We start from the raw sequence: 57,671 nt of genomic DNA, 5'->3' as shown, positions 1-57,671 counted from the left end.
CGGTCCTCGACCCCGACGAGGCCCAGGTGCTGCTGCCGGACGCCGCCGAGTCGTTCCTCCTGGTGCCGCTCAGCGCCCGCGGCCTGGTGCTGGGCACCTTGATGCTGTGGCGCACCGCGGCCGTCACCCCCTTCGGCGAGGACGACGCCGCCCTTGCCGAGGAGATCGCCTCGCGGGCCGCCCTCGGGCTGGACAACGCCCGCCGCTACACCCGCGAGCACCGCACCGTCGAGGCGCTGCAGCGCAGCCTGCTGCCGCCCGCCGTCACCGAGACCCGGGCGGCGCGGACCGCCGGCAGCTACGTCCCGGCCGGCAGCACCGAAGGGGTCGGCGGCGCCTGGTTCGACGTCATCCCGCTGTCCTCGTCCCGGCTGGCGTTCGTCATCGGCGGTGTGACCGGTCACGGTCTCAACGCCGCGGCCACCATGGGGCGGCTGCGCACCGCCGTGCAGACGCTCGGCGACCTCGACCTGCCCCCCGGCGAACTCCTCGCCCACCTGGACGACCTGGTGGTCCGGCTCGGCGACGTGGAGCCGCCGCCCGGGGACGTACCCGGGGACGCCCCGCCGACCGCGACCGGGGCGACCTGCCTGTACTGCGTGTACGACCCGCTGGCGGGCCGCTGCGAGATGGCCAGCGCCGGGCACCCGCCGCCGGTCTTCGCCGCGCCCGGCGTCCCCGCCGAGGTCGTCGACGTCAAACCCGGGCCGCCGCTGGGCGTGGACAGCCTGCCCTTCGAGCCGGTCGGCTTCGACATCCCGCCCGGCAGCATGCTCGCGTTCTACAACCTGCCGCTGCTGTCGCAGCCCGACGGCACCCCGGCGGAGCGCCTGGCCCGCATGCGCGCGGTACTCGCCGCCGACGCGTCGGAGGGCACCACGCCCACCCGAACCGGCCGTACCCTCCTGCACGACCTGCTCCCCGGGCCGCCCGACGACGACGTGACCCTGCTGGTGGCCCGCATGCGGCCGCTGCCGCCCGACGCCGTGGCCACCTGGCGGTTCCCCGCCGACCCCGCGGTGGTGGCCGAGGCCCGCACCGCGGTGGAGGCGCAACTGGAGCGCTGGAACCTGATGCACCTCGCGTTCCCCACCGAGTTGATCACCAGCGAACTCGTCACCAACGCCATCCGCTACGGCGGCGCCCCGGTGGGCCTGCGGCTGATCCGCGACGAGAACCTGGTGTGCGAGGTCTCCGACGCCAGCCAGACCCAGCCGCGGCTGCGCCGGGCGCGCCTTTCCGACGAAGGAGGGCGCGGCCTGTTCCTGATCGCGCAGCTCTCCAGCCGCTGGGGGAGCCGCTACACGGACACCGGCAAGACGATCTGGGCGGAGCAGCCCCTGGGGGACGCCGGGCGGTGACCGTCGCGTTCACTATTGCGGGTGAAACGCGCGGACCCGCGCCCTGGGCGCCCCCGGTTTCACGGTGCCGGGAGGTTCCCTCGTAGCAGGAACACGAGGGGGTCCCCATGCGGCCTGTCGCCGGTACCCGCCGCCCCACGCGGCGCGGCATGCGGTGCGCGGCGCTCCTGATCGCCCTGTTCGCCCTCCTGCACACCGCCTTCACCCCCGCCGGGGCCCATGCCGCCGACACCGGGACCGGCCGCTGCGCGGCGGCCGCCTGCGCTCCCCTCCAGCCGCTGGCCGTCCCGGCCGACAGCGGCCACCACGGGGGCGGCCCGGACTCCTGCCGCATCGCCGCGCCGCACCTCCGGTACGGACACGCCGTGCGCGACCTCGCGGCGGCCGTGACGCACGACGACGGTGCCCCGGCCGCCGTGCCGGACGACGGCGCCCGCTGCGCCGCTGCCGCCGCCCAGCCGCCGAACGCCCCCTCGGCGCCTCCCGTTCCGCGCTGCTGACAGGGCCGGGGCCGCCCGCCCCCGCGCGGGGGCGCGTCCCGTCCCCGGTCCGCCCGGCCTTCCTCGGCCCGGCGCCCCCTGTCCGCGTTCCGCAACGAAGGTGCACGCCATGCCTCCTGCCGTCCCGTCCGTCACGCGCGCCCTGCGCACCGATGTCACCGCCTCGCTCGTCGTTTTCCTCGTCGCCCTGCCGCTGTGCGTGGGCGTCGCCGTCGCCTCCGGCGTCCCCGCCGAGCTGGGGCTGGTCACCGGCATCGTCGGCGGCCTGGTGACCGGCCTGCTGCCGGGCAGCAGCCTCCAGGTCAGCGGACCGGCCGCGGGCCTCACGGTGATCGTCCACGAGGCCGTACGGGAGCACGGCGTGGCCGCGCTCGGCGTGGTCGTCCTCGCCACCGGTGTGCTGCAACTCGCCCTGGGCGCCGCCGGACTCGGCCGGTGGTTCCGGGCCATCTCGGTGTCGGTGGTGGAGGGCATGCTCGGCGGCATCGGCCTGGTGATCATCCTCGGGCAGCTGTACGCGATGGCCGACCACGGGGCACCCGCCTCCGGCCCCGGCAAACTGGCCGGTCTGCCCGGCCTGGTCGCGCACGCGGCGACCGAACCGCGGGCCCTGTCGGCCCTGGCCATCGGTGTGGGGACGATCGCGGTCATCGTGCTGTGGCAGCGGCTGCCGGCCAGGGCCCGGGTGGTGCCCGGAGCGCTCGTGGCGGTCGCCTGCGCCACGGCGGCCGCGGCGCTGCTGCACCTGCCGCTGAAGACCGTCCAGGTGCGGGGGCTGGCCGACGCGCTGCGGCTGCCCGGCGCGGACGCCTTCGGCGCGCTCGCCTCGCCCGCCGTGCTCGGCACCGTCGTGGCGTTCACGCTGATCGCCTCCGCGGAGAGCCTGTTCAGCGCGGCGGCGGTGGACCGGCTGCACGACGGCCCGCGCACGCGCTACAACAAGGAACTCGTGGCCCAGGGCGCGGGCAACACCGTGTGCGGGCTGCTGGGGGCGCTTCCCATGACGGCCGTCATCGTGCGCAGCTCGGCCAATGTGCACGCCGGTGCCCGCACGAAGGCCTCCCGCGTCCTGCACGGGGTGTGGCTGCTGCTGTTCGCCGCGCTCCTGCCGGCCGTCCTGGAGTACATCCCGCTCGCCGCCCTGGCCGGTGTCCTGGTGCACGCGGGCGTCAAGCTGCTGCCGGTCGCCCCCTTGCGGGCGCTGTGGTCCGCGCACCGGGGCGAGGCCGTCGTCCTGGCGGTGACCGCCACGGCCATCGTGACGGTCAACATGTTCGAGGGCGTGCTCATCGGGCTCGGGCTCGCGGTCGCCAAGACGGCCTGGGAGATCTCGCGGGTGCACGTGGCCGTCACCGACCACGGTCAGGGCGCCATCACGGTGCGGCTGAGCGGGAACGCCACCTTCCTGCGCCTGCCGAAGATGCTCGACGTCCTGGAGGCCCTGCCCGCGCACCGGCCCGTCGAGCTGGACCTGACCGGGCTGCGGCACCAGGACCACGCCAGCGGCGTCGCCCTGCGCTCCTGGGCGGAGACCCGCACCGCCCCCGGCACGGCCGCCGTGCGGCCGGCACCGGCCCTGTGACCCGCACCGGCGGGTCAGGCGAACGGCGGCCGTGCGTTTGCCGCTGCCGCGGCACCGGCGGAGCGTTGCCGTACACACCCTGCGGCGCGTGGGGTGGCGAGGGGAGAGGCCGGCGATGAAGGACACCAGGGCGCGGCGCATCGCGGACTTCATCGAGCCGCTGCGCGTGGCTCCCGGGTCGACGGTGGACCTCGCCGAGGACTTCGACCCCCGCTACAAGGCCCACCTGACCAAGCCGGAGGGCGTGGAACTGCTCAAGGCGGGCGTGGCACTGCTCGCCGAGTACCAGGCGCGGCTGGCCGCCCAGGACACCTACGGCGTGCTGCTGTGCCTCCAGGCGCTGGACGCCGGGGGCAAGGACGGGACGATCCGCCACGTCATGAGCGGCGTCAACCCGCAGGGGGTGAAGGTCAGCAGCTTCAAGGTGCCCTCCGTCGAGGAACTGGACCACGACTACCTGTGGCGCTACGCCCGCCGGCTCCCGGCCCGCGGGGACATCGCGATCTTCAACCGCTCGCACTACGAGGAGGTCCTCGTCGTACGCGTGCACCAGGAGGTCCTCGACCGCCAGCGGCTGCCGGGCGCCCCGCACGGCAAGGTGCTGTGGAAGCGCCGCTACCGGGAGATCAACGACTGGGAGCGGTATCTCACCGACAACGGCTTCAAGGTGGTCAAGGTCTTCCTGAACCTCTCCAAGGAGGAGCAGCGCGCCCGGTTCCTCAAGCGGATCGACCTGCCGGAGAAGAACTGGAAGTTCTCCGCGGCTGACGTCCGCGAACGGCGCCACTGGGACGCCTACCAGGAGGCGTTCTCCGAGATGCTGTCGGCCACGAGCACCCCTTGGGCGCCCTGGTACGTCGTCCCGGCGGACCGCAAGTGGTTCGCGCGGATCTGCGCGGCCGCGGTGCTGGCGCACACGCTGGTGGAGATCGACCCCCGGTACCCCACGGTCGGTGCCGAGGCCCGCGAGGAACTCCTCGCCGCCAGAAGGGAACTCGAGGCCGAAGCCCCGGAGGGCGCCCCGGCCGACCCGTACGCGGCGGGCCACCCGCGCGACGGGCACGGCACGTGACCGGCTGATCGGAGGCAGGAGATGACGGAGGAGCCCCTTCCCGCGCCACTACGTCCCGATGCCCCGGACGACTGGTACGCGCGTGCTCCCGAGGACGTCGCCGCGCTCCTCGGGGTGGACCCGGTGGCCGGCCTGTCCGCGGCACGGGCCGCCGAACTGCTCCTCGCGCACGGCCCGAACGCACTGCCCGAGGAGAAGCCCCCGCCGGCCTAGCGCCGGTTCCTCGACCAGTACCGCAGCTACATGCAGATCATCCTGGTGGTCGCGGCGGTGGTCTCGTTCCTGATCCGGCAGTGGAGCACCGGCATCCTGCTCGTACTCCTCACCTTGCTGAATGCGGTCGTCGGACTGCGCCAGGAGGGCAAGGCCGAGAGCGCGATGAACGCGCTGAAGTCCATGATGAAGGTGACGGCACGGGTTCGGCGCGGAGGCACGGAGTCGGAAGTGCCGGGCGAAGAGCTCGTGCCCGGCGACGTGGTGCTCGTCGCCGCCGGCGACCAGGTCCCCGCGGACGGGCGCCTCGTCGAGGCGCACGCGCTGCAGATCGACGAGTCGGCGCTCACCGGCGAGAGCGTCCCCGCAGTCAAGGACGCCGGCACACTGCCGCGCGGCACGAGGCGCCCCGGGCCCGGCGACCTGCCGAACTCCGCGTTCATGAACACGACCGTCACGCACGGCAGCGGGGTGCTGCTCGTCACCGGGACGGCCGCGGACACCGAACTCGGCAAGATCTCCGGGATGCTGTCGGCCACCGCCAAGGAGCAGTCGCCGCTCACCCGGGAGCTGAACAACCTCACGCTGTGGATCGCCGCCGCGGCAGGTCTGACGATGATCGTGATGTTCGCGCTCGGCCGGACCCGCAGCCAGGCCTGGGACACGCTGTTCGTCAGCGCGGTCTCGCTGGCCATCGCCGCCATTCCCGAGGCACTGCCGACGGTGACCCAGGTGATCCTCTCCGTCGGCAGCCTCAATCTGGCCCGGCGCAGCGCGATCGTCAAGGAGCTGCCGTCGGTGGAGACGCTGGGCTTCACCTCGGCGATCAACTCCGACAAGACCGGCACGCTGACGCTGAACCAGATGACCGCCGTGGAGGTGGTCACCCCCACCGACCGGTACACCGTCTCGGGCACCGGCTACGCACTGGAAGGCCGGATCCACCACGCCGCGGGCTCCTCCGCGGGCATCGAGGACGCGGTCCTGCCCTACCTGGTCGCCAGTGACGCCGGGCTGGTCGACGGCGAGGTCGTGGGCGACCCCACGGAGGGCGCACTGCTCGTGCTCGGGCACAAGGCGGGTCTGGACATCGACGGGACGCGTGCCCGGCTGCCCCGGATCGCCACACTGCCCTTCGACCCCGACTACAAGCTGATGGCCACCTTCCACACGGCGGCCGACGCGTCCGGCCGCCCGGTCGTCCGCTGCTTCGTGAAGGGCGCCGCGCCCGCGGTCACGTCCCGCGCCGCCACCGCGCTCTCGGCGGGCCAGGACATCCCGTGGGACGCGGAACTGCAAAGGCGCGCCCAGGAGCAGATCGAGCGCATGGGCAGTGAGGGACGCCGGGTGATGGCCGCGGCCACACGCGATCTGGACCCCGCGGACTTCGACCCGGACGGCGACCTGCTCGCCCTCGTCACCGGCCTGCGGATGACCAGCCTCGTGGCCATGGTGGACCCGCCTCGTGAGGAGTCGCGGACCGCGGTCGCCGAGGCGCAGAAGGCGCACATCCGCGTCCGCATGGTGACCGGTGACGACGTGACCACCGGCGCGGCCATCGCCCGGCAACTCGGCATCCCCGGCGAGGCGATCCTCGGCGCCGACTTCGCGGCGCTTCCCGAGAGCGAGCAACTCGCCCGCATCGACGGGATCGGAGTGGTGGGGCGTGTCGCTCCCGAGCACAAGGTGCTGCTCGCCGACACGCTCAAGAAAAAGGGCGAGGTCGTCGCGATGACCGGCGACGGCGTCAACGACGCGCCCGCCATCAAGGCGGCCGACATCGGCATCGCCATGGGCAGCGGCACGGACGTGGCCAAGAATGCCGGCCGCATGATCCTGTCCGACGACAACTTCGCCACGATCGTCCACGCCGTGGCCGAGGGCAGGAAGCTCTACGACAACCTCACCAAGTACATCCGCTTCGTCCTCCTGCTGCTGGTGACCTTCGTCCTGACCTTCCTGGGTGCCACGGTGCTCAACATCGCCGCCGGCGAGCCGTTCAGCCCGGCACAGGTCCTGTGGGTGCACTTCGTCGTCAATGCGCCGTTCGGCTTCGCCCTGGGCTTCGACAGGGAGAGCCCGGGACTGATGAGGCGCATGCCGCGTCCCCGCGGGGAGTCCGTGCTGACCCGGCCGGTCCTGGTCACGGTCGGGCTCGGTGGACTGGCCCTGACCGTCCTCCTGCTCGCGCTCATCAAGGTGGGCGAAGCCCGTTTCGGCAGCACCGGGACCGGCAATGCGATGGCGTTCACCGCCTTCGCGCTCTGCCTGATCGTGGCCGCCTTCGAATGCCGCAGCGAGACGGAATCGGTCCTGACGACGTCCACCTTCGACAGCAAGCAGATGAACCGCGCGGCGCTGTGCGAGTTCGTCCTCGCCGTGCTGGTGACCCAGGTGGACGGATTCCGTTCCGTGCTCGGTACGACCCGGCTCGATCTGCGCCAGTTCGGCTGGGCGCTCCTGTCGGCCGTCGTCCTCCTGCTGCTGTGGGAGGCGGGCAAGCTCCTCGCGCGCAGGGCGCGTTCGCGCGCGGGCACGGTCGCGGTGCGGGATTCCGGGCGCGTGGCCGCGTAGCGGGCGACGTCCGCCGCGCCGGGCCGCCTCAGTAGTGGCGGAGTGTCTTGGCGCGCTCCAGGGCGGTGCGCACCGCGGCCGACAGCGTCTCGATGTCGTACGCGCCGTAGTGGCGGCGGCCGTTGATGAAGAACGTGGGCGTCCCGGAGACGTTGCTGAGGTCGGCGGACTCGGCGTCCTCAGCCACCCGCAGTGCGACGGGGCGGGCGTCCAGGTCGCGGCGGAAGCGCTCCATGTCGAGCTCGATGGCGGTCGCGAGCCGGTCCAGGCCCGGGCCGTCCAGGGACTGGGGGTGGGCGAAGATCTGGTCGTGCATCTCCCAGAAGCGCTTCTGGACCGCGGCGGCCTCCGCGGCGCGGGCGGCCATCACGGCGTTGGGGTGCACATCGGAGAGCGGCAGATGGCGCCAGACGTACCGGACGTCGCCGAAGTCCGCGAGCAGGTCGCGGATGACCGGTTCCGCCTCCCCGCAGTAGGGGCATTCAAAGTCCCCGTACTCGACGACGGTGACCATGGCGTCGTGGGGACCGCGGATGTGGTCCCGCTCGGGGTCCACGGGCTCGGCCAGGTCCTCCAGTTGCTGCGCCCTGCCGAGCAGCGCCCGCCGCCGCAGGGCCCGGGGCAGCCGCGCCAGTACGAGGGTGACGAGCCAGGTGAGGACGAAGGCCAGCAGGACGGCGCAGAGGATGCCGATCTTGGCCTCGGCGAGTTGCTGCCCCTGGAAGGCCCGGTTGGCGATGAGCAGCGCAATGGTGAAGCCGATGCCCGAGACGGCTCCACCGACCGTCACCGCGCCCCAGCCGACGGGCGGGCGCAGCCGCCCCCGGCTCAGCCAGGTCGTCAGCGCGGAGCCGCCCACCATGCCGAGCGGTTTGCCGATCACATAGGCGGCGATGATGCCCAAGGTGATGGCGGAGGTGAACGCGGTCGACAACTGGGAGGCGTTCACGGTGATGCCCGCGTTGGCCAGGGCGAACACCGGCACGATCACATAGCTGGTCCAGGGGTGGAACAACTGCTGCAGCCGCGCGTTCAGCGACACCGACCGCGCCAGGCCGCGGCGCGCGGAGCGTTCCAGGCTCGGCGTCGGCTGCTCCCGGAACTGTAGGTAGAGCTGGCTCGCCCGGCGCAGGTCCTCGCCGCGGGCAGGGTAGTCACACGCCATCAGGCCCAGCGCCAGGCCCGTCACGACCGGGTCCACACCCGACTCCAGCAGGGCGAACCAGACGGCGACGCCGGTCAGCGCGTATGCGGCCCCGCGCCACTCGCCGCAGACGCGCACCACGTAGTTGCCGATCCAGGTGCCTGCCGCGAAGAGGCCGATCGCGGCGAACAGCGCCGGCCAGGACACCCCGCTGGTGTAGGCGACCGCGATGACGGCGAGCGCGACGAAGTCGTCGACGACGGAGGTCGTCAGCACGAAGGCCCGTGTCGCGACCGGCAGCCGCCGCCCCACGAGGGCGTACATCCCCAGGGCGAACGCGGTGTCCGTGGAGATCACGGTGCCCCAGCCGCCCGCGCCCCGCGTGCCGTGGGTGAAGGCGAGGTAGATGGCGAGCGGCACGAACATCCCGGCCAGCCCCGCCGCCGTCGGCAGGGTGATCCGCATGCGGTCGCGGAACTCGCCGAGGTCGAACTCGCGCCGGGCCTCCAGGCCCACGATGAAGAAGAACAGCGTCATCAGGCCGCTGTTGACCCACTCGCGCAGGTCCAGGGAGACCTCGTTGGACCCCAGGGCCAGCGACAGATGGGTGTGCCAGACGGAGGCGTAGCTCCCGGGCGCGGCGTTCGCCCAGACCAGGGCGATGATCGTGGCGGCGAGCAGATAGGCCGCGCTCGCCGTCTCGGTCCGCAGGAACCGCATCAGCGGCGCGGACGTGCCGGCGCCGCGCGGCGTCTGCCCCGATGCCCGCAGGGACGAGAAGGCACTCACCCGGTCATCCTGGCACGTGCCGCCGGCGGCGGCCCGTCCTTCCGGCGAGGACGGCGCCCGGCCGTGCTCGCCGGAAGGACGGAACGTCCCGGAGCGCGGCCGGACGCCGGGGTTCAGCGGGACGCGTCGCGCAGCAGTTCCCCGATCGCCCCGAGCACGGCGTCGGGGCGTTCCTCGTGGAGCCATCCGTGCCCGGCGTCGTCGAGGACGCGGTGGGTGCCGCGCGGCACCGACGCGGCGAGCCGCGCGTGCAGGCCGAGCTTGGCGGTGTTCATCTCGCGCACCGTGGCCTCCGACCACAGCTGGGCCTGGGTGGGGTCGACGCCCATGGCCGTCAGGACGACCAGCGGCACGTCGGGCAGTTCCCGCGCCTGCCGGAGTTCGTCGGCGACCACGGTGTGCAGATTGCCGTCCTCCTCCCAGCCGGTGCGCCAGGCGACGAGGTGGTACTCGGCGAGGGCTTCGCGGACGTCCGGCGGCCAGGCGGCGAAGTGCCGTGCGAGCACCTCGCGGGAGCGGTCGATCTGTTCCTGCGTCGCCTCCGGGAGTTCCGCCTTCTTCATCAGCTCCAGCTTCTCCCGGACCTCGGGCGGCGCCTGGGAGTACATGTCCTCGTGGAACGGGTCCAGCAGGAGCAGGCCCGCGGTGTCGGCGGGGAAGCGGTGCGCGAAGTGGCGGGCGTACGCGGCCCCGAGGGAGTGGCCCACCAGGAGGTAAGGGCCCGGGACTCCCGCCGTGCGCAGCAGGTCGTGCAGTTCGGCGGTGACGTCGGAGGCCGTGCGGGGCAGAGGGGCCGGGGCGCTCCATCCCGTGCCCCCGCGGTCGTAGACGACGCAGGTGGCGAACGCGGCCACGCGGTCGTGGAGGTTCAGGTAGTCCAGGCCGATCATGCCGGCTCCGGCGAGCAGCACCACGGCCGGGCCGCCGGTGCCGGAGCGGTGCAGCAGGAACCGGCGCCCCGCGACGTCGTGGAACTCTCCGCGTGGCGGCTGCTGCCGGACGACGGCGGGCCCGGTGCCGTCCGCGGCTCCTGGGCCGGCCGCTGTCCCGTGCGTTCGTTGTGTCATGCGGGCTGACTCCCTCCCCAACGTTCTCAACTTTGAGAAAGGTATCGGATGTGAGATCGTGCGTCCATGGAACCGGTCGACCTGCTCCTGCACCCGGTGCGGCTCCGCATCGTGCACGCCCTGTCGGGCGGCCGGACCCTCACCACGACACAGTTGTGCGGCCTTCTCCCGGACGTCTCCAAGGCGACCGTCTACCGGCACGTCGGCCTCCTGGCCGACGGCGGCCTGCTGGAGGTCGAGGGCGAGCAGCGGGTGCGCGGCGCCGTCGAGCGCCGCTACCGGCTGCACCGTGCCCGCGCCGCGGTCGACGCCAGGACGGCCGCGTCCGTCGGCCGCGACGACCACCGGCGGATCTTCGCGGTGGCCATGGCCACCCTCCTCGCCGAGTTCAACGCGTACCTCGACCGCGACGGCGCCGACCCGGCCGCCGACGCCGTGGGCTACCGCCAGCACGCCGTCTGGCTCAGCGAGGACGAACGCGCCGCGATGATCGAGGAACTGCGCGCCGTCCTGCTCCCGCGGCTGGCACACGGGCCGGCCCCGGACCGGACCCGGCACCTGATCAGCCCGGTCCTGTTCCCCGCTGAGGAACCGCCCGGGCGCCAGGACCGCTGACGGACGTACGGCCCTGGACCAGGGCCTCCGCGGCCGGCGCGGCGGCGGGGGCGGGCAGGTCGTCGCCGTACTGGACGGCGATCAGCGCGATGTCGTCGTCGAGCTCCATGGGGGCGCCGCCCCCGACATGGTGGGACAGGCCGTCCAGCACGTGCCGGAGCAGATCCTCCGGCTGGGAGCCCGGCCAGGCGGCGACGTGTGCCCCGAGGTCGTAGAACTGGCCGTCGGAGTTGCGGGCCTCGATCGCGCCGTCGGTGTAGAGCAGCAGCGTCGCCCGGCGCGAGAAGGGGAACGTGTCCACCGCGTAGTCGCCGGCGTTCAGGCTGCCCAGGCCCAGCGGCGGGGACGGCGACGCGGGCGCCAGCAGGAGGGTGTCCGCCCCGTGCGCCAGGTACGGCGGTGGATGACCGCAGTTGACCGCCCGGACCGTGTCGCCCTGGTCGGGCACCTCCAGGAGCAGGGCCGTGATGAAGCGCTCCACGGCGTCGGTGTCCGTCAGGCCCGCTTCCTCGAAGTGGCCGCGCACGCTGAACTCCAGCTCGGCGATCAGGTCCGTCAGCGACCGCGTCCTGCGGGCACCGGCGCGGAACGCGCCCAGCAGCGCCTCCGCGTCCTCCACGGCGGGCAGGCCCTTGCCCCTGACGTCGCCGATGAGGATGCGCACCCCGGCCGCGCATCTGGAGACCGCGTACAGGTCCCCGCCGATCTGCGCGTGCGGATGCGAGGCGTGGTACGTGGCGCGGATCCGCAGATGCCCCACGTGCGGCGGCAGCGGCCGCAGCAGCACCCGCTGAATGGTGTCGGAGACGATCCGCACCTCGGTCAGCTCGCGCACGCTGCGGTCCCGGATGCTGCGCGAGGCGATGACGAACGCGGAGATCAGCCCGATCTCCGCCAGGTGGACGACGGGGATGGAGGTGCCCAGGAGGTCGTCGTGCGCGTCCAGCACGAAAGCGGCGACGCACGACAGGGCGGCGATCACCGCGGTCAGCCGCGGCCCCGCCAGCGCCGCCGTCGTCGCGGGGACGACGGCCATCAGCGACGCGAGGTGCTGCGTGGTCGGCACGACGAAACCGGCGATGAGGATGCCGGCGATCATCACCAGCGCCACGACGAGCGGCCCCGGGCCCTGCGCCATCATCATCCGCCAGGACCACGCGCTCGGCGCGCCCGGTGAGGCGGTCCCCTGCGGCGGGTGCCACCGGAATCGGCGCCAGAAGGTGCTGCTCATCGCGGTCCCATGGCGTCAGAGGACCCGCAGCCCCGCTTCTCGGGCCGGCAGCCGCGCGCCGGCGGTTGGCTGTCGCATATGTCGAATGTACGCCCGACCGCTCCCGGGCCGTCGGAACGACCACGACCGGCCGCGGCCCGTCGGCCGACGCCCGAGCACCGGTCAGCCGCGGCCCAGCATCCTGCGGAACCAGCCCGGGCGGCGCGGGGGCCGGGGCGGGACGACCACCACGCTGCCGCCGACGATGCGGCCGGTGACGACGATCCGGTGCACGACCGGGCCGTCCTGCTGCGGCTCGCCCTTGCGGCGGCGTACGACGGAGCCGCCGCGGATCTCGACCCCGGCCGCGTCCACGTCGTGGCCCGCGGGGACGATCAGCCGCAGATTGCCGCCGCGCAGGGTCACATCGACCTCGGTGACCGGCTCGGTGACCGTGGCCGAGGTGAAGTCGAGGACCACATTGCCGCCGCGCACCTCGGCCTCCAGCCGCTTCGGCACCAGCCAGGCCCCCTCGCAGCGGAGGTTGCCGCCCACCCGCCGGGTCCGCACGACGTCCTTCGCCCGCGGCTGCTGCCGCGGCTGCCGCACCAGGTCCTGACCGGGGAGGTCGGTGACGAGCGGGGCGAGGTCGGCGTAGGTACGCGCCGCGTAGCAGGCCTCCAGCCGCTCCTCCAGTTCCTCCAGGCTCAGCCGGCCGTCCCCGGCGGCGATCCGCAGGACGTCGGATATCCGGTCGCGGTCCTCGTGCGAGGCCCGCTGCTCCAAGGGGCTCTTGGGTTCCCACGGGGTCGGATGGCTCATGACCGGCACCTTATGGCAGGACGCGCGGGTGGTGTGCGCGGGCCCGCGGCCGGTGGTCGCGGTCACCGACCGGGCGTCAGCGCCAGGACGCCGGCCGGCCGTCGTCGCGTCCCGAGGAGCGGACCAGGGTGCCCTCCCGCGCGCGGTGCTCGTGCGCGAGGCGGATCGCCATGGCGCCCTCCCCGGCGGCAGCGGCCACGCGTTTGACCGAGCCGCTGCGGACGTCCCCGGCGGCGAACACCCCGGGCAGGGTCGTCTCCAGCGGCAGCGGGCCGCGGCCGAGCGGTGCCCAGAGGTCGGCGTCGGCGGCCGCCTCGGCGGCGGGACCGGTGAGGACGAAACCGTGCTCGTCCAGCCCCACCGTGCCGCGGAGCCACGCTGTGCGCGGGCGGACGCCGATGAGGACGAACAACGCCCGCGCGGGGATCGGGCGGGGCACTCCGGTCGCGGTGTGCCCCACCGTCACCGTCTCCAGCGCGTCGGTCCCGGAGACCGCACGCACCTCGGTGTCGAGCAGCACCTCGATCCGCGGATGGCGGCGCACCTGGTCCACCAGGTAGCGCGACATGTCCCGGCCGAGGTCGCCGCCGCGTACGACGAGGTGCACGCGCGGCGAGCACCCGGCGAGGAACAGCGCCGCCTGCCCCGCGCAGTCGCCGCCGCCGACGACGGCGACCGGGTCCGCTCCGCAGCGGCCCGCCTCGTGGGCCGTGGCGGCGTGGAAGACGCTGCCGCCCTCGAAGCGCTCGATGCCGGGGACGTCGAGCCTGCGGTAGCGCACGCCCGGCGCCAGGACGACGGTTCCCGCGCGGTTGCGCGAGCCGTCGGCGAGGACGACGGTGCAGTGGTCGTCGCCGGCCTGCAGCGCGGTCGCCTCTGCGGGCACCGTGAGCCGCGCCCCGGACCCGCGCGCCTGGAGCGCGGCGCGCTCGACGAGTTCGCGCCCCGAGATGCCCGCGGGGAAGCCGAGTTGGTCCTCGACGACGGAGGCGCTGCCGGCCTGGCCGCCGGTGGCCACCGCCTCGACGGTGACGGTCGTGAGCCCGTCGGACGCACCGTGCACCGAGGCGGCGAGCCCCGCCGGGCCCGCGCCGATCACGACGAGGTCGAGGACGGCGGGCCGCCGGCCGGGCGCGGGCAGCCCGATGAGACGGGCGAGTTCGGCGGGGGCGGGGTTGCGCAGCACCCGCTGCCCCTCCCAGATGACCACCGGGGTCTGCTCGGGACGGATGCCGAACCGGCGCAGCAGCGCCTCGGCCTCCTCGTCCCTCTCGAGGTCGGTCCACCGGTGGGGCAGCCGGTTGCGCGCCGCGAACTCGCGCAGCCGCAGGGTCTGCGGCGAGTAGCGGGAGCCGAGGACGCGGAAGCCCGCGCCGGGCCCGACGAGCAGGGAGCGGCGCCCGAGGTGGGCCCGCAGCACCAGGTCGCCGAGGACCGGGTCGCGGGCGACCAGTTCGCGCTGGCGCGCCACCGGCACGGCGAGGATCTCGCCGGGCTCGCGGACCACGGCCGTCTCGAAGGCCGCATGCCCTTCGAGCAGGCCGAGTTCGCCGAGGAACCGGCCGGGGCCGTGCACGGCGACCGTCCGCTCGTCCGGTCCTCCGCGGTCGTGGAGGATCTCGACGGTGCCGCCGAGGATGGCGAGGAACTCCTGGAGGGGCTCGCCCTCGCGGAACAGCAGTTCGCCGTCCTGGGTGCGGCGGCGCTCGCCGTGCGCCGACAGCTCGCCGAGCTGTGCCTGCGTCAGCCGCGGGAAGGCGCCGTAGCGGTCGGGTGTCTCACGCGCGACCCGGCGCGCGTGGGTGGCCGGGGTGTCCATCAGACCACGACCGGGTCCGCCGGCGGGACCGGGTCCGAGGCCTGGGACGGGTCCGGTTGCGTCACCATGACAGTGCTCCTTCCGCCGGCCGGGCGGCGTCAGCCGCGGTCCGCGATGTTCTCCTCCACCCATCGGCGCAGTTCGTGCTCGGGCGCCGCGCCCGCCCGCCGGGTGATCTCCTTCCCCTGGCCGAGCAGGACCAGGGTGGGCACCGCCATGACCTGGAAGCGCTGCGCGAGCGCGGGCGCCCGGTCGACGTCGACCTTGACGAGTTTGATCCTTCCGGCGAGCTGCCGGGCGACCCGTTCCAGGGCGGGGCTCACCATGCGGCAGGGACCGCACCAGGTGGCCCACAGGTCCACCAGCACGACCGGGCCGGTCTTCGCCGCGATCCCGGCGAAGTCCTCGTCGCCGGCGTCGACGATCCACGGCAACGCCGCGCGGCAGTTCCCGCAGCGGGGACGCCCCTGTGCCGCCGCCGGCACGCGGTTCGTGCGCCCGCACGTGCCGCAGGCGACGGTGGTGCTCCGGTTCACGGACGTCACGGACATCGTGTCACCGCCTCTCGTCGGCCGTTCACGAGGCCAGCCGGTCCCGGGCGGCCGCCTGCGAGCGGTCGCCGTAGGTCACCACCAGCTCGCCGTCCCGGGCTTCCACCCCGATCGCGGCGCCGTCCTGGACGTCGCCGCGGATCAGGGCCCGGCCCACCAGCGTCTCGACCTCGTGCGAGATGTAGCGGCGCAGCGGCCGGGCGCCGTAGACCGGGTCGAAGCCCTGCTCGGCGATCAGCTCGCGGGCGGCGTCGCCGAGTTCGACGGTGATCCGCCGCTCCGCCAGCCGCCGGCGCAGGTCGTCGATCTGCAACTCGACGATGCGCTCGATCTGCTTCAGGCCGAGCGGTTTGAACAGCACGATGTCGTCGACACGGTTGAGGAACTCGGGCCGGAACCGGCTCTGGAGCTCGCCCATCACCAGCGCCCTCGCGTCGGGCTTGACCTCGCCGTCGGGGGTGACGCCGTCGAGCGGGTGGGCCGAGCCGATGTTGGAGGTCATGATGACGATCGTGTTGCGGAAGTCGACGGTGCGGCCCTGGGCGTCGGTGATCCGGCCGTCGTCGAGCACCTGGAGCAGGGTGTTGAACACGTCCGGGTGGGCCTTCTCGATCTCGTCGAAGAGGACCACGGAGTACGGCTTGCGGCGCACGGCCTCGGTGAGCTGTCCGCCCTCCTCGTAGCCGACGTACCCCGGCGGGGCGCCGACCAGCCTGCTGACGGTGTGCCGTTCCTGGTACTCGCTCATGTCGAGCCGGACGATGTTCTCCTCGGTGTCGAAGAGCGTCGCGGCCAGGGCCTTGGCCAGCTCGGTCTTCCCGACGCCGGTCGGGCCGAGGAAGATGAACGAGCCGATGGGGCGCCGCGGGTCGCGGATGCCCGAACGGGCGCGGATGATCGCGTCGGTGACCAGCCGGACGGCCTCGTCCTGCCCGATGACGCGCTCGGTGAGGATGTCGTCCAGGCGCAGCAGCTTCTCCCGCTCGCCCTCCTGGAGCCTGGCCACCGGGATAGCGGTCCACGCGGCGACGATCTCGGCGATCTCGTCCTCGGTGACGACCTCGTGCAGCAGCCGGCCCTCGCCCTGCTTCGCGGCGAGCGCGTCCTCCTCTGCGGCCAGCCGCCGTTCGAGGTCGGTGAGGGTGCCGTAACGCAGTTCCGCCGCGCGGTTGAGGTCGTAGGCGCGTTCGGCCTCCTCGGCCTCCTGGCGGACCTGCTCCAGCTCCTGGCGCAGCTGCTGCACCCGCCGGATGGCCTGGCGTTCGGCCTCCCACTGGGCCTGCATCGCGTCGGCCCGGGCGCGCAGGTCGGACAGCTCGCGGCGCAGCTCCTCCAGGCGTTCGGCGCTGGCCGGGTCGGTCTCCTTGCCGAGCGCCGCCTCCTCGATCTCCAGGCGGGTCACCCGCCGTGTGATGCCGTCCAGTTCGGCCGGCATGGAGTCGATCTCGGTGCGCAGCCGGGCGCACGCCTCGTCCACCAGGTCGATGGCCTTGTCCGGAAGGAAGCGGTCGGAGATGTAGCGGTGGCTCAGTGTCGCCGCCGCGACCAGCGCGGTGTCCTGGATCTTCACGCCGTGGAACACCTCCAGGCGCTCGCGCAGCCCGCGCAGGATGGACACGGTGTCCTCCACGCTCGGCTCGTCCACCACCACCTGCTGGAAGCGGCGTTCCAGGGCCGCGTCGGACTCGACGTACTTGCGGTACTCCTCCAGCGTGGTCGCGCCGATCATGTGCAGTTCGCCGCGTGCCAGCATCGGTTTGAGCATGTTGCCGGCGTCCATGGCGCCCTCGGACCCGCCGCCCGCGCCGACCACCGTGTGCAGTTCGTCGACGAAGAGCAGGATGCGGCCCTCGCCGCCCTTGACCTCGCTCAGCACGGCCTGCAGCCGCTCCTCGAACTCGCCGCGGTACTTGGCGCCCGCCACCAGCAGGCTCATGTCGAGGGAGAAGATCGTCCTGTCGCGCAGGCCGTCGGGGACATCGCCGCGGACGATCCGCTGTGCCAGTCCTTCCACGACGGCCGTCTTGCCGACGCCCGGATCGCCGATCAGCACGGGGTTGTTCTTCGTCTTGCGGCTGAGGATCTGGACGACCCTGCGGATTTCCGCGTCCCTGCCGACGACCGGGTCCATCCTGCCACCGCGGGCCTCGGCGACCAGGTCGCGGCCGTACTTCTCCAGCGCCTCGTAGGAGGCCTCCGGGGTGGCCGAGGTGACCCGCTGGTTCCCGCGGATGCGCGTCAGCGCGGTGAGGAACCCGTCCTCGGTGATGCCGTGCTCCTTGAGCAGCCGGCCCGAGGCGGTGCGGGAGCCCTCGCCGGCCAGCGCCAGCACCAGGTGCTCCACGGACACGTACTCGTCCTTGAGCCGCTTGGCCTCCTGCTCCGCGGTGTCCAGCAGCCGGGCCAGGCGCTGCGTGATGTACACCTGGCCGGGGGCGGCACCCGGGCCGGTCACCTGGGGCCTGCGCGCCAGCTCCTGCGACAGCTCCTTGCGCAGCGCGCCGACCTGCGCACCGGTCTGCTCGAAGAGCCGGGGCACGAGCCCCTCGGGCTGGTCGAGGAGGGCGAGCAGCAGGTGCTCGCCGTCGACCTCGCTCTGGTGCAGCCGGCCGGCGATCGTCTGCGCCTCCTGCAGCGCCTCCTGGGACTTCTGGGTGAGCCGGTTCATATCCACGATTCATCACTCCTGGAGCCGGCGTTCGCCCTCCTCAGGGCGGCCTCGAGTTCGGCGATCCGGTCGAGCAGGTCGAGCACCACACCCAACGAGGCGTAGTTCAGGGACAGTCCGGCCCGCAGCCGCTGGACACGGGCCAGCTTCGCCGGGACGTCCGGCGCGAACCACAGCCGGCCGCCCGCGTCCCGGTCCGCCTCGACCAGGCCGAGCGCGACGAATCTGCGCACCAGGTCGGGGTGGAGGCCGCAGCGCCGTGCGACGAGCTCCAGGTCGAGCCGGCGGACCGGCACCATGGCCGTGCCGCGTACGACGACGTTCAGTCCCGGACGGTGCGCCGGGGCGGCCGCCCTGACGCCCGGGGCCGGCCGGCGGACGGCGGCCCGCGGCCGCGGATCGCTGGTCATCCCCGCCTCCTCGGGTCGAAGGACGAGAGGCCGGCCAGCTCCTCGTAGAGCCGGCGCTCCTGGTCGCCGACATCGGGCGGCACCATGATGCGGACCTCCGCGTAGAGATCGCCCGCGGCGCCGCGCGGATGGGGCATGCCCTCGCCGCGCAGTCGGAGCCTGCGCCCGCTGGACGAACCGCCCGGGACCGTCACCTTGGCGGTGCCCCCGGGAGTGGGGACGGGCACCGTGGCGCCGAGCGCCGCCTCCCAGGGCGTGACCGGCAGGACGACGTGGATGTCCCGGCCCTCCAGGCGGAACCGCGGATCGGGCGTGATCCGCACGCGCAGGTACAGATCGCCCGGCGGGGCGTCGCCGCTGCCGCGGCCGCCCTGACCGGCCAGCCGGATGCGCTGGCCGTCGGTCACCCCGCGGGGGATCGTCACGTCGTACGTCCGCTGCCCGCCGGGCCCGCCGAGGGTGATGCCGCGCTTGCCGCCGTGGTACGCGTCCTCCACGCCGAGCCGGATCTCGGCCTCCTGGTCGGCTCCGGGCACCGGGCCCCGGGTGCCGCCGCGGTCGAACATGCCGCCGAACAGGTCCTCGAAGTCGACCCCTTCGAAGCCCTCACCGGCGTCCGAGACGAAGCGGACCCGGCCGCCGTCGCCCCCGCCTCCCGCGCCGCCGGGCCCGCCGGGCCAGCCGCCGCCGCGGGCCCGCGCCCCGGCCCCCACGCCCGCGCCCACACGCTCGTCCCAGTCCTCGGGAACGCGGCGGAAGTCCTCGCCGAAGCGGTCGTAGCGTCGCCGCGTGGCGGGGTCGGACAGCACGCCGTACGCCTCGTTGAGCTCCTTGAAGCGGTCCTCCGCGCCCGGGTCCTTGTTGATGTCCGGGTGGAACTTGCGGGCCCGGGAGCGGAACGCCTGCTGGATCTCCTCGGACCCCGCGTCACGCGCCACCCCGAGCACCTCGTAGTAGTCCCGTGCCATCGGACGTCACTCCTGACGCCTGGCGACCACGACGGACACCGGCCGCAACTGCGTCTCGCCCTCTCCGTAGCCCGGACGCACCACCTGCACCACGGAGTTGGGTTCCGCCTCGGGGTCGTCGACGACCCCGACGACCTCGTGGAGGGCCGGGTCGAAGGGCACGCCGGTCTCCTCGTGGCTGGGGAACCCCAGGCCGCGCAGCACCTGCACGGCCTGGTCGCGCACCGCCTTCACGCCCTCCAGCACGGCGGAGCAGTCCGACCCGGAGTGGGCCAGGGCCAGTTCGAGGTTGTCGACCACGGGCAGCCAGGCGGCCGTCGTGCGGGCGCGCTCGGTGAGCCGTTCGCGCTCCAGCTCCCTGCCGTGGCGCTTGCGGAGGTTGTCGAGGTCGGCCAGGGCGCGACGCCAGCGGTCCTGCAACTCCTCCAGCGCGGCGCTCTGTTCGTCCGGAGCGGCCGCACCTGGCACGTCCTGCGGGGCCCGCCCGGGGACCTCGGCGGGTACGTCGATTGGTTCGGGTCCGGCCGGGGGCGTCGTCGGTTCCTGTTCGGTGGACATGAGCGCACATCAGCCCTTGTCGAACTCGGCGTCGATCACGTCGTCGCCGGCCCCCGCGCCACCGCCGACGGGGCTCTCCTGCCCCGCGCCCGACCCGGCCGCCGGCTCCTGCGCCCCCGGGCCCGTGGAAGGCCGGGCCGCGGCCAGCGAGGCATGGACCTGCTGCAGATCCGAGGTCAGTGACCGCACCCGGTCCGGCGCCGCCTCCTGCTTGACGGCCTCCCGGGCGTCGGCCACGAGCATCTCCGCCCGCGCCTTCTCGTGCGCCGGGGCGGACTCGCCCAGCTCGTCGAGCCGGCGCTCCACCTGGTAGGCGACCGCGTCCAGCTCGTTGCGGGCGTCCACGCCCTCGCGCAGCGCCTTGTCCTCGCCGCGGTGCTGCTCGGCCTCCCGGACCATCCGCTCGATCTCGCCCTGGGCCAGGTTGGACCCTTCGCTGATGGTGATGCCCTGCTCGCCGCCGGTGTCCTTGTCGCGGGCGGTGACGTTCAGGATGCCGTTGGCGTCGACGTCGAAGGTGACCTCGACCTGCGGCTCCCCGCGCGGCGCCGGCCGGATGTCCCCCAGCTGGAAGCGGCCGAGCACACGGTTGTCCGCCGCGGACTCGCGTTCGCCCTGGAGCACCACCACGTCCACCGCCGGCTGGTTGTCCTCCGCGGTCGAGAACGTCTCGGCACGGCGCACCGGGACGGTGGTGTTGCGGTCGATGACCCTGGTCATCACGCCGCCGCGGGTCTCCACGCCGAGCGACAGCGGCGTCACGTCCAGCAGCAGGACGTCCTTGACCTCGCCCTTGAGCACGCCGGCCTGGATCGCGGCGCCCAGGGCCACGACCTCGTCCGGGTTGACGCTCATGTTGGGTTCCTTGCCGCCGGTCAGCCGGCGGACCAGCTGCTGGACGGCGGGGATGCGCGTGGAACCGCCGACGAGGATGACCTCGTCGATGTCGTTCTCGCCGATCTTGGCGTCGGACATCGCCTGCTTGACCGGTCCCATGGTGCGCTCGACCAGGTCGGAGGTGATCTGGTCGAAGGTGGAGCGCATGACCGTCTCGGTCAGGTGCTTCGGGCCGGACGCGTCGGCGGTGATGAACGGCAGGCTGACCTGCGTCTGCGTCACCGAGCTCAGCTCCGTCTTGGCCTTCTCGGCGGCCTCGAAGAGCCGTTGCAGTGCCTGCGGGTCCTTGCGCAGGTCGATGCCGTTCTCCTTCTGGAACCGGTCCGCGAGCCAGTCGACCAGGCGGCGGTCGAAGTCGTCGCCTCCCAGGTGGCTGTCGCCCGCGGTGGAGCGCACCTCGACCACGCCGTCCCCGACGTCGAGCAGGCTCACGTCGAAGGTGCCGCCGCCCAGGTCGAACACGAGCACCGTCTCGTGCTCCTTCTTGTCCAGGCCGTAGGCGAGCGCGGCCGCGGTCGGCTCGTTGATGATGCGCAGGACCTCCAGGCCGGCGATGCGGCCGGCGTCCTTGGTGGCCGTGCGCTGGGCGTCGTTGAAGTACGCGGGCACCGTGATGACCGCCTCCGTCACGCGCTCTCCCAGCTGCTTCCCGGCGTCGTCGGCGAGCTTGCGCAGCACCAGGGCGCTGATTTCCTCCGGCGCGTAGAGCTTGTCGCGGATCTTGAAGCGCGCGTTGCCGTGCTCGTCGGGCACGACGTCGAAGCCGACGGCCTTCGCCTCCTCCGGGATCTCGTCGTAGCGGCGGCCGATGAAGCGCTTGGCCGAGTAGATGGTGCCCTTCGGGTTGAGGATCGCCTGCCGCCGGGCGAGCTGGCCGACCAGGCGCTCGCCGGTGTCGGTGAACGCGACCACCGACGGGGTCGTGCGGTTGCCCTCGGAGTTGGGGATCACCGTCGCCTCCCCGCCCTCCCAGGCGGCGATCACCGAGTTGGTGGTCCCGAGGTCGATCCCGACTGCCTTGGCCATGGGGTGCTCCTTAACGTCGCGGGCTTCCCGCCCGTCCGCGCGCTGCGCTGCGGGCCGGCACCGGGAGCCGGCGGCCGCCCCGCAGGAGACCCGTGGGCGCGGGGCGGCGGCTTGGACGGCCCCCGGTGCCGGCATCGGCTCCAGCGTCCCGGCCGGAACCGGTCGGCGGCCTGCGCCTGCGAGGACCAAATCCGCGGTGTTTCTCGTCCTGGCATCACAAGGTGTCGATTGGGTACAAAAATGAGCAAGTCGTGCACATCGTGCATGCCTCTGCCGGGAGCGGCGACGGGGCGTGCCGGAAGTGGTTCGTCGACGAGGAGCCGGCTCACCATGAGCACTTCCACGAGCGGGACCGGCCGGGTCGCCGAGGTCCGCGGCAGGAACTGGGACCGGGAGCACCTGGCCAGTCTCTACAGCCTTTTCGTGCTCTCGATGATCATGAACGACGGGCGGGACGAGGCCGACATCATGCGGCTGGCCCTGACGTCCGTCGCGGCACTCGGCCCCTGCCGGGCGGAGGCCGGTCACCTCACCTCCGAAGGGTCACCCGCCGGCGTCCCCACGGCCGGGCGGTCCGCGGTCCCGGGACTCGGCGACCGCCTGCGGCAACTGGACGGCAGGGAAGGCCCCGTCCTTGTGCGCGGGCGCGCCTGGGGCTGGGCCTTCGCCCTGCACACCCGGGGCGGCGGCATCGGGCACCTGGTGGTCAGCGCTCCCACGACGCCCACCGACGACGAGCGCTTCCTGATCCATGTGCTCGCCCAGCAGACCTCCGCCGCCCTGGCGAACGCCGCGGCCCGGCGCCGCGAACGCGAGCACGCCGAGGAGCTGCGGCGGCTCAACGAGGAACGGGAGAGCGTGAACGCGCGGCTCGCCGCGTCCGTCGCCGAACTCACCTACCAGCGGACCGTGCACGAGGTGCTCAGCGAGGCGACGGCGAGCGGCAGCGGCGCGGCGGGCATCGCCGCCGCCGTCCACCGGCTCACCGGCTGCCCCGTGGCCATCGAGGACCGCTTCGGCAACCTGCGGGCCTGGGCCGGTCCCGGCCGACCCGACCCGTACCCCAAACCCGACGCCACCCGGCGCGAGCAGCTCCTCCAGGAGGCCGCCCGCCGGCTGCGCCCGCTGCGCGTCGGCGACCGCCTCATCGCCGTGGTCCAGCACCGCGGCGAGGTCCTGGGCGCCATGGCGCTGGTCGCCGGGGCGGACCGCCGCGACGAACAGGACGAGTTCACCCTCGACCACGCGTGCACCGCGCTCTCCTTGGAGCTGGCCCACCAGCACAGCCTCGCCGAGGTGGAACTGCGGCTGCGCCGCGAACTCGTGGACGACCTGATCGCGGGCACCGACGACGAGAGCGCCTACGCCCGCGCCGCCGCGATCGGGCACGACCTGCACGGCCCCCACTACCCGGTCGCCGTCCAGTGGGAGGGCCGGGCGGCCGACGACGCCTTCGTCCAGGCGGCCGGGCGCGCCGCCGCGGGACTGCGCCTGCGGTGCCTGCCGGCGCGGCGGTCGGGCATGGCCGTGCTCGTCCTCCAGGGGCGGCCCCCCGCGGACGCGCTCTACCGGGCGGTCTCCCGCGAACTGGGCACCTCCGCGGGCGCGATCGGCGTGGGAGGCCGCTGCGACGCCCCGAGCGACCTGCCGCGCTCGTTCCAGCAGGCGCTCAGGGCCCTGGAGGTCCGCTGCCGCTCCCAGTGCCCCAACGGCGCCACGACCTTCGACGACCTGGGCTTCTACCGCATCCTCGGGCCGGTGGACGGCGACGACCAGGAGGTCAGGCACTTCGTCAGGGAATGGCTCGGCCCGCTCCTGGACTACGACGCCGCGCACCACTGCGACCTGGCCCGCACTCTTGCGCAGTACTTCGAGTGCGGGGGCAACTACGACCGGACGGCATGCGCCCTGGGCATCCACCGCAGCACGCTGCGCTACCGGCTGCAGCGCATCCGCGACGTCGGCGGGCACGACCTCGCGGACGTGGACAGCCGGCTCAACCTGCACGTCGCGACACGGGTGTGGCGGGTCCTGGACGGCGGCGGCCCGTGACGAGGGACGCCCCATGCCCATGGACAGCGAACCGTACACCGCCGGCGGGACGGCCCTCGTGACGGCCTCCGCCACCGTCGCCACGGTGGGCGGCGTGCCCCTGCGGCAGGGGGACCACGTCTGCGCGTTCTACCGGGGACGCGCGGAACGCGACCGGCTCGTCACCTCCTTCCTCGCCGAGGGCCTGCGCGCGGAGCACGTCTGCACGCTGCTGGCCGCGCCTGAGGACGCCCGGGCGTGCCGAGACGCGCTGGAGGCCGAAGTGCCCACCCTGGTGCGGGCGGGCGGCCGTCTCGTGGTCAGGGACCCGCAGGACACCTGTCTGCGGAACGGCGTTTTCGACGGGGACGCCATGCCGGCGTCCCTGCGTGACTGGGTCGCCGAGCTCCTGGGCGGCGGCGGGGACGGTGCCGCGGACGGCGGGGGGAGGCGCCGTCCCCGGCTGCTGCGGATCGCCGTGGACATGAGCTGGGCGCACGCCCTGGTGCGGCCGGGCTTCGTCCGCGAGCTCGTCGCGTACGAGACGCGCGCCACCTCCTGGCTGCGGGCATGTCCCCAGGTCGGCGTCTGCATGTACGACCTCGGGCTCTTCGGCGGGGACCTGATCATCCCCATGGTCAAGGCGCACCCCAGGGTGTGGCTCGGCGGCATGGTGGTGGAGAACCCGTACAATCTCGACCAGGGCCTCGGTCCGGGCACCGGTGCCGGCCCCGCGGGAGCGGTCGTGAACTGACGGTCGCGGCCGCCTGCACGGCCCGTCCGTGGTCCGTCCGCGGCACGCGGGATACTGGCCGCATGAAGCTGACGGTGTTCTGGGAGCGGATGCACGCGCACTTCGGCGACATGTACGCCGACTCGTTCGCGCGTGACCATGTCATGTCCGAGCTGGGCGGCCGGACGGTGTACCAGGCGCTGGAAGCGGGCTGGGCGGCGAAGGACGTCTGGCGCGGGGTGTGCGCGGCCATGGACGTACCGGCCTCGCGGCGCTGACCGCTGCGCGAGACTGTGCCCGTGGCAGGAAGCGACGAGACGACGATCGGCACACCGGGCGACCCGGCAGAACCCGCAGCACCCGCAGCCCCCGCAGAACCCGGCGGGGCCGCCGTGCCGCCCGGGGACCCGGGGGAGGGCGCCAGGGAAGGCGCGGGGATGCCGAGGATGCCCCGGTGGCTGCCGCGGGCCATGGTGCTGGCGGTGGCGCTGCTGGCCGCCCTCCAACTGGCCGAGTGGGCCTTCCACCAGGTCATCGGCCTGCTGGTGAACATCCTGCTGGCCTTCTTCGCCGCCCTGGCGATCGAGCCCGCGGTGGACTGGATGGCCGCGCGCGGCATGCGCCGGGGGCTGGCGACCGGGCTGGTCTTCCTGGTGGTCCTGGCCCTGGGCGGCGTTTTCGTGGTGGCGCTCGGGTCGCTGCTGGTGGACCAGATCACCTCGATCGGCCGGAACCTGCCGGAGTACGTCGACGACGTGGTGCTGTGGGTCAACCACGTCTTCGGCACCGACCTGTCCGTCGGGAAGCTGCAGCAGAACGTCCTGCACTCCGACTGGCTGCGCAATTACGTGCAGAAGCAGGCCGGCAACGTCTGGGGGCTGTCGGCGACCGTCCTGGGCGGGGTCTTCCAGGTGCTGACGATCACCTTGTTCACCTTCTACTTCGCCGCCGACGGGCCCCGGCTGCGGCGGGCTGTGTGCTCGGTGCTGCCGCCGGCCCGGCAGGCGGAGGTGCTGCGGGCCTGGGAGATAGCCGTCGCCAAGACGGGCGGCTACCTGTACTCGCGGGCACTGATGGCGCTGATCTCGGCGGTGGCGCATTACGTGCTCTTCCAGATCCTCGGCATCCCTTACGCCCCGGCGCTGGCGGTGTGGGTCGGCGTGGTCTCGCAGTTCGTGCCCACGGTCGGCACCTATCTGGCCGGGGCGCTCCCGATGCTCATCGCGTTCACGCAGGACCCGTGGGACGCGGTGTGGGTGCTCGGGTTCGTCGTGGTCTACCAGCAGTTCGAGAACTACCTGGTGCAGCCGCGGATCACCGCGCGCACCGTCGACATACACCCGGCGGTGGCCTTCGGCTCGGTCATCGCGGGCACCGCGCTGCTCGGCGCGGTGGGGGCGCTGGTGGCGATCCCGGCGACGGCGACCCTGCAGGGCTTCCTCGGGGCGTACGTGAAGCGGTACGCGGTGACCGACCCGCGGGCCCACGAGCCGCAGCCGCGGCGGATCCGGTGGTCCGGGTGGTCCGGGTGGACCGGATGGTCCGGATGGTCCGGATGGTCATGGCCGCGGCGGACGGGCTCCGGCGGGGGCGACAGCGGTGACGGGGGCGGCGGAGGCGGCCGCGACGGTCGTGGTGACGGCGGTGGTGACGGCCGTGGCGGCGGCGACGGCTGAGTCGTGCGTGTCGCTTGACACGCAAATCGAACATCCATTCTTATGAGTGTGGCGGGCCGGTTCTCCCGGAGTTATCCACAGGCCCGAGCGACGCCGGGACGCATTGTCAGTGGCAGGCAGTAGCGTCTTGGACGTGAAGCGAACGACTCAGACACCCAGGGTGGAACCCATGGCAGGAACCGACCGCGAGAAGGCGCTCGACGCCGCGCTCGCACAGATTGAACGGCAGTTCGGCAAGGGTGCCGTCATGCGCCTCGGCGACCGGCCGAACGAGCCCATCGAGGTCATCTCGACGGGGTCCACCGCCCTGGACGTCGCGCTCGGCGTCGGCGGCCTGCCGCGCGGCCGCGTGGTCGAGGTCTACGGCCCGGAGTCCTCCGGCAAGACGACCCTGACGCTGCACGCGGTGGCCAACGCCCAGCGGGCCGGCGGCAAGGTCGCCTTCGTGGACGCCGAGCACGCCCTCGACCCCGACTACGCCAAGCGCCTCGGCGTGGACGTGGACTCGCTGCTGCTCTCCCAGCCGGACAACGGCGAGCAGGCGCTCGAGATCACCGACATGCTGATCCGCTCCGGCGCGCTGGACCTCATCGTGATCGACTCCGTGGCGGCCCTCGTGCCGCGGGCCGAGATCGAGGGCGAGATGGGTGACTCCCATGTGGGTCTCCAGGCCCGTCTGATGAGCCAGGCACTGCGCAAGATCACCGGTGCGCTCAGCCAGTCCAAGACCACCGCGATCTTCATCAATCAGCTCCGCGAGAAGGTCGGCGTCATGTTCGGCTCGCCGGAGACCACCACCGGTGGCCGCGCGCTGAAGTTCTACGCCTCCGTGCGTCTGGACATCCGCCGCATCGAGACCCTGAAGGACGGCACCGACGCGGTCGGCAACCGCACCCGGGTCAAGGTCGTGAAGAACAAGGTCGCGCCGCCCTTCAAGCAGGCCGAATTCGACATCCTCTACGGCCAGGGCATCAGCCGTGAGGGCGGCCTGATCGACATGGGCGTGGACCACGGCTTCATCCGCAAGTCCGGTGCCTGGTACACCTACGAGGGCGACCAGCTCGGCCAGGGCAAGGAGAACGCGCGCAACTTCCTGCGCGACAACCCCGACCTCGCCGACGAGATCGAGAAGAAGATCAAGGAGAAGCTCGGCATCGGCGTCCGGCCCGAGGCCCCGGGCGAGCAGCCCGGCGCGGACGCCGCCGGTCCCGCCGCGGAAGCCACGGGTGACGCTCCGGCGGCCGCGGCCGCGGCCGCGACGACGGCCCCGGCGGCCAAGACCGCCAAGGCGACCAAGGCCGCGGCGGCAGCCAAGGCCTGACGGTGGCATCCGGGCACAAGGATCGTGGCGGCTCTTTCTCGTCGAGGGCCGAGCAAGAGCCGCCACTCGACCCCGTGGAGCAGGCGCGGGCGCTCTGTCTGCGCCTGCTCACGGGGACTCCACGCACCCGCAAGCAGCTCGCGGACGCCATGCGCCGCCGGGACATCCCGGAGGAGGCGGCGGAAGAGGTGCTGGAGCGGTTCGAGGACGTGGGGCTCATCGACGACCAGGCCTTCGCCCACGCATGGGTGGAGTCCCGGCACCACGGCCGGGGTCTCGCGCGGCGCGCCCTCGCCCAGGAGCTGCGCACCCGGGGCGTGGACGCGGAGGCGATCGGCCACGCCGTCGGGCAGCTCGACGCCGACCAGGAGGAGTCCACGGCCCGCGCCCTCGTCGACCGCAAGCTGCGGGCCACCCGGGGCCTGGAGCGGGAGAAGCGCATCCGCCGGCTCGCCGGCATGCTCGCCCGCAAGGGATATGCGGAAGGACTCGCCCTGAGGGTGGTGCGGCGTGCCCTGGAGGAGGAGGGTGAGGACCCGGAGGCACTGGAGTACTACCTGCCCGACTGAACCATCGTTGAGGTTCCTTGACCGTGCCTCTGAGTCGACCTAGCCTCACAACGGGTGAGGGATCGTGGCCTCGCAGACACGGGAGTTGGTGCCATGGGCATCGCGCTGGGGACCGGATCCGTACTCACCGTCGTGGCCGCCTCCGTCACGGTCGTCGTTGTTGCCGCCCTCACCGCGTACGCCCTGCTGCTGCGGCTGCGCGCGGAGCGCGAACGGCTCCGCACTGCCGCCGAGCGCGAGGCCCGGGAGATCCGGGCCACCGCCAAGGAGGAAGTCCGCGAGATCCGGGCCGACTTGGAGCGTCGTGAGCAGCGGCTCATCGACCGTGAGGCCCGCATCGACGCCGAGTCCGAGCAACTGCACCGGCGCCGCCGCGAGGTGGCGGACGAACGCGACGAGCTGGACCGCCGTCGCGCCGAGGTGAACCGGCTGGAGGACGAGCGGCGGGCCGTGCTGGAGCGGGTCGCCGTCTACACCGCGGCCGAGGCCCGCGGCGACCTGGTCCGCTCCGTCGAGCAGCAGGCCAAGCGCGAAGCCGCCCTCATCGTGCGGGACATCGAGCGCGCCGCCCGCGACCGGGGGGAGGAGCGGGCCCGGCGCATCGTGACCGCGGCGATCCAGCGGGTGGCGACCGAGCAGACCGCCGAGTCCGTGGTCTCCGTGCTCCAGCTGCCCGGGGACGACATGAAGGGCCGCATCATCGGCCGCGAAGGGCGCAACATCCGTGCCTTCGAGGCGATCACCGGCGTCAATCTGATCATCGACGACACCCCCGAGGCGGTGCTGCTCTCCTGCTTCGACCCGGTGCGCCGCGAAGTCGCCCGCCTCGCGCTGGACGCCCTGGTCACCGACGGGCGCATCCACCCGCACCGCATCGAGGAGGTCTACGAGCGCAAGGTCGCCGAGGTCGAGCAACTGTGCGTCCGGCACGGGGAGGACGCGCTGACCGAGGTCGGCATCACCGACATGCACCCGGAGCTGACCACCCTCCTCGGGCGGCTGCGCTACCGCACCTCGTACGGGCAGAACGTGCTCGGCCATGTCCTGGAGTCCGCCCACATCGCCGGCATGATGGCCGCCGAGCTCGGCGTCGAGCCCGCCCCGGTGAAACGCGGCTCCCTGCTGCACGACATCGGCAAGGCCCTCACGCACGAGGTCGAGGGCAGCCACGCTCTGATCGGCGCGGACCTCGCCCGCCGGCACGGGGAGTCCGAGGACGTCGTCCACGCCATCGAGGCCCATCACAACGAGGTCGATCCCCGCACCGTCGAAGCCGTCCTCACCCAGGCCGCCGACGCGATCTCCGGCGGCCGCCCCGGCGCCCGCCGCGAATCCCTGGAGAGCTACGTCCGCCGCCTCAAGCGCCTGGAGCAGATCGCCGCCGCCCAGCCCGGCGTCGTCAAGGTCTTCGCCATGCAGGCCGGCCGCGAGGTGCGGGTGATGGTGCGCCCCGACGACGTCGACGACGTCCAGGCCCAGGTCATCGCCCGCGACGTCGCCAAACAGGTCGAGGAGGAACTCACCTACCCCGGCCAGATCCGCATCACCGTCGTCCGCGAGTCCCGCGCCACCGAGTACGCCCGCTGAACGGGCGGCCCCGGCGGACCGCTGACCCGGCGAACCGGCGACCGCCGATCAGTGCGGAACGGGGTCCTCGACCGGGGACGGAGGGCCGCCGCGGGCGAGGTCGGCATAGGCGTAGAGCTCGGTGGGACGGCAGCCGGTCATCACCGTGACGAGGTGGCCGTCGGGACGGATCAGCAGCACGCTGTGCGCCGCGGAGCCCGGATAGGCGTCGGTGACGAGCAGTTCGGCCCGCTGGGGGAGTGCGGAGACCGCCTTGGCGAGCCGGGGCATGAGGCCCGCGGTGAGCCAGTGCCGGCTCTCCCACACCCCGGTGCCCGGCGCGACGAGGACGACCAGCAGATCCCGGCCCAGGTGCTCGTACAGATGGCCCTGGGAGCCGTCGAGGGCCGTGACGGGGACGTCGGCCACGGCTCCGCCGGGTGGTGTGGCGCAGGCGGCGATCAGGGGCGACGGCGCGTCGGCGGGGCCGCCCACGGTGGGCGGGGCGGAGCCGCGCGGCGCCGGCAGGGCCAGCGGGGACCGGGCGTAGACCGGCGAGGCCCCGAGGGGACCGCGTCCGATGTGGCTGTCGGTGAGGAGTTCGGCGTACCGCCGGGCGGAGCCGGACAGCACCGAGCGCCGCACCGTGTGCCAGACGCCGTTGGCCCGCAGCAGCGGCAGCACCTGGTCGGTGGCGCGCAGCCGGGCGCCGACCGCGCCGCGCCGTTCGGCCTGATAGCTGTCGAGCAGCGTGTCGGAGGCGCCGTGGTGCCAGGCCAGCGACAGTTTCCAGCCGAGGTTGTCCGCGTCCCGCAGGCCCTCCTCGACGCTCTGCGCGCCGAGCGCGCCCGTCAGGTGGGCCGCGTCGCCCGCGAGGAAGACCCGTCCCGTGCGCCAGCGCCGGGCGAGCCGCTGGTGCACCGGGTACTCGGCGGAGCCCAGCAGCTCGTACGGCGGAACGCTTCCGCACCAGGCGGTGAGGGTGCCCCGGACGCGGGAGACCAGCTCGTCGGAGGTGAGGTCCGCGCCGCGTGCGGGCAGCAGCCAGTCCAGGCGCCACACGCCGTCCGGCAGCGGACGCGCCGTCACCTCAGGCCCTGCGCCCGGTCCCGGGGGCTCGCGGTGCAGCAGGGCCACGCCCTCGTCGGGGAGTGCGACCCTCAGCGCGGCGACCGCGTGCCGGTCGACGGCGGTGCGGCCGGGGAAGCGGACCCCCAGCAGCTTGCGCACCGTGGAGCGCGGTCCGTCGCAGCCGATCAGGTAACTGCCCCGCCACCAGGTGCCGTTGGCGCCCCGGGTGCGGACGCTCACTCCGGAGCCGTCCTGTTCCACGGCGTCCACGTGCGCCCCGGGTACGAGCCGGGCCAGGGCCTGGGCGCCGATCGCGGCGCGCAGGCCGTGCTCCAGCCGTTCCTGGGTGATGTGCAGGGGAGAGGGTCCCTGGCCGCCGTGCCCCTCGGTGCCGAACTCGACGCGGACGGTCTCCTGGCGGCGCCGCAGCGTGCGCCAGGCCGTCCATGTCGCGCCGTCCTGGTGGAGCCGGGTGTGGCCGAGCCGGGCGACCAGGGCGGCGGTCTCGGGCGTCAGGACGGCCGTGCGCTCCGGGGACGGGGAGGGCGCGTGGTCGTGCTCGTCCAGGACGATGCTCGGGACGCCGTGCCGTGCCAGGCAGAGAGCGAGGGCGAGTCCGGTCGGACCCGCCCCCGCGATGATCACCGGGTCCACGGTGCGGTCCCGGGAAGATGTGCAGTCACATTGCGTATGCAACCCACTGCGGGTGCGTGCGTCAAGTGACGACACCTGGCGGGGGGTGGTGCGCCTGGCGCACCGTCACTCCGCCGCGGCTTCCACGGCCTTGATGTCACCGGCCCTGGGCGGGGCGCCCTTGCGGCTGCGGCGGCCCTGGCGCTCGATCCAGTTGGCCAGCGCGCTCAGCGCGAGGCACATCGCGATGTAGATCGGCCCGATCACGATGATCATCGGGATGAAGGGGAAGCCGGCGCTGTTCTTGGCGATGAGGTTGCCGGTGTAGAGCAGCTCCTCGTAGGTGATGATGTAGCCGAGCGAGGTGTCCTTGAGGGTGACGACCACCTGGCTGATGATCGAGGGCAGCATCGCCCGGACCGCCTGCGGGATCAGTACGGAGACCATGACCTGCGTCTTGCGCAGGCCGATGGCGTACGCCGCCTCGCGCTGCCCCTTGGGCACGGCGTTGATGCCGGCCCGGAAGATCTCGGCCTGCACGGAGCCGTTGTAGAGGGTCAGGCCGATCACCAGGGCCCACAGCGGGGCGGAGGTGAAGACGCCGACGTACAGGGCGAAGATCATGATGAGCAGCGGCATCGCGCGGAAGAACTCCACGACGACGGTGGCCGTCCAGCGCACCGGCGCGTGGTCGGAGAGCCGCCCGGCGGCCAGCAGCGCGCCCAGCACCAGGGACAGGACCACGGCCAGCGCGAAGGCCTTCAGCGTGGCGAGCAGGCCGTCGACGATCCGCTGCTGGATGTCGGTGTACTGGAAGGGCTCCCACAGGTACGAGGCGAACTGCCCCGACGCGTCGAGGCGCCGGTAGACGAACCACAGCAGGACGAGGATCGCCAGCGCGGCGACCGCGCCGAAGACCCGGTTGCGGAGCCTGGCCCGCGGGCCGGGCGCGTCGAAGAGGACGTTCGCGCTCATCGGGCCACCGCCAGCCGGTTCTCGAGCAGCCGGAAGACGGCGCTGATGAAGAGGGTGATGATCAGGTAGGCGACGGCCACCCAGATGAAGATGAGGAAGATGTTGTAGCCCTTCTCACCGAGCGTCTTCTGGACGCTGAACAGCTCGAAGACGCTGAAGCCGCCGGCGATCGCGGAGTTCTTGGCGAGCGCGATCAGCAGACTGCCCAGCGGCGCCACCACGGTGCGGGTGGCCTGCGGCAGCACGATCAGGCGCAGGGTCTGGCCGAAGGTCATCCCGAGGCTGCGGGCGGCCTCGGCCTGGCCCAGCGGCACCGTGTTCATGCCGGAGCGCACCGCCTCGCAGATGAAGGCCGAGGTGTAGCAGCTCAGGGCGAGCACGGCGAGCTGGAAGAAGCTCCAGGTGTTCAGCCCGAGCCGGGGCAGCACGAGCGCCGCGACGAAGAAGAGCAGGGTCAGCGGGGTGTTCCGCAGCAGCGTGACCCACACCGCGCCGAACCAGCGCAGCGGGGGCACGGGGGACACCCGGAAAGCGGCCATGATCACCCCGAGCACCAGGGCGATCGCCCCGCTGAGCGCGGTCAGTTCGACCGTGCCGAGGAACCCCTCGCGGAAGAGCGCGAAGTTGTCCAGCAGTACGTTCATCGATTCTCCGAAACCGATTCTCCGAAAGGGGTGCGCCGGCGGCCGCGCCGGGCCGCCGGCGCGTCAGGCTCAAGGGCTCGGGCTGTGCCGGGGGAAGGACGGGACCCGCGTGGGGGCCGGGTCCCGTCCGGAACGGGGAGGGTCAGGACTGGAGTTGGGGGATCTCCGCGCTCACGCCGGACTTGCCGAGCGTGGCGTCGTAGGCCTTCTTCCAGTCGCCGTTGTCCTCGTGGTTCTTCAGGGCCTCGGTGACCGCCTTCTGCAGGACGGTGTCGTCCTTGAGCAGGCCGACGCCGTAGGGCTCCTCGGAGAACGGCTTGCCGACGACCTCCAGGTTGGCCGGGTCCTGCGCGGCGTAGCCCTTGAGGATGGCGTCGTCGGTGGTGACCGCGTCGACCTGGCCGGAGGCGAGGTTCTGCACGCACAGCGAGTAGGAGTCGTACTCGACGGTCTTGGCGCCGTAGCCGCCGTCCTTGATCCGCTGGATCGAGGTTGAGCCGGTGGCCGAGCAGACCTTCTTGCCCTTGAGGTCGTCGGTGCTCTTGATGCCGCCGCCCTTCTTGACCAGGAGGTCCTGGCCCGCGACGAAGTACGGGCCGGCGAAGGAGATCTGCTTCTTGCGCTCGTCGTTGATCGTGTAGGTGCCGACGTAGTAGTCGACCTGGCCGCCGGAGATGGCGGTCTCGCGGTTGGCCGACTGGATCGTCTTGAACTCGATCTTGCTCTCGTCGAAGCCGAGGTCGGCGGCGACCATCTTGGCGATCTCGATGTCGAAGCCGGAGTACTTCTTGCTGCCGGGGTCCTGGTAGCCCAGGTTCGGCTGGTCGGCCTTGACGCCGATGACGAGCTTGCCGTCCTTCTTGATCCGGTCCCAGGTCTTGGACCCGGCCAGGTCCACGCCGGTCTTGACGGTGTACGAGGGCAGTTCGGCGGCGGCGGCGCTGCTGGAGCCGCCCGTCGGCGCGCTGGAGGAGGGCGAGCCCTCCTTGCCGCACGCGGTGGCGGTCGCGGTCAGTGCCAGGACGGCGAGTCCGGCGGCGGCGGTGGTACGGAACCTCATCGTCATCATCCTTAGGTCGGCAAACCTCAGTGGTGGAGGATCTTCGAAAGGAAGTCCTTGGCCCGGTCGCTCCGGGGATTGCTGAAGAACTGGTCCGGACTCGCCTGCTCGACGATCCGGCCGTCGGCCATGAAGACCACCCGGTTGGCGGCGGACCGCGCGAAGCCCATCTCGTGGGTGACGACGACCATCGTCATTCCGTCGCGGGCGAGCTGCTGCATGACCTCCAGCACCTCGTTGATCATTTCCGGGTCCAGCGCCGAGGTCGGCTCGTCGAAGAGCATCACCTTCGGCTCCATCGCCAGCGCGCGGGCGATGGCGACGCGCTGCTGCTGGCCGCCGGAGAGCTGGGCCGGGTACTTGTCCGCCTGGCTGCCCACGCCCACCCGGTCCAGCAGGGTGCGGGCGCGTTCCTCGGCGGACTTCTTGTCGGTCTTCCGGACCTTGACCTGCCCGAGGGTCACGTTCTCGAGCACGGTCTTGTGCGCGAAGAGGTTGAAGGACTGGAACACCATGCCGACGTCGGCGCGCAGCCGGGCGAGCTCCTTGCCCTCGGCGGGCAGCGGCTTGCCGTCGACGCTGATGCGGCCGGTGTCGATGGTCTCCAGCCGGTTGACGGCGCGGCACAGGGTCGACTTCCCGGACCCGGAGGGGCCGATGACGACCACGACCTCGCCGCGTCCGATGCTCAGGTTGATGTCCTGGAGCACGTGCAGAGCGCCGAAGTGCTTGTTCACGCCCTCCAGCACGACCAGGGCGTCGGCCGTGGCCGTGACGTCCTCGGTCACCGGAACCTCCGTCATCGGCGTGTGCTCCATCCTCGTCGGTTGACTCATCGGTTGACCAGACCTTGAAGATCGACCCTATTGACATCGGAGGAACCGAGTCACCCGATCTGAGGGGAACTTGAGCATCACGATCCGATTACCGATGGACACAATTCCTGCACGCTGGGTGAGCGCGCGGCCCGGTGGAGCGTACCGGCTCCGTAACAGTCGGCCCGTGGCGCCCGGAGCCGCTTGACGCGCGCGGCGCCGATCCGCGTGGATGCGGGGGATGGGTCATCATGGCCGGAACATGGAGGCCCGGCGGCGGGAGGTGAACGGATGAGGCTGCTGCTCGTGGAGGACGACCACCGGGTCGCCGCCGCGCTGGCCGCCGTGCTCGGCAAGCACGGACTGCAGGTCACCCATGCCCGCAGCGGCGAGGAGGCCCTGCACGCCCTGCTGCCGGACCACGGTCCGGCCTACGACGTGGTCCTGCTCGACCTCGGCCTGCCCGACCAGGACGGCTTCGAGGTGTGCAGCAGGATCCGGCTGCGCACCGGCATTCCCGTGATCATGGTCACCGCCCGCGCCGACGTGCGCTCCCGTATCCACGGCCTCAACCTGGGCGCCGACGACTACGTGGTGAAGCCGTACGACACCGGGGAACTGCTCGCCCGCATCCACGCCGTCTGCCGCCGCAAGGCCCAGGAGGCGCCCGCCGCCGAGGGCGAGGGCGGCGAGACCGCCGTGGACGGCGGGCCGATCCGGCTCGGCCCGGTCTGCCTGGAGCCGGCCACCCGCAAGGTCACCGTCGGCGAGGAGCCGGTGGCCCTGACCCGCAAGGAGTTCGACCTGCTGGCGATGCTCGCGCAGCGGCCCGGTGTGGTGTTCCGCCGCGAGCAGATCATCAGCGAGGTGTGGCGGACGAGCTGGGAGGGGACCGGGCGCACGCTGGAGGTGCATGTGGCGTCGCTGCGCTCCAAGCTGCGCCTGCCGTCCCTGATCGAGACCGTGCGCGGGGTCGGCTACCGGCTCGTCGTGCCGCCCTCCTAGGAGCCCCGCCCGGTGCGCACCCGGCTGCTTCCCCTGCTCATCGTGCTCATGGCCGGTGTGCTGCTGGCGCTCGGGTTCCCGCTCGCCGCCAGCCTGGCCGCGGCCCAGCAGCAGCGGGTCGTCGTCGACCGCATCGACGACACCGCGCGCTTCGCCGCGCTCGCCCAGTACGTCAACACCGACACCGGCGGTGAGCGCGAGGGCACGCTCAAGGCCGACCTGCTGCAGTACCAGCAGGTGTACGGCATCCGGGCCGGTGTCTTCGGCCGCGACGGGCGGCCGATCGCCTCCGCGCCGGCGGGCTGGCTGCTGCCGGAGGGCGGCGAGGCCAGGACGGCGTACCGCGAGGCGCTGGCCGGGCGCCGCAGCCACGACCCCCGCCAGATCTGGCCCTGGCAGCACCGCCGGCTGCCGGTGGCCTCCCCGGTGGTGCGCGACGGCGACGTCGTGGCGGTCGTGCTCACCGACTCGCCGACCGGCGCGATGCGTTCGCGCATCCTGCGCGGCTGGCTGCTGCTGGCCGCGGGCGAACTCGCCGCCATGGCTGTCGCCGTGGTGGCGGCCATCCGGCTGACCGGCTGGGTGCTGCGCCCGGTCCGGGTGCTCGACCGGGTCACCCACGACATCGCGACCGGCCGCATGAAGTCCCGTGTCGCGGCCGCCGGCGGGCCGCCCGAACTGCGGCGGCTGGCCCGTTCCTTCAACGAGATGGCCGACAACGTCGAGGAAGTCCTCGACCAGCAGCGGGCCTTCGTCGCCGATGCCTCGCACCAGTTGCGCAACCCGCTGTCCGCGCTGCTGCTGCGGATCGAGCTGCTCGGCCTGGAACTCCCCGAGGGCCACGAGGAGATCGCCTCGGTCCAGGAGGAGGGCAAGCGCCTGGCCTCCGTCCTGGACGACCTGCTGGGCCTGGCCACCGCAGAGCACGCCGAGGCGCACCTCGCCCTCGCCGACGTCGCCGCCCTCACCGCGGAACGTGTCGAGGCCTGGCGGCCGGTCGCGGACCGCGAGGGGGTGGAGCTGTCCTACGACGGTGTCGCGGCGGCCACCGGGTGGGCGGACCGGGTCGCGCTGTCCAGCGCGCTGGACGCCGTCATCGACAACGCCCTGAAGTTCACCCCGAGCGGTGAACGGGTGCGCGTCGGCACCGCCGTGGCGACCCGTCCCGGCCGGGTCGAGATCACCGTGTCGGACGGCGGCCCCGGCCTGCACGGGGACGAACTCGCGCGCATCGGCGACCGGTTCTGGCGCAGCCCGCGCCACCAGAACGTGGACGGCTCCGGGCTGGGGCTGTCCATCGCGCGGGTCCTGCTCACCCAGGGCGGCGGCGGCATCTCCTACGCCCCGAACGAGCCGCACGGGCTGCGCGTGACGCTCACCGTGCCCCGAACGGCTCCCTGAGGCCCGGACCGGCCTGACGGGCCAGCGGGTTGGACCCTATGGAGTTGTGGATGCTGAAGTTGACGGCGTCCGAGCGGTAGCGGTCGTCCGACCACTCGACGGGGCGGCCCTTCTGAGTCGTCGTCACCCGCCGCACGCGCAGCAGCGGGCTGCCGCGGCGCACACCGAGCAGTTCGGCGTCCTTGGTGCCGGCCGAGACGGCGTCGATCAGATGCTCGCCGTAGGCGAAGACCAGGCCGGTGTCGTCGTACAGCCGCTGGGTCACCGACTCGCAGTCCGGCTCTATGCGCCGCACCGCGGGCGCGATCCAGTCCGCGTACACCGTGCGCTCGACCAGGACGCGCTCGCCGTCCAGGCCGCGCACACGCAGGACGTACAGCACATCGGTGCCCGCGCGCAGGTGCAGGCGGGCGGCGTCCTCGGTGCCGGCCGGCCGGGTCTCGGCGGAGACCACCTCGCCGGAGGCTGCGCGGCCCATGGCGCGGGCCCACTGGGCGAAGCTGCGCAGCTCCGCGAAGCTCTGGCTGCGGCGGCTGGCCAGGACGACCCGGCGGGCGCCCTGCCGGGAGCCGATCAGGCCCTCGGCGGTGAGCGCCGCGATCGCCTGCCGCACCGTGCCGCGCGAGACGCCGTGGCGGGCGGCCAGTTCGGTCTCCGGGGGCAGCAGGGCACCGACCGTGTACTGCTCGTCGTCGATGGCCCGCCGCAGCTCCTCGGCGATCTCCTCGTGCCGCGCCGTCACCACGTCCCCTTCCGTTCATTCGCCTGCCGTCTGCGCACAACAGGGGTCAGCGTAGACGAGCCGGATTGTTTCCGTCCGTGCGGGCATCGGTCAACTCCCTGACGAGACAAATCGGTTGTCATCAGCGACGTACTGTCCTTCGGCAGCTGTCCGGGGTTCTCGTTGCGTTAACGGAAAGGACATGGATGCCGGGCCTACTGGGGTCCACTTGTTCAAACAAGTGATGCCGGTCCTCGTACCCCCAGGACCCGACACCCCTACCCAGGAGAGTTCCGTGCCCGCGTCCCTCCCGAAGGCGGCAGCCGTCGCCGCCGGTCTTGCCCTGACCGCGCTGGCCCTCAGCGCCTGTGGCTCCGCCCCCGCCTCCCAGACCTCCGCCGACGGCAAGAACGCCGCCACCGCGACCTCCGCCGAGGACTTCGGTGGCATGGACGCCCTCGTGGCCGCCGCCAAGAAGGAGGGCACCCTCAACGCGATCGCCCTGCCCCGCGACTGGGCCAACTACGGCGAGCTGATCGACGGCTTCACCAAGAAGTACGGGATCAAGATCAACGACGAGACCCCGGACGCCGCCAGCCAGGACGAGATCAACGCCGTCACCTCCCGCAAGGGCCAGGACCGCGCCCCCGACGTCCTGGACCTCGGCAGCTCCTTCGCGCTCAGCGGCGCGCAGCAGGGCCTCTTCGCCTCCTACAAGGTCGCCTCCTTCGACGACATCCCGGCCGCCCAGAAGGACGCGCAGGCGCGCTGGTACAACGACTACGGCGGCTACGTCTCCATCGGCTGCGACGCCAAGCGCGTCAAGGCCTGCCCGACGTCCTTCGCCGACCTGCTCAAGCCGGAGTACAAGAGCCAGGTCGCCATGAACGGCAACCCGACCAAGTCCGGCTCCGCCTTCGGCGGCGTCTACGCGGCGGCCCTGGCCAACGGCGGCTCCTTCGACAACATCCAGGCCGGCCTGGACTTCTTCGCCAAGCTGAAGAAGAACGGCAACTACACGCCCGTCGAGTCCACCCCGGCCACCGTCGAGAAGGGCGAGACGCCCATCTCCATCGACTGGGACTACCTGAACGCCGGCTACGCCAAGGAGTTCGCCAGCAAGGGCCTGGACTGGAAGGTCGTCATCCCCGAGGACGGCAAGTACGCCCAGTTCTACTCCCAGGCGATCAACAAGGACGCCCCGCACCCCGCGGCCGCGCGCCTGTGGCAGGAGTACCTCTACAGCGCCGAGGGCCAGAACCTGTGGCTCAAGGGCTTCGCGCGCCCCGTCCTGATGCCCGCCATGGAGACGGCCGGCACCCTGGACAAGGCCGCCGCCGCCGCGCTTCCCCCGGTCACCGGCACGCCGTCCTTCCCGACCGAGGACCAGCAGGCCAAGGCCAAGGACGTCCTCGCCCAGGGCTGGGCCAAGGCCGTCACCTCGTGACCGTCACCGTCGCGCCCGCCGCCGACGCCGGGGAGAAGTCCCCGGCGCGGCGGCGCCCCGCCGGCTGGCTCGCCGTGGCCCCCCTGCTCGTCTTCGTGGCGATCAGTTTCGGGGCCCCCGCCCTGGCCATGCTGAACGGCGCCTTCACCGTCAAGGACCCCGCCACCGGGGCCTCCTCGTACACCACGGCCAACCTGACCCACTCGCTGCAGGGTGCCTACCTGACAGCGCTGTGGGGCAGCGTCAAGCTGTCCGCGCTCTCCGCGGCGATCGGCACCGTGTGCGGGCTGCTGCTCGCGCAGGCCGTGGTCACCTCGCGCTTCCGCGCGCTGCGCGAGGCCGTTCTGACCGCCTCCGGTGTGCTCGCCAACTTCGGCGGCGTGCCTCTCGCCTTCGCCTTCGTCGCCACCCTCGGCAACTCGGGCATCCTCACCCGCCGGCTGGGCCTCGCCGACAAGGGCTGGAACCTCTACAGCTTCTGGGGCCTGGTCATCGTCTACCTGTACTTCCTCATCCCGCTGATGGTGCTCACCGTGACCCCCGCGCTGGACGGTCTGCGGGTCCAGTGGCGTGAGGCGGCGCAGAACAACGGCGCCACCGGCGTGCAGTACTGGCGGCACGTGGCGCTGCCGGTGCTGGCCCCCTCGCTGCTCGGCGGCTTCGTGCTGCTCTTCGGCAGCGCCTTCGCCGCGTACGCCACCGCCGCCGCCATGGTCGGCAGCTCGGTGCCGCTGGTACCCCTGCAGATCGCCGACGCCATCTCCGGCAACGTGCTGGTCGGCCAGGAGAACGTCGGCCTGGCCCTCAGTCTCGACATGGTCGTCGTCGCCGGCCTGGTCATGGCGATCTACCTGCCCCTGCAACGACGGAGCGCGCGATGGCTCGTGTGACCACCGCACGGCTGCGGCCCGGGCGGACCCTCGTCCTCGCCTTCGCCGCGATCTACTTCCTGGTGCCGCTGGCCGCCTCGGTGATCTTCACCGTGGACGTCCCCGGCCAGGGCTTCACCCTCGATGCCTACGGGCAGATCTTCAAGGCCGAGGGGTTCACCACCAGCCTGCTGCTCTCCCTCGGGCTGGCCGCCGCCACCGTGCTCGTTGTCCTGCTGCTCATGGTGCCCGCCATGGTGGCGCTGCGGCTGTCGGTGCCCCGGCTGCGCCCCGTGGTCGAGGTGGTCTGCTCGCTGCCGCTGGTCGTGCCGCCGATCGCCCTGGTCGCCGGCGTCCGCACCGTCCTGGGCTGGGGCCCGGAGTACCTGTCCAGCACGCCCCTGTTCCAGACGTTCGTGGCCGTCCAGAACCCGGACTTCCCCGTGGTGCTGGTCCTCACGGACGTGGTGATGGCGCTGCCGTTCGTCTACCGGGCGCTCGACGCGGGCCTGCGGGCGATCGACGTGCGCACCCTGGTGGAGGCCGCCCGCTCCTGCGGGGCGAGCTACCCGCGCGCGCTGGTCGACGCGGTGCTCCCGAACCTGCGTGGGGCGCTGCTGAACGCCGCGTTCCTTACCCTCGCGCTCGTGCTCGGCGAGTTCACCGTCGCCTCGCTGCTCGGCTTCCAGCCCTTCGCCGTGTGGATCGTCACCGCAAGCGGTTCGCAGGCCCAGTTGTCCGTCGCCGTCTCGGTGCTCAGCCTGCTCGTCACCTGGGTGCTGCTGCTGGCCCTGACGACCTTCAGCGGACGCCGTTCCTCGACACGCACCGCCTCCCAGGAGTGACCGACACCATGACCGACACCGTCCCTGCCCCGCCCACCGACGCCGTGGCGCGCGCCGCCGGCGGCGCCACCGTCGAATTCCGGGCGCTGCGCCGGACCTTCGGCACCACCACCGCCCTCAACGGGCTGGACCTGACCGTGCAGCCCGGCGAACTGCTCGCCCTGCTCGGCCCGTCCGGTTGCGGCAAGACCACCGCGCTGCGCATGCTCGCGGGCTTCGAGCACCCCGACTCCGGTCAGGTCCTGGTCGACGGCAAGGACGTCACCTCGACCCCGGCGCACCGCCGCGACGCCGGCATGGTCTTCCAGTCCTACAGCCTCTTCCCGCACCTCAGTGCCGCCGACAATGTCGCCTTCGGGCTGCGGATGCGCAAGGTCGGCACCGCGGAGCGCCGCAAGCGCGCTGCCGAGCTGCTGGAGCTCGTCGGCCTGCCGAGTCACGCGGACCGGTTCCCGCACCAGCTCTCCGGCGGTCAGCAGCAGCGTGTGGCGCTCGCCCGCGCGCTGGCGCTGCGGCCGCGGGTGCTGCTGCTGGACGAGCCGCTGAGCGCCCTGGACGCCAAGGTGCGCACCAGCCTCCGCGAGGAGATCCGCCGCCTGCAGCTGGAACTCGGCATCACCACCTTGTTCGTGACGCACGACCAGGAGGAGGCGCTGTCCATGGCCGACCGCGTCGCCGTCATGAACGCCGGCCGCCTGGAGCAGTGCGCCGCCCCCGCCGAGCTGTACGACCGCCCGGCGACCGCCTTCGTCGCCGAGTTCGTCGGCACCAACAGCCGGATCCCGGGCCGCATGGCCGACGACGGCTACGTCGAGGTCCTGGGCCGCCGTCTGCCCGCGCAGAGCGGCACCCCCGACGGCCAGGACCACCGCGACGGCCGCGACGTGGACGTGCTGGTGCGTCCCGAGGCGGTGAACGTGGCCGCCGACCCCACCGGTGACGCGCACGTCGTGGCGACCGCATTCCTCGGCGCCGTCACCCGGGTGACCGTCCGGCTGTCCGACGGCACCGACGTCAAGGCCGACCTGCCCAGCACCGAGGCCGCCGCGCTGCCGCCGGGCGCGGCCGTCTCGCTGACCCTGCCCGACCGTCCCGTCCTGGTGGCCGCACGCGCCGCCTGACCCGACAGCACCGCCCATCCCCCCACACCCCGTTGAAAGAGAGCCCCGTGACCCACCCTCCGACCCACCCGCTCCAGGCCGTCCTGTTCGACATGGACGGTACGCTCGTCGACACCGAGCAGCTGTGGTGGGAGGCGGTCGAGCAAGTGGCCGCGGGGCTAGGGCACGTGCTCGGCGACGCCGATGTGACCGAGGTCCTCGGTCAGGCCGTCGAGCACACCGCCGCACATCTGGTGAGCACGACCGGGACGGCGACCCGCGCCGACGAGCTGGCCGCCGTCCTGCACCACGAGTTCGCGACCCGGGTCCGGGTCCGTACCGTGCCGCGCCCCGGCGCGATCGAACTGCTCGACGAGCTGGCCCGCCACGCCGTCCCCATAGCGCTGGTGTCGGCCTCGTCCCGCGAGGTCGTCGACATCGTCCTCGACGTCCTCGGCCGGGACCGCTTCGCGGTCTCCTTCACCGCGGACGACACCGAGCGCACCAAGCCCGCCCCCGACCCCTACCTCGCCGCGGCCCGCGCCCTGGGCGCCGACCCGGCCTCGTGCGTCGCCGTCGAGGACACCCCGATCGGCGTGGCCTCCGCCGAGGCCGCGGGCTGCCGGGTGCTCGCCGTGCCCTCCCTCGCGCCGATCCCGCCCGGCCCCGGGCGCCTGGTGCTGGACAGTCTGGAGCGGGCCGGCATCGCGGTGCTGCGGGACCTGGTGGACCGCGCGCCGACCTTCCTGGTCCCCGCCCTCACCACCCGCGCCGCCCGCGTCGGCGAGCCCTTCCGCGCCACCGTCGGCGGCCTGCTGCGCGGCGCCCCCGTGACATGCGCGAAGAGCGCCGGACCCGACTGGGCCGAGGTCTCCGCCGACGGCACCGTGACCGGCACCCCCGACGCGCCCGGCGAGGCCGAGATCACCGTCACCGCCACCGACGACACCGGGCGCGCCGCCTCGGTCACCCTCCGGGTGCCGGTCGCCGCGGCCGGTGAGCCCCTGGTGCGGCACCTGCGCGTCATGACGTGGAACCTGTGGCTCGGCGGCACCAGGGTCGACGACCACCGCGACAAGCAACTGCGCGTCCTGCTGGACGCGGACGCCGACGTCGTCGGCCTCCAGGAGACCCGCACCCACTCCGCCAAGGAACTGGCCGAGGCACTGGGCTGGGACTACCACCAGGCCGGCGACAACCTCGGCGTCATCAGCCGCTATCCGATCGTCTCCCGCCACGGCCTGCCCGCGACCCCGTTCTACGGCGGCCTCGGCGCGACCGTCCGCCTCGACGCGGACCGCGACGTCACGCTGTGGAGCGCGCACCTGAACTACACGCCGTACGGCCCCTACGACGCCCTCCACGACCGGCTGCCGGTCGAGGCGCTGGCCGAGCGCGAGGCGGCCTCGGGCCGCCTCGGCGAGATGCGCCGGATCCTGCACGACATGGCCGGCGACCTCGACGCCCGCGACACCACCCCGGTGCTGCTCGTCGGGGACTTCAACGTCCCCTCCCACCTGGACTGGACCGCCGCGGCCGCCCCGCTGCACGGCGGCCGCGAGGTGCCCTGGCCGGTCACCCTGGAGGCCGAGGCGGCCGGGCTGCGCGACTCCTACCGCGACGCCCACCCCGACCCGGTGCGCGACCCCGGCACCACCTGGTCGCCGGTGAACCCCGAGCCCGAACCGCAGGACCGCATCGACTTCGTGCTCTACGCGGGCCGCGGGCTGGAGGTCCTGGACTCCAACGCACTGGTCACCGGCGAGCCCCGCCCCGAGCCCGACGTCGCGGGCAACGCGTGGCCCTCCGACCACGCCGCCGTCGTCACCACCTTCGCGCTGCGCTGAGCCCCGCGGGGCCGCCCGGGGACCCCGGCGCCGTCAGGCGCAGTCCTCCATCTCCTCGGGCGGCCGCTGGTCCGCGAGCTGCTGCGGGGTGAGCGGCTTGAGGTGCCTGATGTACGACGCCCGCCAGGCACCCGAGGTGATCTCGTCCTGGATCGCGTCGCATATGGCGTGCTTCAGCGCGGGCTCGTTCTGGTGGATGCCCACGCCGTACTCCTCGCTGCCGAACGGCACGCCGAGCAGGCGCAACTGCGCGGAGTGCTGGGCCTGGTAGCCGGCGAGGATGATGTCGTCGGTGGAGACGGCGTCGACGTGGCCGGCCAGTAGTTCTTCGACGCAGATCCCGTACGAGGCCTGCTGGTCGGTCTTTATCAGCGGGAACTGCTTCCCCAGCCGCTCGGCGGGAGTGGAGTCCGTGACCGTGCACACCTTGCGGCCGAACAGGTCCTGCGCGCCGTGGATGGGCGAGTTCGTCCGCACCAGGAAGTCCTGCGCCGCCTGGTAGTACGGGCCCGCGAAGTCGACCAGCTTCTTGCGCTCCGGCGTTATCGAGTAGCTGGCCACTATCAGGTCGACCTGCCCGGCCCGCAGCCGGTACTCGCGGGACTGGGTGTCCACGACCGTGAACTGGACCTGCTGGAAGCCCAGATGGCGCGCGATCGCCCAGGCCAGGTCGATGTCGAAGCCCTCGTAGCCGCCCTTGGCGGTCGACGAGGCGAGACTGAGCCCGGGCTGGTCCTTCTTGACGCCGACGAGCAGATAACCCCGCTCGCGGGCCGCCTGGTACGTCGGCGACCCGGCCAGCCGCAGCCCGTTGCCGTCCCGCAGCCCGTCGGTGGCGAACCAGCCCGCCGCCGCCAGCACCACCAGCCCCACACCGCCCGCCAGCAGCGCGCGCCAGCGCCGCCACGCGGGGCGCCTGCCGGGCCGCGGCGCCGGCCCGGCGCCCTCCGCCACCGACGGGTCCGTGAGCGGCTCCTGCACCGGTGCCGACTCCGTCCCCGTGGCCTGCGGGTCGTAGTCGGACAGCACGGGCAGGGGGAACTGCGGGGTCTCCTGCGCCACGTGCTGCAGCAACTGCTCGGCGCGCTGCGCCGTCGTCCGCGCCGCCGGGTCCTTCACCAGCAGCCCGTCGATCAGCGGGCGCAGGGGCCCGCCGTGCGTCATCGGCGGCGGCTCCGAGGTGCGCACCGCCTCCAGCACCTCGTACGGCGTCGGCCCGCGGAAGGGCGCCCTGCCCTCGACCATCTCGTACAGCGTGACGCCCAGCGACCACAGGTCGGAGGCGGGTGTCGGGGGCTGCCGGTTGGCCACCTCGGGGGCGAGGTACTGCGGGGTGCCCACGGTCTCGTGCAGCCGCGTCACCTGGGCCGCGCCCTCGAAGGTGGCGATGCCGAAGTCCATCAGCACGGCGCGGCCGTCGCGCCGGAAGAGGATGTTGTGCGGCTTCACGTCCCGGTGCAGCACGCCGGCCGCGTGCACCGCGCGCAGTCCGCGCAGCACCTCCAGACCGATCTGCGCCGCCTGCATCGCCGGCAGGCGGCCCCGCTCGCGCAACTGGTCCGCCAGCGAATGCGGGTTGACCTGCTCCATGACGATCCAGACCTGGCCCTCGGCCTCGATCACGTCGTGCACCGCGACCACGTGCTCGTGCCCGATGCGGGCGATCGCCTGCGCCTCGCGGCGCGCCCGCTCCACCCACTGCGCCTGCGTCTCGGGGTCCAGCGCGCCGCGGAACAACAGTTCCTTGACGGCGACCTGACGGCCGAGCCGGTTGTCGTACGCCTCCCAGACCACGCCCATGCCGCCGCGCCCGAGCTGCCGGCGCAACTCGTAGCGGCCGTCGATGAGGGTCTCCGGAATACCCTCAGTGCTCATGCCTGTGCCCCCATCGGTCCGTGGTCGGCTACAGGTTATGGGGCGGCGCCAGGGATGAACATCGGCCCCCGGGAAGGGAGATGATCACATGTCGGACGGAACGCCGCTTAAAGGGCCCGCGGCCCGCGCGCCGGGGCACGGCACAATGCCGCCGGGAGCACGCCGGCGGGCCTACGGCTTCACGGAGCGGTAGTAGCGCTCGGCCCCCGCGTGCAGCGGGAGCGGGTCGGTGAAGACGGCCGTCCGCAGATCCACCAGCTGTGCGGCGTGCACCTCCTGGCCGATCCGGTCCCGGCTGTCGATGACGGTCCGGGTGAGCCGCTCCACCAGCCCGGTGTCCTCCCGGTCCGTGGTGATCAGCAGATTGGCCACCGCGATCGTCTGCACGGCCCGCCCGCCCTGGATCCTCGGATAGGCGTCCGCCGGCATCAGGGCCTGCCGGTAGTAGCCGGACTCGTCGCGCCCGGAGTGCAGCGCTGTCACGAGGTCGCCGAGCTGGACCAGCCTGATGTCGGAGCGCTCCGCCAGATCCGTCACGGCCTTGGTCGGCAGCCCGCCCGACCAGAAGAACGCGTCCAGCTTGCCCTCGCGCAGCAGTTGCGGCGCCGTGTCGATGCCGACGGGCTCCCGGTGCACGTCCCCCTCGTGCCCGAGCCCCGCCGCGGTGAGCAGCCGCCGCGCTATGAGGTTCACTCCCGAGCTGGGCTGGCCCACGCCGACGCGCAGCCCCCGCAGGTCCTTCGCCGACCGCACCGCGGAGCCGGCGGGCACCACCAGCTGCATGTAGTCGTCGTACAGCCGCGCGCAGGCCCGCAGCCGCCCGGCCCCCGCGCCCCGGTAGTCCGCGACCGCGTCGGCCGCGGCGATGGCGAAGTCCGCCTTCCCGGTCGCCACCCGGCGCACGTTGTCCACCGAGCCCTCGGAGGGCACGAGCCGCACCTGGACGCCCGGCAGATCGGTGCGCAGGTAGGGCTGGAGCCGCTTGCCGTAGGTCTCGTAGACGCCGTTGCGCGACCCGGTCGAGAACGACACGGTCCCCCGGGGGCGCGACGGCCCGTCGGCGGGCAGCAGCCACCACAGCAGCAGCGCGGTCGCCGCCGCGCTCGCCAGCACCGCCTGCACGGCCCGGCGCCTGCTGATCCGGGGAGCCTTCATCGGGGCGATACTGCCAGCCCCCTCCCGCCCTGGCCAGCGTGCGCCACGGGCGCCGCGGTGACCGCGGCGTCGTTACGCTCGGGAGGAGGACCGCGTCCCGTACGTCGTACCGGAGGCACCGGATGCACCCCTCCGCAGCCTGGGACCTCGGCGGCCTCGTCGTCCGCCGGGTCGACGAGACCGCCCTGCCGCCGCGGACCGGCGCGCAACTGCTCCCCGGGGCCACCCCGGCCGTCGTGGCGGCCGTCCCCTGGCTGCTTCCCGACTTCGCCCGGCGGGACCGCACGCTGCGGCTGCACAGCCACACGTTCGCCTGGCGGGCGGACGGGCTGAGCGTCCTGGTGGACACCGGCATCGGCAACGGGAAGCCCCGCGACAACCCGGCCTGGGACCGGCTGCACACCGACTACCTGCTGCGCCTGGCCGGCGAGGGCTTCCCGCCCGAGGAGGTGGACCTGGTGATCCTCACCCATCTGCACACCGACCACGTCGGCTGGAACACCCGCGACGGCGGCGGCGGATGGGTCCCCACCTTCCCCAACGCCCGCTACATCGCCGCGCGCGCCGAGTGGGACCACTGGGCCGGCCCGGCGGCGGACGCCGCCCACCGGCAGGTCCTCCGCGACTCGGTGCACCCGGTGCGTGACGCCGGGCTGCTCGACCTGGTGGACCCCGGCGACGGGCCCGTCGAGCCCGCCCCGGGGATCCGGCTGCTGCCGGTGCCGGGCCACACGCCGGGACAGGTGGCCGTCGAGGTGCGCGGCGCCGAACGGACCGCCGTGATCGGCGCCGACAGCCTGCACCATCCCGTCCAGGTGGCACGGCCGGGCCTCACCAGCCCCACCGACACCGACCCCGCGCTGGCCGTGCGCAGCCGCCGCGCGCTGCTCGACCGCGTGGCGGGCACGGGGACGCTGCTCCTGGGCACGCACTTCCCGCCGCCCACCGCCGGCACGGTCGTCCCGGACGGGAACACCCACCGTTTCGTACCCGTCCCGGGGGGAACGTGAGCACGAGCGCCTCCGGCGCCCCCTTACCCTGGACGGGTGCAGCGTGAAGAGCAGGGTGTGAAGAGCTACGAGATCCGCACCTACGGGTGCCAGATGAACGTCCACGACTCCGAGCGGCTGGCGGGCCTCCTGGAGGCGGCCGGCTACGTCCGGGCGCCCAAGGACGCCGACGGCACGGTGGCCGCGGACGTCGTGGTCTTCAACACCTGCGCGGTCCGCGAGAACGCCGACAACCGCCTGTACGGCAACCTCGGCCGCCTGGCCCCGCAGAAGGCGGCCCGCCCGGGCATGCAGATCGCCGTCGGCGGCTGCCTGGCGCAGAAGGACCGCGACACGATCGTGAAGAAGGCCCCCTGGGTCGACGTCGTGTTCGGCACCCACAACATCGGCAGCCTGCCGGTGCTGCTGGAGCGCGCCCGGGTCGCGGAGGAGGCCCAGGTCGAGATCGCCGAGTCGCTGGAGACCTTCCCCTCCACGCTGCCGACCCGGCGGGAGTCCGCGTACGCGGCGTGGGTGTCGATCTCGGTCGGCTGCAACAACACCTGCACCTTCTGCATCGTCCCCGCGCTGCGCGGCAAGGAGAAGGACCGCCGCCCCGGAGACATCCTCGCCGAGGTCGAGGCCCTGGTCGCCGAGGGCGTCGTCGAGGTGACCCTGCTCGGCCAGAACGTCAACGCGTACGGCTCCGACATCGGCGACCGGGAGGCCTTCAGCAAGCTGCTGCGCGCCACCGGGAGGATCGACGGGCTGGAGCGCGTGCGCTTCACCTCGCCGCACCCGCGCGACTTCACCGACGACGTGATCGCGGCCATGGCCGAGACCCCGAACGTGATGCACCAGCTGCACATGCCGCTGCAGTCCGGTTCCGACACAGTGCTGCGCGCCATGCGCCGCTCCTACCGGCAGGACCGCTACCTCGGCATCATCGAGAAGGTGCGCGCGGCCATGCCGGACGCCGCCATCTCCACCGACATCATCGTGGGCTTCCCCGGCGAGACCGACGAGGACTTCGAGCAGACCCTCCACGTGGTGCGCGAGGCGCGGTTCGCCCAGGCCTTCACCTTCCAGTACTCCAAGCGCCCGGGCACCCCCGCCGCCGAGATGGACGGCCAGGTGCCGAAGGCGGTCGTGCAGGAGCGGTACGAGCGCCTGGTCGCGCTCCAGGAGGAGATCTCCTGGGAGGAGAACAAGAAGCAGGTCGGCAGGACCCTGGAGATCCTGGTCGCCGAGGGCGAGGGCCGCAAGGACGACGCCACGAGGCGGCTGTCCGGCCGCGCCGGTGACAACCGCCTGGTGCACTTCGCGCCGCCGGCCGAGCCCGTGCGCCCCGGCGACATGGTGACCGCCGAGATCACGTATGCCGCGCCGCACCACCTGCTCGCGGAACGCCCCGCCTTCGCCGTCCGGCGCACCCCGGCCGGCGACGCGTGGGAGCGCCGTACCGCGGCCGCGGCCGCCAAGCCGGCGGGCGTGATGCTCGGGCTGCCGACGATCGGCGCCCCGGCGCCGATGCCCGCGGCCGCGCCGGGCTGCGCCACCCACTGACCGGCCGGGTACCCGGCGGCACAACAGCACATCCAAGGGGGACGGCGTGAGCCGGTGGGGACTGTTCGTCGAGGAGACCGTCGGCAGCGGCGACAGCAAGCGCTGGGAGTTCGAGCTGCTCGGCCACGCCGACGGCAGCCGTGAGGACGCGCTGCGCGCCCTGGAGAGCACGGCCCGGGCCTTCCGGCCCCGCAAGCCGCTGAACGTACGGCGCACCTGGACCTACCGCACGGCGGACGGCCTGCTCCAGGTCAACGAGGGCATGACCACGACCTACCTCTGCCGCTTCACCGTCGCCGAGCTGGTCGCCGACAGCAAGGACCCGTCGGTGGCGGCCACGCCCCGGGACCGTGTGCCCGAGGGGTACTGAGCCGGCGCGCGTTAGGCTTCCGATCATGCTGGTCGCCGCCGCCGTGTGCCCCTGTCCGCCGCTGCTGGTGCCCGAGGTCGCCTCGGGTGCCTCCGCCGAGCTGGACGCCCTGCGAGCCGCCTGCGCCGACGCGCTCGCCGTCGTCGCCGCGGCCCGCCCGGACCTGCTCGTCGTGGTCGGCGCGGTCGCTGCGGGGGAGGGCTCGCACGTCTGGGAGGGCGGCGGCACCGGGTCCCTGCGCCCGTACGGCGTGAACCGCGCGGTGCGCCTGGGCGACGGCTCCGACCCCGAGCCGCTGGCGCCCGCACTGACGGTCGCCGCCGTGCTGCTGGACGACGCCCGCCTGGCCGCGCCCCTGCACGGCTGCGCGGTGCCCGAGGACGCGCCGGTGGCGCGCATGCTGGAACTGGGCCGGGGGCTCGCGGAACTGGCCGACCGGGTCGCGCTGCTCGTCATGGCGGACGGCACCAACTGCCGCACCCTCAAGGCGCCCGGCTACCTGGACGAGAGGGCCGAGGCCTTCGACGCGTCCGTCGCACGGGCACTGGGGGCCGCGGACACGGCGGCACTGGCCGGGCTGGACGCGGGGCTGGCGGGCGAGCTGGGAGCGGCGGGCCGCGCACCGTGGCAGGTGCTGGCCGGTGCGGGGGAGCAGTCCGGACTCGGCGGCGCGCTGCTGTACGACGAGGCGCCCTACGGAGTGGGCTACTTCGTGTCGGTCTGGTCCTAGTCCCGCTTTTCCTTCATCTGACCCAGGGCGCCCTTGGTCTTGTCCACGCCCGAGTCGATCTTGCTGCTGTACTTGTGCTTGGTCTTCTCGTCCACCGTGTGCGCGACCTTGTCGAGCTTGGACTCGATCGCGTCGCCGTGGCGTTCCACGAAATCCCCGGCCTTGACCCTGGCCTGTTCGGCCTTGGCCTTCAGCGTGTCCATGAAGCTCATGGCTCACCGTCCCCTGCGCGGAATAGCACGAAATGACCTTTTCTGTTTGATGATGCTACCCGTCCGGGGGTGAATCCGCGCCGCCGGAATTTGCGAAACTGTTCACGTGAAGAACGACGCCCCCCACGTGATCGCCGTCGTCGGCCCCACGGCCGCCGGCAAGTCCGACCTCGGTGTCGCCCTGGCCCGGGCCCTGGACGGTGAGGTGATCAACGCCGACTCCATGCAGCTGTACCGCGGCATGGACATCGGCACCGCCAAGCTGGCCGAGGAGGAGCGGCACGGCGTCCCGCACCACCTCCTGGACATCTGGGACGTCACGGAGGCCGCCAGCGTCGCCGAGTACCAGCGCCTGGCCCGCGCCGAGATCGACCGGCTGCTGGCCGCCGGGCGCAGCGCCGTCCTCGTCGGCGGGTCCGGCCTCTACGTACGCGCCGCGATCGACGCCCTGGACTTCCCCGGCACCGACCCCGAGGTCCGGGCCCGTCTGGAGGCCGAACTGGAGGAGCGGGGCTCCGGGTCGCTGCACGCCCGCCTGGCCGCCGTCGATCCGGAGGCGGCGCGCGCGATCCTGCCCAGCAACGGGCGGCGGGTCGTGCGCGCGCTGGAGGTCGTCGAGATCACCGGCCGTCCCTTCACCGCGAACCTGCCGGACGCCCACTCCAAGGGGTCGGTCTACGACACCGTCCAGATCGGTGTCGACGTGCCGCGCCCCGAACTCGACGAACGCATCACGCTGCGTGTCGACCGCATGTGGGACGCCGGGCTGGTCGGCGAGGTGCGGGCGCTGGAGGCGGCCGGTCTGCGGGAGGGGCGGACCGCCTCCCGGGCGCTCGGTTACCAGCAGGTTCTCGCCGCGTTCCTGGGTGCCTGCACCGAGCGGGAGGCGCGCGACGAGACCGTGCGCGCCACCAAACGCTTCGCGCGCCGTCAGGATTCGTGGTTCCGCCGGGACAGCCGTGTGCACTGGCTCGGCGGCCGCGGCGAGGAACTGGTGGCACAGGCCCTCGCCCTGTTCGACCCGGCCCGGCCCAGCGGTCACAGCCTGATCACGTGATGGCATCGGGACGCCCCAGCGGCACTTGACGCCACTTCGGCCGTGCCATCATCGAGCATCGGGCTACGGTGTCGGACTCTTTGGAGGGCGCGTGGCGATGGAAGCCGGCCCTCGCAACGGACCGCAACCGGAACAGGCGGAGGGTGCCGCGGACGCGGAGCACGACCGCCTGGTCGTCGACGGGCCCCTGGAGGACCCGCTCGACGCGCAGACCCTCGCCGAGGAGGAGCAGTCCTTCAGCGAACTGCGCCCCGAGCGCCGTCTGCGGGTCTGGCAGATCGCCCCGATCGTCGGGCTGGGCGCGCTCGGCTCGCTGATGTTCGCCTTCCCGCTCGCCTTCGAGACCGGCGACGGCGGTGCCGTCGTCGCCATGCTCGGCTTCCTGCTCGGCTGCTGCGCGGCCGGCTGGGGCCTGATGGCCGCCCGCAAGGTCGGCCACACCTGGCCGGGCCTGCCCGCCCGCGGCTCCGAGCGGCGCCCCGACTGGCGCTACCTCGCCCTGTACGCGGCGATCATCCTCGTGCTGGCGCTGCTGGCCTTCTGGCGCGTCGCCCGCCTGCGCTGACCCGTAGGATCGGGGCCATGACCACCGCCGCACCGCAGGGCCTGCCGTTCCTCAAGGGGCACGGCACGGAGAACGACTTCGTGATCATCCCCGACCACGACGGGGAGCTCGACCTGACCCCCGCCATGGTCGCCCGGCTGTGCGACCGCCGGGCCGGGATCGGCGCGGACGGCGTGCTGCGGGTGGTCCGCTCGGCGAAGCACCCCGAGGCCGCGGCGATGGCCGCGGAGGCCGAGTGGTTCATGGACTACCGCAACGGCGACGGCAGCGTCGCCGAGATGTGCGGCAACGGCGTCCGGGTCTTCGCCCGCTACCTGGAGCACACCGGCCTCGCGGAGGCGGGCGACCTCGCGGTCGCCACCCGCGCCGGCGTGCGGCGGGCGCACCTCGCCAAGGACGGCGACGTCACCGTGGACATGGGACGTGTCGCGCTCCCCGAGGGCGACGTCGAGGTCTCCGTCGGCGGGCGCCGCTGGCCGGCCCGCAACGTGAACATGGGCAATCCGCACGCCGTGGCCTTCGTCGACGACCTCGCCGACGCCGGCGACCTGCTGACGTCCCCGGTCTGGGAGCCCGCCGCGGCCTACCCGGACGGCGTGAACGTCGAGTTCGTGGTCGACCGGGGCCCCGGGCACGTCGCCATGCGCGTCCATGAGCGCGGCTCCGGCGAGACCCGCTCCTGCGGCACGGGAGCCTGCGCCGTCATGGTCGCCGCGGCCCGCCGCGACGGGGTCGACCCGGCGGTGACGGGCCGTCCGCAGACGTACACCGTGGACGTGCCCGGCGGGCGCCTGACCATCACCGAACACCCGGACCGCACCGTGGAGATGACCGGCCCGGCCGTCGTCGTCGCCACGGGTGTGATCGATCCGGTCTGGCTGCGCGAGGGCGCATAAGCGTACCCGTACCCCGGGGTGTTCATTCGCTCGAACGGGTGATGCCGATCACGCTGGGCGAGAGCGTGGCAGCGGCACGTGATGGGCTCGGTAGCATCAAGCACCGGCACGGAAGCCGTCCCGCCGCCGGTCGACGCTGCCGGAGGTGCCCGCATGAGCCCAGACAACGCAGTGGAAGCCGCCCCGAACGCCGAGGGACGCAGGCGCATCCCCCGGGCGGCGGACCTGCGCCGGCTGGGGCGCGCGGCCCTGCTCGGTCCCGGCAGCCGCGGGCGCGTCCCGGACGCGATCGAGCACATCGCCAAGGTCCACCGCATGCGGCATCCCGGCGCCGATCTCGCCATCCTGCGCAAGGCGTACGAGCTCGCCGAGTCCTCGCACCGCGGCCAGATGCGCAAGAGCGGCGAGCCGTACATCACGCACCCGCTCGCGGTGACCCTGATCCTGGCCGAACTGGGCGCCGAGACCACGACCTTGACCGCCTCCCTGCTCCACGACACCGTCGAGGACACCGAGGTGACGCTGGATCAGGTCCGTGAGGAGTTCGGCGAGGAGGTGCGCTTCCTCGTCGACGGCGTGACCAAACTGGAGAAGGTCGACTACGGCGCGGCCGCCGAGCCCGAGACCTTCCGCAAGATGCTGGTCGCCACCGGCAACGATGTCCGCGTGATGTCGATCAAGCTCGCCGACCGGCTGCACAACATGCGCACCCTCGGCGTGATGCGCCCCGAGAAACAGGCGCGCATCGCCAAGGTCACCCGCGACGTGCTCATCCCGCTGGCCGAACGCCTCGGCGTCCAGGCGCTGAAGACCGAGCTGGAGGACCTGGTCTTCGCCATCCTGCACCCCGAGGAGTACAGCAGCACCACCGCGCTGATCGTCGAACACGCCGCCCTGCCCGACCCGTTGGACGCCGTCGCCGAGGACGTGCGCCGGGTGCTGCGGGACGCCGGCATCGGCGCCGCCGTCGACGTGCGGCCGCGGCACGTGGTGTCGGTGCACCGGGTCGGACTCAAGCGAGGCGGCGCGCGGCCCGGCGGCAGCGACTTCGGCCGCGTGCTGATCCAGGTCACCGAGGACGCCGACTGCTACGCCGTCCTCGGCGAGCTGCACACCTGCTTCACCCCGGTCGTCGCCGAGTTCAAGGACTTCATCGCGGCACCGAAGTTCAACCTCTACCAGTCGCTGCACACCGCCATTCGCGACACCGACGGCCGGATCGCCGAAGTCCTCATCCGCACACGGCAGATGCACCTGGTCGCCGAGGCCGGCGTCATCGCGCTCGGCAATCCGTACACCGCGGGCGAGGCGCCCGAGGGCGCCGAGGGCGAGCGCGTCGACCCGACCCGGCCCGGCTGGCTCGCCCGGCTGCTCGACTGGCAACGCGACGCCCCCGACCCGGACTTCTTCTGGAGCACCCTGCGCGACGAACTCGCCCAGGACCGCGAGATCACCGTCTTCTCCGCCGACGGCGGCACCGTGGGCCTGCCGGACGGCGCCACGTGCACCGACGCCGCCTACGCACTGCACGGCGAGGCCGCCCACGCCGTCGTCGGCGCGCGGGTCAACGGCCGCCTCGCGCCGCTGCGCACCCCGCTCAAGGACGGCGACACCCTGCAACTGCTCATGGCCCACACCACAGGTGAGGAGGCCTCCGGGCCGTCGCCGGAGTGGCTGGAGCACGCCCGCACCCCCGCCGCCCGCATCGCCATCAGCCGCTGGCTGGAGGCCCACCCGGCGGCCGGCCCCGAGGAGCAGCCGGCCACGCCCACCGTCCGCGCCGCCGCCACGGTCACGCGCCGTACGGCCGACCCGCTCGCGGAGACCGCCGACACCGACCCGCCCGGCGGCACCGTGCGGATGGCCCGCTGCTGCACGCCCGTGCCGCCCGACGGGATCACCGGCTTCGTCATCCGCGGCGGCACGGTGGCCGTGCACCGCGCGGGCTGCCCGGTCAGCGCCCGCATGGTGGACTCCGGCCGCGCCCCGGTCGCCGTCCGCTGGCGCCACGACGCCCCCGGCTCCGGGCACCGCGCCACGCTCTACGCCGAGGCGCTGGGTCGTCCGCGGCTGCTCGCCGACCTGACCGAGGTCATCGCCGGCCAGGGCGCCGCCATCGTGTACGCCGCCGTGGAGCCCCCGCAGGAGCACCGGGTACGCCACACGTACACCGTGGAACTGCCCGACCCGGGAGCGCTGCCCGCCCTGATGCGCGCGATGCGCGCCGTACCCGGCGTCTACGACGTGTACCGCGCCCAGGGGACCCTCGCCACCCCGCAGGCCTGAGGAATACCCGATCGGGTGGGGTGCTGACGCGCCGCCACCTCAGGTGCCCGGAGCGCTGATACCGATGTCTCATGATCGGATCCTTTGCGCGCCGCGGCGCCCTCACCGCGGCCGCGGTGATCGCGCTCACTGCGGCGGGACTGCCCGGCGGCGACTCGACCTCCGCCGGTATCGGCGACCGGCTCTACCCCGAGCTCGGCAACCCCGGGTACGACGTCCACGACTACGACATCTCGCTCACCTACCACGGCAACAACCGGCCGCTCAGCGCCGTCACCCGCATCGACGCGCTCGCCACCGACACCCTGCCAAGCTTCCACCTCGACTTCGCCCGGGGCATCGTGAGCTCCGTCGAGGTCAACGACCAGCCCGCCCGGTTCACCACCGAGCGCGAGGAACTGGTCGTCACCCCGGCCGTCCCCGTCCCCGAGGGCGGCCGGATGGAGATCACCGTCGTCCACACCAGCGACCCCACCACCAAGGACGACAGCGGCTGGATCCCCACCAAGGACGGGCTGGTCATGGCCAACCAGGCCAGCGCCGCCCACACCGTCTTCCCCTGCAACGACCACCCCTCGGACAAGGCGGGGTTCGCCTTCCACGTCACCGCCCCCAAGGACCTCACGGTCGTCGCCAACGGCCTGCCCGAGCCCTCCCTCACGCGGGGCGCCACCACCACGTGGACGTATCGCACGGCGCACCCCATGGCCACCGAGCTCGCACAGGTCTCCATCGGGCACAGCGCCGTCCTGCACCGCACCGGGCCCGGCGGCCTGCCCCTGCGCGACGTCCTGGACGCCGCCGACCCCGACCGCGCGACGCTGGAGAAGCGGCTGGCGCAGACCGCCGACCAGATCGCGTGGATGGAGGAGCAGGTCGGCCCGTTCCCCTTCGAGACCTACGGCATCCTCAGCGCCAACACGATCACCGGCTTCGAGCTGGAGACGCAGACCCTCTCGCTCTTCGAACGGCGCGTCCTGCTCGCGCGTGAGCAGGACGCCACGCCGGTGATGGTGCACGAACTGGCCCACCAGTGGTTCGGCGACAGCGTGAGCCCCGGGACCTGGTCCGACCTGTGGCTGAACGAGGGCCACGCCACCTGGTACCAGTGGCGCTACGGCGCCGAGAAGTACCACGAGTACACCCTGGACAAGCTCGCGAAGAGCGCCTACGAGGTCGACGGCGAACTGCGCCGCGCCGGCGGGCCCCCCGCCCATCCGCTCGTGCCCGGCAACCCCGGGTCGCAGGCCAAGCTGAGCATCTTCCGCGGCAACGTCTACTTCAGCGGCGCCCTCGCCCTGTACGCGCTGCGCCAGGAGATCGGCGCCGACACCTTCCAGGAGCTGGAGCGTGCCTGGGTCACCCGGCACCGCGACGGCGTGGCCACCACCAAGGACTTCATCGACCTGGCCTCCGAGACCGCCGGCCGCGATCTCGGCCCCTTCCTGCGGGCGTGGCTGTACGGGCCCACCACACCGCCCATGCCGGGCCACCCGGACTGGAAGCCTGCCCCCGCCAAACCGGGACCCCACGCCGGTGCGCACGCGCAGTCCCACGGCCATGCGCACGGCCATGCGCACGGCGGGCACCGCTGAGGGACCGCGCCCGTGCGGGCGAAAGTCGCGTGACCGGGCGGCGACCGGCGTGCGACCATCTACGTACGGCGACGGCGCCGCGGCCCGGCCGGGGAATCCCCCGGACGCGCCAGGCGTTGTCCCGTAGGCGAGGCGTGAGCGCCCCGCGCAACGATTCCTCTCCGAGCAAAGGATCCAATGACCTCCTCCTCTTCTTCCTC

General features: G+C 73.0%; 48 protein-coding genes and 2 pseudogenes (2 of these 50 only partly in view). 30 read left to right on the top strand and 20 right to left on the bottom strand.

The genetic code is table 11. The annotated features are described in order from the left end of the window. The 5 genes and pseudogenes from ABZ883_RS33305 to ABZ883_RS33285 form a co-directional block, all read left to right on the top strand. Positions 1-1,361, top strand: the 3' portion of a protein-coding gene (locus tag ABZ883_RS33305; protein WP_360912877.1) for a SpoIIE family protein phosphatase. The gene continues 1,075 nt to the left of window position 1, outside the view; the window shows 1,361 of its 2,436 coding nt (coding positions 1,076-2,436); its start codon lies off the left edge, out of view; its stop codon occupies positions 1,359-1,361. 107 nt (positions 1,362-1,468) lie between these two features. Next, the gene (locus ABZ883_RS33300; protein WP_360912875.1) at positions 1,469-1,861 is read left to right on the top strand and encodes a hypothetical protein; all 393 of its coding nucleotides are present in this window, start codon (positions 1,469-1,471) and stop codon (positions 1,859-1,861) included. A 109-nt stretch (positions 1,862-1,970) separates the two neighbouring features. Beyond that, the gene (locus tag ABZ883_RS33295; protein ID WP_360912873.1) at positions 1,971-3,443 is read left to right on the top strand and encodes a SulP family inorganic anion transporter; all 1,473 of its coding nucleotides are present in this window, start codon (positions 1,971-1,973) and stop codon (positions 3,441-3,443) included. A 115-nt stretch (positions 3,444-3,558) separates the two neighbouring features. Next, on the top strand, positions 3,559-4,515 hold the full coding sequence (locus ABZ883_RS33290; protein WP_360912871.1) for a polyphosphate kinase 2 family protein: 957 nt from the start codon (positions 3,559-3,561) through the stop codon (positions 4,513-4,515). A 21-nt stretch (positions 4,516-4,536) separates the two neighbouring features. Further along, positions 4,537-7,302 (top strand): annotated as a pseudogene (locus ABZ883_RS33285) (HAD-IC family P-type ATPase). A 28-nt stretch (positions 7,303-7,330) separates the two neighbouring features. On the opposite strand, the gene ABZ883_RS33280 reads toward ABZ883_RS33285, so the two are convergent. Next, positions 7,331-9,166: a Na+/H+ antiporter NhaA gene (locus ABZ883_RS33280; protein WP_360912899.1), complete on the bottom strand. Its 1,836-nt coding sequence runs from the start codon at positions 9,164-9,166 to the stop codon at positions 7,331-7,333. A 182-nt stretch (positions 9,167-9,348) separates the two neighbouring features. Continuing rightward, the gene (locus tag ABZ883_RS33275) at positions 9,349-10,302 is read right to left on the bottom strand and encodes an alpha/beta hydrolase (RefSeq protein WP_360912869.1); all 954 of its coding nucleotides are present in this window, start codon (positions 10,300-10,302) and stop codon (positions 9,349-9,351) included. A 66-nt stretch (positions 10,303-10,368) separates the two neighbouring features. Between ABZ883_RS33275 and ABZ883_RS33270 the strand changes: the two genes are divergently transcribed. Continuing rightward, the gene (locus ABZ883_RS33270; protein WP_360912867.1) at positions 10,369-10,917 is read left to right on the top strand and encodes a helix-turn-helix domain-containing protein; all 549 of its coding nucleotides are present in this window, start codon (positions 10,369-10,371) and stop codon (positions 10,915-10,917) included. Here ABZ883_RS33270 and ABZ883_RS33265 read toward each other — a convergent pair. The 9 genes from ABZ883_RS33265 to dnaK all read right to left on the bottom strand — a co-directional run bounded on the left by ABZ883_RS33265 (position 10,865) and on the right by dnaK (position 21,846). Further along, entirely contained in the window at positions 10,865-12,148 is a 1,284-nt protein-coding gene (locus ABZ883_RS33265; protein ID WP_360912865.1) for a PP2C family protein-serine/threonine phosphatase, read from the bottom strand. The genes ABZ883_RS33270 and ABZ883_RS33265 overlap by 53 nt on opposite strands. Before the next feature lie 162 nt (positions 12,149-12,310). Next, positions 12,311-12,949 (bottom strand): DUF1707 domain-containing protein, encoded by a 639-nt coding sequence (locus ABZ883_RS33260; protein ID WP_360912863.1) that lies wholly within the window; start codon positions 12,947-12,949, stop codon positions 12,311-12,313. 76 nt (positions 12,950-13,025) lie between these two features. Next, on the bottom strand, positions 13,026-14,768 hold the full coding sequence (locus ABZ883_RS33255; RefSeq protein WP_360912861.1) for an FAD-dependent oxidoreductase: 1,743 nt from the start codon (positions 14,766-14,768) through the stop codon (positions 13,026-13,028). A gap of 98 nt (positions 14,769-14,866) precedes the next feature. Further along, complete coding sequence (gene trxA, locus ABZ883_RS33250; RefSeq protein WP_360912859.1) at positions 14,867-15,304, bottom strand: thioredoxin; 438 nt, start codon at positions 15,302-15,304, stop codon at positions 14,867-14,869. Positions 15,305-15,344: 40 nt separating this feature from the next. Continuing rightward, positions 15,345-17,993 carry an ATP-dependent chaperone ClpB gene (gene clpB, locus ABZ883_RS33245; protein ID WP_360912857.1) on the bottom strand — a complete coding sequence of 883 codons (2,649 nt, stop codon included), beginning with the start codon at positions 17,991-17,993 and terminating at the stop codon, positions 15,345-15,347. Next, a complete protein-coding gene (locus ABZ883_RS33240; RefSeq protein WP_360912855.1) occupies positions 17,984-18,397 on the bottom strand; it encodes a chaperone modulator CbpM in 414 nt (137 codons plus the stop codon). Before ABZ883_RS33240 ends, clpB begins: the two co-directional genes overlap by 10 nt. Beyond that, the gene (locus tag ABZ883_RS33235; protein ID WP_360912853.1) at positions 18,394-19,365 is read right to left on the bottom strand and encodes a J domain-containing protein; all 972 of its coding nucleotides are present in this window, start codon (positions 19,363-19,365) and stop codon (positions 18,394-18,396) included. The genes ABZ883_RS33240 and ABZ883_RS33235 overlap by 4 nt, the downstream gene beginning before the upstream one ends. Before the next feature lie 6 nt (positions 19,366-19,371). Beyond that, positions 19,372-19,923, bottom strand: a complete 552-nt coding sequence (locus ABZ883_RS33230) for a nucleotide exchange factor GrpE (protein ID WP_360912851.1) — start codon at positions 19,921-19,923, stop codon at positions 19,372-19,374. 9 nt (positions 19,924-19,932) lie between these two features. After that, positions 19,933-21,846: a molecular chaperone DnaK gene (gene dnaK / locus ABZ883_RS33225; RefSeq protein ID WP_360912850.1), complete on the bottom strand. Its 1,914-nt coding sequence runs from the start codon at positions 21,844-21,846 to the stop codon at positions 19,933-19,935. 330 nt (positions 21,847-22,176) lie between these two features. Here dnaK and ABZ883_RS33220 point away from each other — a divergent pair, with 330 nt between their 5' ends. The 7 genes and pseudogenes from ABZ883_RS33220 to rny all read left to right on the top strand — a co-directional run bounded on the left by ABZ883_RS33220 (position 22,177) and on the right by rny (position 29,763). Then, complete coding sequence (locus ABZ883_RS33220) at positions 22,177-23,898, top strand: helix-turn-helix domain-containing protein (RefSeq protein ID WP_360912848.1); 1,722 nt, start codon at positions 22,177-22,179, stop codon at positions 23,896-23,898. Between the two features lie 19 nt (positions 23,899-23,917). Further along, complete coding sequence (locus tag ABZ883_RS33215; RefSeq protein ID WP_360912846.1) at positions 23,918-24,631, top strand: MEDS domain-containing protein; 714 nt, start codon at positions 23,918-23,920, stop codon at positions 24,629-24,631. Between the two features lie 62 nt (positions 24,632-24,693). Then, positions 24,694-24,888, top strand: a complete 195-nt coding sequence (locus ABZ883_RS33210) for a DUF3046 domain-containing protein (RefSeq protein WP_360912844.1) — start codon at positions 24,694-24,696, stop codon at positions 24,886-24,888. A 114-nt stretch (positions 24,889-25,002) separates the two neighbouring features. Then, on the top strand, positions 25,003-26,286 hold the full coding sequence (locus tag ABZ883_RS33205) for an AI-2E family transporter (protein ID WP_360912897.1): 1,284 nt from the start codon (positions 25,003-25,005) through the stop codon (positions 26,284-26,286). A 169-nt stretch (positions 26,287-26,455) separates the two neighbouring features. After that, positions 26,456-27,607 (top strand): recombinase RecA, encoded by a 1,152-nt coding sequence (gene recA / locus ABZ883_RS33200; protein ID WP_360912842.1) that lies wholly within the window; start codon positions 26,456-26,458, stop codon positions 27,605-27,607. Further along, positions 27,556-28,176: pseudogene (gene recX, locus ABZ883_RS33195) on the top strand (recombination regulator RecX); the annotation flags it as partial. The gene recA and the pseudogene recX, both read left to right, overlap by 52 nt. A gap of 93 nt (positions 28,177-28,269) precedes the next feature. Beyond that, on the top strand, positions 28,270-29,763 hold the full coding sequence (gene rny / locus ABZ883_RS33190) for a ribonuclease Y (protein WP_360912840.1): 1,494 nt from the start codon (positions 28,270-28,272) through the stop codon (positions 29,761-29,763). A 48-nt stretch (positions 29,764-29,811) separates the two neighbouring features. On the opposite strand, the gene ABZ883_RS33185 is transcribed toward rny, so the two are convergent. From ABZ883_RS33185 to ABZ883_RS33165, 5 genes are all read right to left on the bottom strand, one after another. After that, a complete protein-coding gene (locus ABZ883_RS33185) occupies positions 29,812-31,467 on the bottom strand; it encodes an FAD-dependent monooxygenase (RefSeq protein WP_360912838.1) in 1,656 nt (551 codons plus the stop codon). Positions 31,468-31,572: 105 nt separating this feature from the next. Continuing rightward, positions 31,573-32,421, bottom strand: coding sequence for an amino acid ABC transporter permease (locus tag ABZ883_RS33180; protein ID WP_360912836.1), 849 nt, complete (start codon positions 32,419-32,421; stop codon positions 31,573-31,575). Continuing rightward, positions 32,418-33,065, bottom strand: a complete 648-nt coding sequence (locus tag ABZ883_RS33175) for an amino acid ABC transporter permease (RefSeq protein WP_360912834.1) — start codon at positions 33,063-33,065, stop codon at positions 32,418-32,420. The genes ABZ883_RS33180 and ABZ883_RS33175 overlap by 4 nt, the downstream gene beginning before the upstream one ends. Positions 33,066-33,207: 142 nt before the next feature. Next, positions 33,208-34,125 carry a glutamate ABC transporter substrate-binding protein gene (locus tag ABZ883_RS33170; protein WP_360912832.1) on the bottom strand — a complete coding sequence of 306 codons (918 nt, stop codon included), beginning with the start codon at positions 34,123-34,125 and terminating at the stop codon, positions 33,208-33,210. A gap of 26 nt (positions 34,126-34,151) precedes the next feature. Then, positions 34,152-34,928, bottom strand: a complete 777-nt coding sequence (locus ABZ883_RS33165) for an amino acid ABC transporter ATP-binding protein (protein WP_360912830.1) — start codon at positions 34,926-34,928, stop codon at positions 34,152-34,154. 303 nt (positions 34,929-35,231) lie between these two features. On the opposite strand from ABZ883_RS33165, the gene ABZ883_RS33160 reads away from it, so the two are divergent. Continuing rightward, positions 35,232-35,945 carry a response regulator transcription factor gene (locus ABZ883_RS33160; RefSeq protein WP_360912828.1) on the top strand — a complete coding sequence of 238 codons (714 nt, stop codon included), beginning with the start codon at positions 35,232-35,234 and terminating at the stop codon, positions 35,943-35,945. A gap of 12 nt (positions 35,946-35,957) precedes the next feature. Then, positions 35,958-37,346: a HAMP domain-containing sensor histidine kinase gene (locus tag ABZ883_RS33155; protein ID WP_360912826.1), complete on the top strand. Its 1,389-nt coding sequence runs from the start codon at positions 35,958-35,960 to the stop codon at positions 37,344-37,346. On the opposite strand, the gene ABZ883_RS33150 is transcribed toward ABZ883_RS33155, so the two are convergent. After that, positions 37,321-38,088 (bottom strand): GntR family transcriptional regulator, encoded by a 768-nt coding sequence (locus ABZ883_RS33150; protein ID WP_360912824.1) that lies wholly within the window; start codon positions 38,086-38,088, stop codon positions 37,321-37,323. The genes ABZ883_RS33155 and ABZ883_RS33150 overlap by 26 nt on opposite strands. A 274-nt stretch (positions 38,089-38,362) precedes the next feature. Between ABZ883_RS33150 and ABZ883_RS33145 the strand changes: the two genes are divergently transcribed. The 5 genes from ABZ883_RS33145 to ABZ883_RS33125 are packed head-to-tail and all read left to right on the top strand — an operon-like array spanning position 38,363 to position 44,175. Continuing rightward, entirely contained in the window at positions 38,363-39,514 is a 1,152-nt protein-coding gene (locus ABZ883_RS33145) for an ABC transporter substrate-binding protein (RefSeq protein WP_360912822.1), read from the top strand. After that, on the top strand, positions 39,511-40,404 hold the full coding sequence (locus tag ABZ883_RS33140; protein ID WP_360912820.1) for an ABC transporter permease subunit: 894 nt from the start codon (positions 39,511-39,513) through the stop codon (positions 40,402-40,404). Before ABZ883_RS33145 ends, ABZ883_RS33140 begins: the two co-directional genes overlap by 4 nt. Continuing rightward, a complete protein-coding gene (locus ABZ883_RS33135) occupies positions 40,392-41,228 on the top strand; it encodes an ABC transporter permease subunit (protein ID WP_360912818.1) in 837 nt (278 codons plus the stop codon). Before ABZ883_RS33140 ends, ABZ883_RS33135 begins: the two co-directional genes overlap by 13 nt. An 8-nt stretch (positions 41,229-41,236) precedes the next feature. After that, positions 41,237-42,349, top strand: coding sequence for an ABC transporter ATP-binding protein (locus ABZ883_RS33130; protein WP_360912817.1), 1,113 nt, complete (start codon positions 41,237-41,239; stop codon positions 42,347-42,349). A 47-nt stretch (positions 42,350-42,396) separates the two neighbouring features. Beyond that, positions 42,397-44,175, top strand: a complete 1,779-nt coding sequence (locus tag ABZ883_RS33125) for an HAD-IA family hydrolase (protein WP_360912815.1) — start codon at positions 42,397-42,399, stop codon at positions 44,173-44,175. 33 nt (positions 44,176-44,208) lie between these two features. On the opposite strand, the gene ABZ883_RS33120 is transcribed toward ABZ883_RS33125, so the two are convergent. Beyond that, complete coding sequence (locus tag ABZ883_RS33120) at positions 44,209-46,050, bottom strand: bifunctional serine/threonine-protein kinase/glutamate ABC transporter substrate-binding protein (protein ID WP_360912813.1); 1,842 nt, start codon at positions 46,048-46,050, stop codon at positions 44,209-44,211. A 171-nt stretch (positions 46,051-46,221) separates the two neighbouring features. After that, a complete protein-coding gene (locus ABZ883_RS33115) occupies positions 46,222-47,205 on the bottom strand; it encodes a TAXI family TRAP transporter solute-binding subunit (protein ID WP_360912811.1) in 984 nt (327 codons plus the stop codon). A 122-nt stretch (positions 47,206-47,327) separates the two neighbouring features. Between ABZ883_RS33115 and ABZ883_RS33110 the strand changes: the two genes are divergently transcribed. Genes ABZ883_RS33110 through ABZ883_RS33095 form a run of 4 tightly spaced genes read left to right on the top strand, consistent with a single transcriptional unit; the run spans position 47,328 to position 50,860 of the window. After that, positions 47,328-48,215 carry an MBL fold metallo-hydrolase gene (locus tag ABZ883_RS33110; RefSeq protein WP_360912809.1) on the top strand — a complete coding sequence of 296 codons (888 nt, stop codon included), beginning with the start codon at positions 47,328-47,330 and terminating at the stop codon, positions 48,213-48,215. A gap of 57 nt (positions 48,216-48,272) precedes the next feature. Then, complete coding sequence (gene miaB / locus ABZ883_RS33105; RefSeq protein ID WP_360912896.1) at positions 48,273-49,760, top strand: tRNA (N6-isopentenyl adenosine(37)-C2)-methylthiotransferase MiaB; 1,488 nt, start codon at positions 48,273-48,275, stop codon at positions 49,758-49,760. Positions 49,761-49,806: 46 nt separating this feature from the next. After that, on the top strand, positions 49,807-50,130 hold the full coding sequence (locus ABZ883_RS33100; RefSeq protein WP_360912807.1) for a hypothetical protein: 324 nt from the start codon (positions 49,807-49,809) through the stop codon (positions 50,128-50,130). 25 nt (positions 50,131-50,155) lie between these two features. Continuing rightward, positions 50,156-50,860, top strand: a complete 705-nt coding sequence (locus ABZ883_RS33095) for a class III extradiol dioxygenase subunit B-like domain-containing protein (protein WP_360912805.1) — start codon at positions 50,156-50,158, stop codon at positions 50,858-50,860. On the opposite strand, the gene ABZ883_RS33090 is transcribed toward ABZ883_RS33095, so the two are convergent. Continuing rightward, positions 50,857-51,072 (bottom strand): antitoxin, encoded by a 216-nt coding sequence (locus ABZ883_RS33090; RefSeq protein WP_360912803.1) that lies wholly within the window; start codon positions 51,070-51,072, stop codon positions 50,857-50,859. The genes ABZ883_RS33095 and ABZ883_RS33090 overlap by 4 nt on opposite strands. 106 nt (positions 51,073-51,178) lie before the next feature. On the opposite strand from ABZ883_RS33090, the gene miaA reads away from it, so the two are divergent. The 6 genes from miaA to hflX all read left to right on the top strand — a co-directional run. Continuing rightward, entirely contained in the window at positions 51,179-52,129 is a 951-nt protein-coding gene (miaA, locus tag ABZ883_RS33085) for a tRNA (adenosine(37)-N6)-dimethylallyltransferase MiaA (RefSeq protein ID WP_360912801.1), read from the top strand. 97 nt (positions 52,130-52,226) lie between these two features. Continuing rightward, complete coding sequence (locus ABZ883_RS33080; RefSeq protein WP_360912894.1) at positions 52,227-52,694, top strand: hypothetical protein; 468 nt, start codon at positions 52,227-52,229, stop codon at positions 52,692-52,694. A gap of 17 nt (positions 52,695-52,711) precedes the next feature. Beyond that, a complete protein-coding gene (gene dapF, locus ABZ883_RS33075) occupies positions 52,712-53,590 on the top strand; it encodes a diaminopimelate epimerase (RefSeq protein WP_360912799.1) in 879 nt (292 codons plus the stop codon). A 153-nt stretch (positions 53,591-53,743) separates the two neighbouring features. Continuing rightward, positions 53,744-55,876 (top strand): HD domain-containing protein, encoded by a 2,133-nt coding sequence (locus ABZ883_RS33070; protein ID WP_360912797.1) that lies wholly within the window; start codon positions 53,744-53,746, stop codon positions 55,874-55,876. A gap of 71 nt (positions 55,877-55,947) precedes the next feature. After that, positions 55,948-57,471, top strand: a complete 1,524-nt coding sequence (locus tag ABZ883_RS33065) for a M1 family metallopeptidase (RefSeq protein ID WP_360912795.1) — start codon at positions 55,948-55,950, stop codon at positions 57,469-57,471. 177 nt (positions 57,472-57,648) lie between these two features. Continuing rightward, a protein-coding gene (gene hflX / locus ABZ883_RS33060) for a GTPase HflX (RefSeq protein WP_360912792.1) crosses the window boundary here: on the top strand, positions 57,649-57,671 show its 5' end (the start). It continues 1,483 nt past the right edge of the window; 23 of the gene's 1,506 nt are visible here — the first part of the coding sequence; the start codon lies at positions 57,649-57,651; the stop codon falls past the right edge of the window.

Origin of the sequence: Streptomyces sp. NPDC046977 (assembly GCF_040644455.1) — a bacterium.
GTDB lineage: Bacteria > Actinomycetota > Actinomycetes > Streptomycetales > Streptomycetaceae > Actinacidiphila.
Note: the sequence above shows the minus strand (reverse complement) of the source record. Positions and strands in the feature narration are given on the sequence as shown.

Coding starts and splice junctions, on each gene's coding strand:
- ABZ883_RS33230 (WP_360912851.1), bottom strand. CDS start 19,923: ATGTCCACCGAACAGGAACCGACGACGCCCCCGGCCGGACCCGAACCA.
- recA (WP_360912842.1), top strand. CDS start 26,456: ATGGCAGGAACCGACCGCGAGAAGGCGCTCGACGCCGCGCTCGCACAG.
- dapF (WP_360912799.1), top strand. CDS start 52,712: ATGACCACCGCCGCACCGCAGGGCCTGCCGTTCCTCAAGGGGCACGGC.
- ABZ883_RS33130 (WP_360912817.1), top strand. CDS start 41,237: ATGACCGACACCGTCCCTGCCCCGCCCACCGACGCCGTGGCGCGCGCC.
- ABZ883_RS33115 (WP_360912811.1), bottom strand. CDS start 47,205: ATGAAGGCTCCCCGGATCAGCAGGCGCCGGGCCGTGCAGGCGGTGCTG.
- dnaK (WP_360912850.1), bottom strand. CDS start 21,846: ATGGCCAAGGCAGTCGGGATCGACCTCGGGACCACCAACTCGGTGATC.
- ABZ883_RS33175 (WP_360912834.1), bottom strand. CDS start 33,065: ATGAACGTACTGCTGGACAACTTCGCGCTCTTCCGCGAGGGGTTCCTC.
- ABZ883_RS33295 (WP_360912873.1), top strand. CDS start 1,971: ATGCCTCCTGCCGTCCCGTCCGTCACGCGCGCCCTGCGCACCGATGTC.
- ABZ883_RS33280 (WP_360912899.1), bottom strand. CDS start 9,166: ATGCGGTTCCTGCGGACCGAGACGGCGAGCGCGGCCTATCTGCTCGCC.
- ABZ883_RS33300 (WP_360912875.1), top strand. CDS start 1,469: ATGCGGCCTGTCGCCGGTACCCGCCGCCCCACGCGGCGCGGCATGCGG.
- ABZ883_RS33210 (WP_360912844.1), top strand. CDS start 24,694: ATGAAGCTGACGGTGTTCTGGGAGCGGATGCACGCGCACTTCGGCGAC.
- ABZ883_RS33170 (WP_360912832.1), bottom strand. CDS start 34,125: ATGAGGTTCCGTACCACCGCCGCCGCCGGACTCGCCGTCCTGGCACTG.
- rny (WP_360912840.1), top strand. CDS start 28,270: ATGGGCATCGCGCTGGGGACCGGATCCGTACTCACCGTCGTGGCCGCC.
- ABZ883_RS33095 (WP_360912805.1), top strand. CDS start 50,156: ATGCTGGTCGCCGCCGCCGTGTGCCCCTGTCCGCCGCTGCTGGTGCCC.
- ABZ883_RS33215 (WP_360912846.1), top strand. CDS start 23,918: ATGGACAGCGAACCGTACACCGCCGGCGGGACGGCCCTCGTGACGGCC.
- ABZ883_RS33275 (WP_360912869.1), bottom strand. CDS start 10,302: ATGACACAACGAACGCACGGGACAGCGGCCGGCCCAGGAGCCGCGGAC.
- ABZ883_RS33165 (WP_360912830.1), bottom strand. CDS start 34,928: ATGACGGAGGTTCCGGTGACCGAGGACGTCACGGCCACGGCCGACGCC.
- ABZ883_RS33220 (WP_360912848.1), top strand. CDS start 22,177: ATGAGCACTTCCACGAGCGGGACCGGCCGGGTCGCCGAGGTCCGCGGC.
- ABZ883_RS33265 (WP_360912865.1), bottom strand. CDS start 12,148: ATGAGCAGCACCTTCTGGCGCCGATTCCGGTGGCACCCGCCGCAGGGG.
- ABZ883_RS33290 (WP_360912871.1), top strand. CDS start 3,559: ATGAAGGACACCAGGGCGCGGCGCATCGCGGACTTCATCGAGCCGCTG.
- ABZ883_RS33090 (WP_360912803.1), bottom strand. CDS start 51,072: ATGAGCTTCATGGACACGCTGAAGGCCAAGGCCGAACAGGCCAGGGTC.
- ABZ883_RS33070 (WP_360912797.1), top strand. CDS start 53,744: ATGAGCCCAGACAACGCAGTGGAAGCCGCCCCGAACGCCGAGGGACGC.
- ABZ883_RS33255 (WP_360912861.1), bottom strand. CDS start 14,768: ATGGACACCCCGGCCACCCACGCGCGCCGGGTCGCGCGTGAGACACCC.
- ABZ883_RS33110 (WP_360912809.1), top strand. CDS start 47,328: ATGCACCCCTCCGCAGCCTGGGACCTCGGCGGCCTCGTCGTCCGCCGG.
- ABZ883_RS33270 (WP_360912867.1), top strand. CDS start 10,369: ATGGAACCGGTCGACCTGCTCCTGCACCCGGTGCGGCTCCGCATCGTG.
- ABZ883_RS33065 (WP_360912795.1), top strand. CDS start 55,948: ATGATCGGATCCTTTGCGCGCCGCGGCGCCCTCACCGCGGCCGCGGTG.
- ABZ883_RS33160 (WP_360912828.1), top strand. CDS start 35,232: ATGAGGCTGCTGCTCGTGGAGGACGACCACCGGGTCGCCGCCGCGCTG.
- ABZ883_RS33080 (WP_360912894.1), top strand. CDS start 52,227: ATGGAAGCCGGCCCTCGCAACGGACCGCAACCGGAACAGGCGGAGGGT.
- ABZ883_RS33120 (WP_360912813.1), bottom strand. CDS start 46,050: ATGAGCACTGAGGGTATTCCGGAGACCCTCATCGACGGCCGCTACGAG.
- ABZ883_RS33135 (WP_360912818.1), top strand. CDS start 40,392: ATGGCTCGTGTGACCACCGCACGGCTGCGGCCCGGGCGGACCCTCGTC.
- ABZ883_RS33240 (WP_360912855.1), bottom strand. CDS start 18,397: ATGACCAGCGATCCGCGGCCGCGGGCCGCCGTCCGCCGGCCGGCCCCG.
- ABZ883_RS33235 (WP_360912853.1), bottom strand. CDS start 19,365: ATGGCACGGGACTACTACGAGGTGCTCGGGGTGGCGCGTGACGCGGGG.
- ABZ883_RS33180 (WP_360912836.1), bottom strand. CDS start 32,421: ATGAGCGCGAACGTCCTCTTCGACGCGCCCGGCCCGCGGGCCAGGCTC.
- ABZ883_RS33260 (WP_360912863.1), bottom strand. CDS start 12,949: ATGAGCCATCCGACCCCGTGGGAACCCAAGAGCCCCTTGGAGCAGCGG.